Raw genomic sequence first — 57671 nt, 5'->3', positions numbered from 1 at the left:
TGTCACTTCCATGCCCTCCCAAACCGAGTTGTCGATGTTCATGTGGTGCTGGTCGACGCCGAGGCGATGGGTGACCTGTGGGTCGTACACGACGATGTCGGCGTCGGCACCCGCAGCGATGACGCCCTTGGTGCCCTGCAGCCCGAAGATCTTCGACGGTGTGGTCGAGCAGACATCGACCCATCGGGTCAAAGAGATCTGGCCCTGCACGACCCCTTGGTGCAGCAGATCCATGCGGTGTTCGATGGTGCCGAGGCCGTTGGGTACGGCCCGGAAGTCGTCGACGCCCAGCAGCTTCTCTGCGTCGCAGAACGGGCAATGGTCGGTCGATACGACAGACAGGTCGTCGGTCGACAAGCCCGTCCAAAGGGTGTCCTGGTGGTGGTCGGCCCGGCTGCGCAGCGGGGGAGAGCAGATGTGGCGCAGCCCGTCGAGACCGTCGCGATCGAGGTGTTCTTCCAGCGACAGGTACAGGTATTGGGGGCAGGTCTCGGCGAAGACGTTCATACCCCGATCGCGAGCGGCCACAACCTCGGCCAGTGCATCTGCGGCCGACAGATGCACGATGTACAGCGGTGCCCCCGCCACGGTGGCCAGGGCGATGGCACGATGGGTGGCCTCGCCCTCCAGCACCGCGGGCCGGGTCCGTCCGTGCCACACCGAACCCGTCCGGCCCAGGCTGGCGGCCTGGTCTCGCAACACGTCGATGGCGATTCCGTTCTCGGCGTGCATCATCACCAGGGCGCCCGTTTCGGCGGCGACCTGCATGACTCGCAGGATCTGCCCGTCGTCTGAGTAGTAGGCGCCCGGGTAGGCCATGAACAGCTTGGCGCTGGTGATGCCCTCGTCGATGGCCGTGCGCAGGTCCTTCAACGACTGGTCGTGAACGTCGCCCATCGACAGGTGAAAGCCATAGTCGATCGCGCAGCGGCCAGCCGCCTCGGCGTGACGCTCTTCGATGGCGTCCATCACCTGGGTGCCCTTCAGCTGACCCACGAAGTCGATGACGCTGGTGGTGCCACCCCATGCCGCGGCGGCGGTGCCGGTCTCGAAGTCGTCGCTGGAGGTCGCCTCGGGCGTCATAGGGAGTTGAAGGTGGACGTGAACGTCGACCCCGCCCGGAATGACGTAGCAGCCCAACGCGTCGACCACCTCGACATCCCCACGGGCGGCCGATTCGGCTATCTGAGAGCCAGGCGCCAGTACCGCAGCGATCTTGTCGCCCTCGACCAGCACATCGGCGAGACCCGATCCGTTCGAATTGACGACCGTTCCTCCGGTGAACAGTGTTGCCATGTGGCGACTGTATCCCCGGCTCGGCGGTCGCTCGAAGTGCGGCTGCATCGGCCGGATGTTCCGGCCCTCGTAGGCGGTGCAACACTTTGTTGAAGCGACGTAGGCTGGGCAACGTGACCGTGACTCAACCGATGCCTCCCGACGATGCTGCTCGCGCTTTGGGCGTGAGTCTCGAGATGGTCGATGCCGACGTCCGCGACCGTGCCGTGCAGCGCTTTCGCGAGAATCAGATCAGGCTTCCGACCTTTGCCGAGCTGGCAAACCCCGACACCATCCCCGCCGATGTTCGCGAGGCCTTGGCGGGTGTCGACCGCGACGGCCCCGATCCACGCAACCTGTTTCGTGTTCACTGGTACAACAACCGTCAAGGCGGCATCGTCGATGTCCCCGAGCACATCGAGCTGCCGTCCGAGCTGACCGGGGTCGACGCCCGAATCGTGCTGGCTCTGGGCAACCGGTTTCCGATGATCAACGCCCACAAGGTGCAGGCCGCGTATGCGTGCCTGGTGCCGTCGATAGTCACCGGCCGTTTCGACCCCACCTCCAGCCGCGCCATCTGGCCCTCGACCGGCAACTACGCCCGCGGCGGTGTCGCGATCAGCAAGATCATGGGGTGCCGCGGCGTCGCCGTGTTGCCAGAAGGCATGAGCCGCGAGCGCTTCGAGTGGCTCGACCGTTGGCTCGACGACCCCAACGACGTCATCCGCACCTACGGCACCGAGAGCAACGTCAAGGAGATCTACGACGCCTGCAACGAGCTCGAGAAAGACCCGACCAACGTCATCTTCAACCAGTTCAGCCAGTTCTGGAACCACCTCGGCCACTACTGGCTTACCGGTCAGGCCCTCGAGCACCTGTTCGAGCACGTGACCGCCGACTCGGTGGGTGCCCGCTTGGCAGCGTTCGTCAGCGCGTCCGGGTCGGCCGGAACCCTCGGAGCAGGCGACTATCTGAAGGACACCCACGGGGCTCGCATCGTGGCCGTCGAGGCGCTCGAGTGCCCGACCATCCTCTACAACGGCTTCGGCGAGCACAACATCCAGGGCATCGGCGACAAGCACATTCCGCTGATCCACAACGTCACCAACACCGACATCGCCATCGCCATCAGCGACCACTCGACCGATGCCCTCGACGCCCTGTTCAACAGCGAGGCCGGACGCCGCTACCTGATCGACAGTGTCGGGTGCAGGCCCGAGTTGGTCGACTCGCTGGTGCACATGGGCTTTTCGTCCATATGCAACACCCTCGCCGCCATCAAGACGGCCAAGCACCTGCGCCTGACCTCCGACGACGTCATCATGACCGTGGCCACCGATGGCGCCGAGATGTACCGCAGCGAACACGAGGGCTACATGGCCAGCCACCACCCCGACGGCTACACGGCCGTCGAGGCGGCGGCCGACTTCGCCGGCCATCTGGCCAACGTCGACACCGCACATGTGATGGAGATGGGGCAGATAGAGCGCGACCGCGTGTTCAACCTCGGCTACTACACCTGGGTCGAGCAGCAGGGCACCGGCTTCCCCGAGTTCGAGGCCAGGCGCAGCCAGACCTTCTGGGACAACCTGCGCCCGCTGGCGGGCGATCTCGACGAGCTGATCACCGAGTTCAACCAGCGGACCGGCCTCGGGTGAACTCCGACAAAGGTCTCGGGCCGCCGGCCAACCCCTTCGTTCGCTATCGGCGGATGCTGCATGCGCACGAACGCTGGTTGGCCGTTGGCGGCACCGACGCCGAGTTCGTCGAGTTGGTCGAGTCGCTCGACGCGGCCATCGGCGGTGTCGAGGGGCACGGCTTCGTGGTCACCCCGGTGGCCCAGCAACCTGCTTTGGCCGCTGCTGTTGCAATGCCCGACTCGGCGAGGCTGTGGGTCAAAGACGAGACGAACAACGTCGGCGGATCGCACAAGGCCAGGCACCTGTTCGGGCTGCTTCTGCACGCCGCGGTCGATGCTCGCTTGGGACGCGATTCATCGACCGAGCTCGCCATCGCCAGCTGTGGCAACGCCGCGTTGGGCGCTGCGGTGGTCGCCAAGGCCGCGGGCCGCCGGCTGCGGGTGTTCATACCGGTCTGGGCCGACGAGGTCGTGGCGTCGATGCTCGACGATCTGGGCGCCACCATCGAACGTTGTGAGCGGCGCGAAGGCGAGGCCGGAGATCCTTGTTATCTCCGGTTTCTCGAGGCGGTCGACGCGGGCAGCGTCGCGTTCTCGGTTCAGGGCACCATCGCGCCCGCCACGCTCGATGGCGGCCGCACCATCGGCTGGGAGTTGGCCGAACAACTGGCTGCAGCTCAAGGCCGTCCGGCACGACTCAACGCGGTCAGCGTTCAGGTGGGTGGCGGGGCCCTGGGCGCCTCGCTTGCGGCCGGACTCGCCGACGGTGTCGAACAGGGCTGGTTGGCGGCCATGCCCCGGGTCTCGACGGTGCAAACCGTGGCGTGCGCCCCGCTGCAACGCGCCTATCGTCTGCTGGCCGACGTCGAAGATCCGCAGGCTGCGATGCAGGCCGATCCGGGCCGGTTCATGTGGCCATGGGAAGACGTCGGCACCAGCGCAGCCAGCGGAATCCTCGACGACGTCACCTACGACTGGCTGCCCCTGACCCGAGCCATGCTCGAGACAGGTGGCACAGCGGTCGTGGTCGACGAGCCCACGGTGGTGCGTGCCCACCAGTTGGGCCGCGAGTTGACCGGTATCGACGTGTGCGCCACCGGCACGGCGGGCCTCGCAGGTCTGCTCAGTGGCGGGGTTCGCGTCGACCCCAACGACGACGTGGCCGTCCTCTTCACCGGTCACCAGCGGTGAAATCGTCGACATGATCCGAGTTCGCGTTGCCGTGCGCTTGGTTCCTTTGTCACGGCAGTGTGAACAAATGATCGGTCGTCTCGCTTCGTGCCCAACCCGGTTGACAAACTGTTGAGGGAGGTCGACGCTGTGGAAGTGACACCATTCACCCTCAACGGCCGGCCGGTTCAGGTCGGCGAGCACGAGCACCTACTCGCGGCCTTGCGCGACGAGCTGGGAATATTGAGTGTCAAGGACGGCTGCTCGCCTTCGGGGCAGTGCGGGTGCTGTGTGGTCCACATCGACGGCAAGGCCGTCGTGTCGTGCCAGCAACCCCTCGACAAGATCGAGGGCAAGTCGGTTGTGACCCTCGAAGGTCTCGACGGTCAGGAACGTGACCGCTACGCAGGCGCCTTTGCGGCCACGGGTGCGCTTCAGTGCGGGTTTTGTACGCCGGGCATCATGATGCGAACCAAGTACCTGGTCGACAAGGACGGCACCGCTTTGACCCGCGAGAAGGCCGCCCGCCACCTGGGCGGCCACCTGTGTCGTTGCACCGGCTACACCAAGATCCTCGACGCGGTGGAATCGCTGGCAAAGGGCATGGAACCCGAGCAGGTCATTGCCGAGAACCACGTCGAGATCGCGACCGGCTTGGGTTCGAGATCCATCAAGTACGAGGGCCGGCAACTGTCGCTTGGTGACAAGCACTATGTCGATGACATGGCCGTCGCCGGAATGCTGCACGGAGCGGTCAAGCTCGCCGACCACGCCAGGGCCGATGTGTTGGCCATCGACACGTCGGCTGCCGAAGCCGTACCAGGCGTGGTTCGGGTGTTCACCGCCGCCGACGTGCCGGGCGAGCTGAGAACCGGACTGATCCACCTCGATTGGCCGGCGTTCATTCCAGTGGGTGGTCGCACCAGCTACCTGGGCGACGTGTTGGCGTTTGTGGTCGCCAACGACCGGCCCACCGCTCGCCGCGCCGCGCAGCTTGTCGAGGTGACCTACGACATCCACCAGCCCTTCACCGATCCGCATGTGGCGCTGGCGTCCGACGAGGACGCCGTCTGGGGTCTCGAAGGCAATCAGCTCAGTCGATCCGCCTATTCGCGGGGCGATGTCGAAGCTGCGCTCGCAGGGTCGGCCCACGTGGTGTCCGAGAGGTTCCAGACCCAGCGGGTCGAGCAGGCTTTCCTCGAACCCGAATCGACACTTGCGGTGCCAGACGGCGACGGCCGCCTGACCGTGTACTCGGGTGGCCAGGGAGTGTGGGACGACCGCAACTCGTGTGCCCGGCTGTTGGGTGTCGACCCCGACCACATCGTGGTGCACCTGGTGTCCAACGGCGGCGCGTTCGGCGGCAAAGAGGACATGTCCAACCAGGGCCAGACCGCGCTGGCGGCCTGGCTGCTGGGGCATCCGGTCAAGACCACCTTCTCGCGCGAAGAATCTCTCCTGGTTCACGCCAAACGTCATCCGATCTGGATCGACCTCGACGTCGGATGCGATGCCGATGGCAATCTCACCGTCGTCCGCGCCCGGATGATCGGCGACTCGGGGCCCTATGCCTCGGTGGGAATGAAGGTGCTCGAGCGTGCTGCGGGCCATGCAACAGGTCCCTACGCCGTGCCCAACGTCGATGTCGAGGCCATAGCGGTACGTACGAACAACCCGGTGTGTGGTGCCTTCCGCGGCTTTGGTGCCAATCAGGCCCAGTTCGCCATGGAGGGTGCCCTCGACCGATTGGCCGACGCACTTGGAATCACCGGCTGGGAGATCCGCAGCCGCAACGTGGTCGAACCCGGAGTGGTGTGGGGCCCAGGGCAGATAATGGACGACGGATGCAAGGGCGCCCGCTCGTGCCTCGATGCGGTCAAGCCGGCATACGACGCCGCCATGGCAGCGGGCAAGGCAGTCGGCCTGGGCCTCGGCCTCAAGAACTCGGGGCTGGGTAACGGCTTCCTCGAGATCGCCAGGGCGGTCGTTCACTTCCGCGACGACGGCATGGTCGAGGTCAGGCACTGCTGGACCGAGATGGGGCAGGGCGTTCACACCGTTGCTCTGCAGGTGGCCGTGGCCGAGCTGGGTATCGACCCCGGGCGTATCGAGGTTCACGTGGACACCACCCGCGAGCTGGGCGCCGGCCAGACCACGGGCAGCCGCGGCACCGTCATGGCCGCGGGTTCGGTCGCCGACGCCTGCCGCAACGCTGGCCGACGGCTGCCGGGTGGGGGTCGACTACGAGGGCGAGTACCGCATCGACTGGACCAACAAACTCGACGATCCGGTCGAGAACCCCATCATCCATTCGACCTTCGGCTACGCGGCGCAGGTGGTCATCGCAGATCCCCAGAGCGCGCAAATCGAAAGGGTCGTAGCCGCCCACGACGTGGGGCGCATCGTCAACCCGCTGTTGTGCGAGGGCCAGGTCGAGGGCGCTGTTCACATGGGCCTGGGCTATGCCCTCAGCGAGGAGTTCCCCAACGACGAGCTGGGACGCCCCACCAACATGACCTTGCGCAGTCTCGGCATCATCAGACCAAAGGACATGCCAGAGGTCGAGGTGATATTGGTCGAAGACCCCGATCCGAACTCACCGTTCGGCATCAAGGGGGTGGGCGAGATTGGCCTGGTGCCAACCGCCGGTGCCGTCGCCGAGGCATACCGCAAGGTCGACGGGCAGTGGCGCAACCGGCTGCCCCTCGACGTGCATCAGCCGATAGGTGGCCAGTGGTGAGCACAGACTTTGCACAGGCGATTCCGATGGCCACGACACCGGGGCTCGTGTGTGCGCATCATCATCTCTATTCGGCGCTGGCCAGGGGCATGCCCGCCCCACCGCGCACACCCGCGACATTCGCCGAGATACTCGAGCTGGTCTGGTGGCGTCTCGACATGGCGCTGGACCTCGAGTCGATTCGATGGTCGGCAAAACTCGGGGCGCTCGAGGCGCTGCTGGCGGGCACCACTTGCATTATCGACCATCACGAGTCGCCCAACGCCATAGAGGGAAGCCTCGACGTGATAGCCGAGGCATGCGCCGAGGTCGGGGTGCGGGTCGACTGCGCGTACGGCGTCACCGACCGGCACGGGCCCGAGGGTGCTCGCTCCGGACTGGCCGAGAACGAGCGTTTCCTGCGCGCCGGCGGGCGGGGACGTGTGGGTGTGCATGCGGCTTTCACCTGTTCGGACGAGACGCTCGAGGCCGCGGCAGGCTTGGCCCAAGACCTGGGTGTCGGAGTGCACATCCATGTCGCCGAAGGCGTCGAAGACCTGGCCGCGGGGGCCCGCCTGGAAGCTCTGGCGGCCGACGACTGGCTGATGGTTCACGCGGTGCATCTCGATCGTGATCTGCCCGGCACCATCGCGCACAACCCGCGTTCCAACATGAACAACGGTGTCGGTTATGCCCGCCCGTACGACCGGCCCAACCGTGTGGTGTTGGGCACCGACGGAATTGGCGCAGACATGCTCGACGAGTTTCGGGTCGCCTATGTGCGACATCGCGAGCAAGACCGCACCGCCTCGCCCGAAACCGCTTGGTCGTGGCTCACCAACTCGTACGACCTGTTTCCCGAAGCACTGAACGACGAGGTCGTGTGGAGCTACACCAGCTCCGACCCCTGGCATCTCGCCTTCACCACCAATGTGCACCCGATCAGGGTCACCATCGATGGTGAGGTGGTCGTCGACGAAGGTCGGCCCACGCGGGTGGATGCGGACGAGATACGCGCCAAGGCCGCCGAACAGGCCCGGCGCTTGCACCAGAAGATGGAGACGATGTGACCGAGACCCAATCAGTGGCGATGTACCTCCAGGACGCCCACCCCATCCGCGACGCGATGGAGTACGTCAAGTACGCCGAGGCGAAGGGCTTCGATGCCGTGTATCAGGCCGAGAGTCGCCTGGTGCGCGAGGCCGTGGTTCCAATGGCTGCCTTCGCTGCGGTCACAGAGCGCATTCACATCGGATCGGGTGTGGTCGCCAGCTGGACGCGCAACGCGGCCCTGCTGGCCTCCACATTCTCGACCCTCGACGACCTGGCTCCCGGGCGCGCCATTCTGGGCATCGGCGCATGGTGGGACCCGCTGGCCAAGAAGGTCGGCATCGACCGGGTGCGACCGCTGAAGCAGATGCGCGAGATGGTCGAGTCGGTCAGGGCCCTGTTGAACGACGAGCACGTCACGTATCAGGGCGAGTTCGTTCACCTCGACGGTGTCGAGCTCGACTATGTGCACCAGGAGCGCAGGCCCAAGGACGTACCCATCTACATAGGTGCCACCGGGCCCAAGATGATGGAGTTGGCGGGCGAGATCGCCGACGGCGTGGTGCTGAACTATCTGGTGTCGCCCGACTACAACAAGCGGGCCATGGAACAGTTGGCCACCGGTGCCGCCAGGTCTGGGCGCACGGTCGACGACCTGGCGCGGCCACAGCTGATCGTGGCCTCGGTCGCCGACAGCGATTCGCCCCAAGACCGCAAGGCCGCGCTCGATGGTGCCCGCCTGCTGGTCACGCAATATCTGGGCCAGCAGCCCCACATCATGAAGGCGTCCGGTGTGCCCCAGAAGGTGCTGGACGATGTCGGGTCTGTGCTGACCTGGCCCGCCACACACGACCAGGTCGTGGCTGCGTCGAAGTACGTGCCAGACGACATCGTGCAGATGATCTGTGCTGCTGGCACCGCCGACGAGTGCCGCGAGAAGGTGGCCGGCTATATCGCCGACGGCTGCACCCAGCCGATCCTGTACCCGCTGGGCCCCGACCCGCGAACCATGATCGACGCCTTCGCCGACTGGAAGCTCTGACGTGGACCAACCGGTCGACCTGTTGGTGAAGGGCGCCGATCTGCTGGCCACCGTCGACGCCGAGCGGCGAGAGTTGCCCGGCGGATGGGTTGCCATCAGCGACGGCATGGTCGTAGGGGTGGGTGGCCCTGGCGCCGAGCCAAGCGCCGAGCGAACCATCGATGCCGCCGGATGCCTGGTGACCCCGGGGCTGGTCAACACCCATCATCACCTGTACCAGAACCTCACCCGCGCCTACGGTCCGGCGCTCGATGGCAACCTGTTCCACTGGCTGAAGACCCTTTACCCCAAGTGGGCCCGCCTCGATGAGGAGGCCGCGTACATCTCGGCGTGGGTAGGTCTGGCCGAGCTGGCCGAGTCGGGGTGCACCACATCGACCGACCACCTCTACGTGCACCCGGCCGGCGGTGGCGACCTGCTGTCGGCCGAGATCGCAGCCGCCACCGAGCTGGGTTTTCGATTCCACCCCACCCGTGGGTCGATGAGCCTGTCCGAGAAGGACGGCGGCTTGCCACCCGACTCGGTGGTGCAGGACGACGACACGATCCTGGCTCAGTCGCAGGAGGCCGTCGAACGCCATCACGACCGCAACCACGGCGCGATGGTGCGCATAGCGCTGGCTCCGTGTTCGCCGTTCTCGGTCACCGCCGAGCTGATGGCCCGCACTGCCGAGCTTGCCGAGCGCCTGGACGTCAGGCTTCACACACACTTGGCCGAAGACATCGACGAGGACGACTTCTGCATCGAGATGTTCGGGGTGAGGCCCATCGACCACTTCGAAAACGTCGGATGGGGTAGCGACCGTTCGTGGATTGCCCACTGCGTGCAGCCCGACGACTCCGAGATCGCCAGGCTGGGCGCATGGGGCGTGGGGGTTGCCCACTGTCCCAGCTCGAACATGATTCTGGGTACGGGCGTTGCGCCCGTGGCCAAGCTCCGCGCCGCCGGCGCGCCAGTGGGCCTGGGCTGTGACGGCTCGGCCTCGGCCGATTCGGGCAGCATGTGGACCGAGGCGCGCAACGCCATGCTCAGCGGTCGGCTGAAGGGGTTTCTGGACGGCTCCAGGTCGCTGATGTCGTCGCGCGACGCGCTCGAGATGGCAACCACAGGCGGCGCAGCTTGTCTGGGCCGCCAGGGCGAGCTGGGCGAGTTGTCGGTTGGTGCCGTTGGTGACCTGGCCATCTGGGCGCTCGACGGGTTGCAGTTTGCAGGCGCTCTGTCGGACCCCATCGAGGCCTGGCTGCGGTGTGGGCCCACCAAGGCTCGCACCACCATCGTGGCCGGGCAGGTCATAGTCGACAACGGCCTGTTGGTGAGCTCGGCGGTCGAAGAGCGCCTTGCCCAGCATCGCAGCGTCGCCCAGGCCTTGCAGCGATGAAGCCATAGCAGGACGTTGTGGAGATGACCCCAGACCATCCTCTACGCCGGGCTCTGGAGCCTGTGGCAGATGCACTTGGTGCAGTACTGGTCGAACCGATCGAGATGCAGCCTGGCGACATCCCACTGAGGTGGCAGGGCGAGGTGGTTGGCGGGTTTCGCCAGCCGGGCCTGCACGATGCCCTGGAGCGGTTGCTCGACTCGCTGGAGGTCGAATACGGATCGCCACTGGCAGATCTCGACAGGGAAGACAAACAGGCGGTCGTGGCCCGGCTCGACGATCTGGGGGCATTCGTGATCCGCAAAGCCGCCGAGGACGTCGCCGATCGGCTAGATGTCAGCCGGTTCACGGTCTACAACTACTTGAACGCTCGAGACACGACGCCCAACAATCGGGAGCGGCGATGACCAACAAGAGGCTCAAGCTGGAACTAACAATCGAGCCGTTCGTCGACGCCAATCCGGGCCCCCATGTGGTGGCTGCCATCGAGGCTGCAGAAGAAGCCGGCCTGGAGGTCGCTGTTGGGCCCTTCGGCACCACAGCTGAGGGAACCGACGCCCTTGTGCTGTCGGCGATGTCGCACATCACCGGCGCCGCGTTGGCCACCGGAGCAACACGGGTGACCCTTCAGGTCACCGAGACAGCTATCGATCTCGCCTGAAACCTGCGGCGCCAGCGCGTTTGCAGACCCTCAACCGGTGAGCCGGGTGGAGGGGCACCCGACTCACCGGTGAATTCACATCGAGCGGCCCGAGCAGCTGGCCGGGGTGCACGCCAGGCTGGGCCATTCGATGGTCGGAACGTCGCCCGTGGGGTTCGACGGCTCCTCGACGGGGGCAACGGTCAGGCCGTCGGCGGTGACGAACGAGGCGCCGAACCCGTATGTGGGGCGCAGCCCTCGCTTGCCCGACGGCGCCGGTGCGACAGTCGTGGGCGTGCTGGGGTTGGGGCCCGACCCGATGGTGGTGGTCGTGGTGTCGCCCGGACCCGGCGTGCCGGGCTGGGTGGTGTCAGGGGCGCCCGGCTGGGTGGTGGGCGTCGGCCCGTCCACGACGGTGGTGGTCGGTGAGTCTCCCAGCACGGTGGTGGGTGTGGGCCCGCCTACCACGGTGGTGGGCGAGGTGCCGTCTGTGGTGGGTGTGGTGCCCGCCTGGGTCGTGGTTGTGACACCATCGCCGCCGTCACCAGGTGTACCGGGCTGCCCATCGGGTGTGCTGGACGGAGTGGTGGTGCCTGGAGTGTCGCCACCGCCAGGCGCGTCACCCGGATCGCTTCCAGCGACCGTTGTTGTCGTAACCGCCGACCCGGTATAGGTGAAGGCGTCCTCCATCAGCAGCACGATCGAAGAATCGATGCGCAGGCTGATGTCGACCGCTCCTGGCTGTGTTGCCACCGGGATGGGTACCAGCAGGTAAGACCGGCTGGCCACCGTGGGTGTCACCTCGACGCTGCCGAAGAACACGCGTGGTGTCGATGGGAACATGCCGGTGATGCCGGCGTAACCGCCCGACACGCCCACGGGGGCCGAGTTGGGGGCGACGGCGGTTATCTCCCACACGCCGTTGCGGTTGGGCTGGGTCGTTGTTGTGGTTGGGCCCGTTGTCGACGACGTGGTAGCCAAGGCCGTCGTGGGCACCACGCTGGTGGTGCTCGACCCGGGTGTGGTGGTGCTGACCGACGTGGTCGACGGCGAGCCGAACACCGTGGTGGTGGTGTTGCCCGGAACCGTGGTGGCAACCGAGGTGGTCGACGTCACGCCCGGCTGGGTGGTGCTGGTGGGCCCGTCGGTGGACGGCACCGTTGTGGTGGTGGTCGATGTCGTCGGTGTCCAGTCCCAGCCGTCGCGGAAGCGATCGGGAACCCGGTCACGGGCCGGAGGCGGGATGTCGGGAATGGTGCTCGACGGCGTGATGCCCGGCGGACGGTTGCCGCGGCGGCCGCGGTCGCGGTCTTCGCGGTCGTCGTCGTCACGGTCGTCGTCGTCACGGTCGTCGTCGTCACGGTCGTCGTCCTCGATGGTTGTCGACGGCGAGCCCGCGATGGTCGTGGGCGATTCTGCGATCGTGGTCGTCGTCACGCCCGCTTCGGTCGTGGTGGTGGGACCATCGGTAGCCGGTGTCGTGGTGTCGGGCACCTCTGGCGCCGGCGCGACGTCGAAGAACAGCATCGACGGGGGCGCCAGGATCATCGTCGGGTCGTCTGCGGCAACCGCCTCGACGATCAGTGCATAGGACCCTGCGGGCAGCTTGGTGCCCAGGTCGATGCGGCTGCCCTCGGTGGCCGCGCTGGGGTCGGCTATCAGCGAGGTGTTACCCGACAGGGCGAACAGGGCCTGGCCGTTCGTCAGGGTGTCGACGCCGTTCACCGAAATAGGGTGCTCGAGTACGCCGTGCGCCTGGCCCTCGACAGCGGTCAGCAGGCGTGCCTCCCAGCGGAACTCCTGGGCGGCGAAACCCTCGACGTCGTTGACCCGGATGTTCAGGCTGGCGTCGATGTCGGACCCGGCATTGAGCGAGTGAAGGCCGGTGGCCTCGACCCGCACCGGGTCGATCGGGGTTGCCGAATAGAGCGCACCTACATTCAGGCGTCCTGCATTGCGTGCGCGTCCGTCCAGCGACGGAACCGGATCGGCACTGGCGACCAACTGTTCGATCGCTTCGGCCGGCGAGCCCGCCAATCCATCGCCGTACAGCAGCGCCACAGCGCCCGCGAACATCGGCGCAGCCATCGACGTGCCGCTGGCGTATGACCAGTTGTTGCCGAGGGTTGCCGAAAGGATGCGGCTGCCCGGTGCTCCCAGAACCACCGTCTGGGCTCCGTAGTTCGAGAAGCTCGAGCGGCTGTCGGCGTAGTCCGTGGCGGCGATGGTGGCGACATTGTCGTAGTAGCGCCCGAACGAAGCGGGCCAAACGTACTGGGTGTCGACGTCGACGTTGCTGTTGCCGGCGGCGGCGACGATGACGACCCCGTTTGCGCGCGCGTACTGCACGGCAGCTTCGACTGGTGCCAGGTATTCGCGTGGCACACCGGGGTTGGTGCCGACGCTCATGTTGATGACGTCGGCGCCGTTGTCGACGGCATAGCGGATGCCGGCGGCGAAGGCGCTGGTGTAGCCGCGTCCCTGCGAATCGAGGATTCGGACGTCCATGATCGTGGCGTTGGCCGCCATACCGACCACTCCGACGTTGTCGTTGGAGGCGGCGATGATGCCTGCGACGTGGGTCCCGTGGAAGTTGTTGTTGCCGTCCCACGGTGAGGCGTCGTTGAACATGAAGTCCCAACCGTGGCAGTCATCGACGTAGCCGTTGGCGTCGTCGTCCACGCCGTTGCCACAGTTCTCGTCGGTGTTGGTCCAACGGCGCGATCCCAGGTCTGGGTGGCCGAAGTCGACGCCCGAGTCAAGCACGGCAACCACGATTCCGCTTCCCCGGCTGGACGTCGCCCAGGCGTCAGGGGCATCCACGTCGGCATCGTCGACATAACCCGAGTCCTGCCCGGTGTTCTCGAGACCCCACTGGTATGCGAAGTACGGATCGGTCTCGAAGGCTTCTGTGGGTTCGTCGGGGTTGACCGTCAGACCCACCATGGTGCCGATCTCGTCGGCGTTGCGGGTGGTGGTGACGGCGATCGTCTGGTCGTCGATCTTGCGGACCTCGACCACCTCGGGGTCTGCCTCCAGCTCGGCGATGACCGCGTCGATGCCGGGGCCTTCGTCGGTCTCATCGGCGGTGAGGACTATCGACGAGCCGTCGGGGTACGTGGCGACCAGCTCGCCGTCGACATTCTCGATGACGGCGCTGTCGTCTTGGCCGTCGAGAACGCCGAGGTCGACGCCCTCCTCTGTCAAGAACTCCGAGGTCGAGGACACGGTCCTGGCTTCGGGTTCAGCCGGAACGTCCACCAGCAGACGGTTGTAGCCGTCGTCGACCGGCGCGCCAGGTTCGTACACGCCCGAATCGTCGAAGTTCTGCGCGGGCGCTGCGGCCGCCTGCGGCTCACCCCCACGAAGACCGGTCGCCAGGTACATGCCACACAGGCAGACGACGACGAAGGCCACGAACCCAGGTGTTCCCTTGAGCTTCTTCACGATTCCACTACTCACTCCCACGGCCCGCGACGGGGACAGCTCGGTCTCCATCGGCGCGACTGCGGTCGGGCTTGAGAGCGAGATGGCGCAGATCGATGCGCGTATGAGCGTTGGTAGGGACGAGCCTTCGGCGAGGAGTGGCGCAGATCGATGTGCTTATGAGCGTCGGTAGGGACGAGCCTTCGGCGAGGAGTGGCGCAGATCGATGTGCGTATGAGCGCCCGAAGGGCGCGAACTAGCACCAATAAAACAGCTAGATTCGCGAACCCGGGACTAGACGATGGAGCTTGATTCGTGGGTGAACCTACCGAAGGCCGTGAGATTCTCGAATGGGCCACGTATGGCCCGGCCGTGCGATCGTTGGCGCAGTCGATTGCCGACAGCGGTTATCGGCCCGAGATCATTCTCGCCATCGCTCGTGGTGGGCTGTTCACCGCCGCCTCGCTCGGATACGCGTTGGGCGTCAAGAACATCTATGTGATGAACGTCGAGTACTACACGGGTGTCGACGAACGCATGGATGTGCCGATGATGTTGCCGCCATATGTCGACTTCGTCGATCTGGCCGACAGCAAGGTGTTGATCGCCGACGACGTGGCCGACACCGGGCACACCCTCAAGTTGGTGCGCGACCATTGCCTCGACAACACCGGAGAGGTTCGCAGCGCGGTGTTGTACGAGAAGTCGCACTCGCTGGTGAAGTGCGAATATGTCTGGAAGCGCACGGACAAGTGGATCAACTTCCCGTGGAGCGACGAAGGTCTGGTCGACGGAGCCGAGGGCTTCGACGTGGCCGACGCCTGATCTGCCTGCCATGACACAACCGATCCTCATCTCGATCGACCGGCTCATGGCTCGCATCGAAGCACTGCATCAGATCTCGCCCATCGAAGGTGGCGGCAACGCCCGGCTGGCGTTCACCGATGAAGACAAGGCGGGCCGCGACCTGGTCGTCTCGTGGATGCGAGATCTGGGGCTCGAGGTCTCGGTCGACGGCATTGGAAACGTCGTCGCCGTGCAGCCCGGCTTCGACACGGCCCCGGTGATGATGGGCAGCCACATCGACACCGTTGCTACAGGTGGTCGTTTCGACGGCAATCTCGGAGTTCTCGCGGGCCTCGAGGTGATCGAGGCCGTGATCGACTCGGGCGCCCAGCTCGAACGGCCGTTGTTGGCGGTCGCGCTCTTTTCGAACGAGGAAGGCGCCAGGTTCGCCCCGGACATGATGGGAAGCCTGGTGTATGTCGGCGGCATGGCTCTGGAGGAGGCTCTCAGCACCGAAGGCATCGACGGCACCTTCGTAGGGGCCGAGCTCGATCGCATCGGCTACATGGGCGGCTCTCCGATCCCGGGGATGGCGCCTCACGCATTTGTCGAGATGCACGTCGAGCAGGGCCCGGTGCTGGAGGAAGAGGGCGTCACCATCGGCGCGGTCGAGTCGGTTCAGGGCATCTCGTGGACCGAGGTCAACATCACTGGCCAGTCCAACCACGCCGGCACGACGCCGATGAGACTGCGCCGCGACCCCGCGTATGTTGCGGCCGAGATCATGGTGTTCGTTCGCGAACTGGCACTGCGCTATGGCGGCGACCAGGTGGCCACGACCGGGCGTATCGAGCTGCACCCCAACCTGGTCAACGTGGTGCCGGCGACTGCGTCGTTGACGGTAGATCTTCGCAACACCGACGAGGCGGTTTTGGCGGCCGCCGAGGCCGAACTGATGTTCAGGCTCGACGAGCTCGCTGTGGCCGAGGGTGTGCTGATCTCTACGACGACCTTGGCCCGCTTCGAGCCCGTGGTGTTTGCCAAGCCGGTGGTCGACCTGGTGGAGGCTTCGGCGCGGGCCCGGGGCCTGTCGGTCAGACGGATGCCCTCGGGCGCTGGCCACGATGCCCAGATGCTGGCCAGGGTGTGCCCGTCGGCCATGGTCTTCGTCCCCAGCGTTGCCGGTATCAGCCACAACCCCGCAGAGTTCACGGCATCCGACGACATCGCAGCGGGGGCACAGGTCTTGCTTGACACCGTCGTCGCGTTGGCAAGCGGGTATCTAGAACAATCGGCCCATTCGGCCGCTGTTTGAGCCAGGAGTCACCGTCCAATGTCCAGAATCGTCAACGTCGCCGCGGCTCAGGTCGGCGCCATCGAGCGTTCGGCGTCGCGTGCCGAGGTGGTCGAGCGGCTAATCGCTATGATGCGCGAGGCCCATCGGCGCGGCAGCGACGTGGTGATCTTCCCGGAGTTGGCGCTGACCACGTTCTTCCCTCGGTGGTTCATGGAAGACCAGGCCGAGGTCGACTCGTTCTTCGAGCGCGAGATGCCAAGCGCACAGACCCAGCCCCTGTTCGACGAGGCCAAACGGCTCGGCATCGCTTTTGTATTGGGTTATGCAGAGTTGACCCCCGAAGGCCGCCACTACAACACCGCCATCTGGGTCGACAAGACCGGCCAGATCGTTCACAAGTATCGCAAGGTGCACCTGCCGGGCCATCGCGAGCACGAGCCGTGGCGCGCCTTCCAGCACCTCGAGAAGCGCTACTTCGACGTGCCCGGTGTCGAGGAGGGGTTCCGGGTGGCGCGGGCCCACGGGGGCATCGTCGGGTTGCTGATCTGCAACGACAGGCGCTGGCCCGAGAGCTATCGCTCGTTGGGGCTCCAGGGCGTCGAGTTGATAGCCATCGGCTACACCACGCCCATCCACAACCCTCCGTCACCCGAACACGACAGGCACTCGTGGTTCCACAACGAGCTGGTGATGGCGGCCGGGGCCTACCAGAACGGCACCTGGGTGGTCGGAGTGGCCCACGGCGGCTACGAGGAAGGCGTGGCGATGATGGGCGGAAGCTGCATCATCGCCCCGTCCGGAATGGTGGTGGCCGAGGCTCGCACCGACGGCGACGAGGTCATCACGGCCGCCTGTGATCTCGACGACACGCGCTCGTACAAGGAGTGGGTGTTCAACTTCGAGGGCCACCGCGAGCCTCAGCACTACTGGCGCATCACATCGCAGAAGGGCGCTGTGATTCCCGACTAGGTGGACGCGGGCTGCCTCAGCGCGGCTCGCGTGCCAGCCCCAGCACCCTCTCGCCGATGATGTTGCGAAGGATCTGGGTGGTGCCGCCCATGATCGTGTACGAGGGTGCGTAGACGACGTTGCGCGCGACTCGCCCCTCGAGGGTTCCGGCGCCGGCAAGCATCGCCCTGGCTCCCAGCACCTGGCTGACGAACTGGGCGACCTCTTGTTCGAACTCGGTGCAGAAGGTCTTCGTGACCGCCGAGTGACCCGCGGGGGCCTGCCCCAGCACGTTGCGCAACACCAGGTTGCGACCGATCGTGTACTTGGTTTCGATCGTTGCGATCTGTTGGCGCACAAGCGGATCTGAGGTGTCGGCCAGCCCAACGACGTCCATGTACAGACGCTTGTTCGACACCAGACGGTCGATGCCACCGCGCTCGTGTTCGAGTTGGCGCATAGTTTGGCCGAACGCGTTGTTCATCTCGCCGATGAGACAGTCGGCCGGCACCCGCACGTCGTCGAAGAACACCTCGTTGAAGTGTTTGCCCCACGCCGAGTCGTGGATGGGGTTGACGCTGATGCCTGGCAGGCTCATGTCGACCACCAGCTCGCTGAGCCCCCGGTGCGGCGGACCGTCGCTGGATGTGCGGCAGATCAGATAGCAGAAGTCGGCGTCGGCGGCCCCGCTGGTCCAGATCTTCTGTCCGTTGACCACGAAGTGGTCTCCGTCGATCTCGGCCTTGGTGGAGATGCCGGCCACGTTTGACCCGGCGTCAGGTTCGCTCATGCCGATGGCCCAGGCCGAACGCCCAGCGATGATGTCGGGCAACCACCGCCGCTTCTGGTCTTCGGTGCCGTACTGCAGCAGCACCGGGCCGATCTGACGGTCGGGGAACCAGGCTCCCGATACCGGCGCGCCCGCCAACAGCAGGGTCTCCATCACCACGAAGTGTTCCAGGGCGCTGCGGCCCCCGCCGCCGTACTCGACGGGCCAGCGCAAGCCGATGTAGCCGGCCTCTCCGAGCCTGCGATCGAACTGCTTCGATGGCTCTCGCAGCCACGGATCATCCAACAGTTCCAGGTCGGCGGTGGCCGTTTCGACGAAGCTCAGGACCTCGTCTCGCAGTTCGTCGAGGGTGTCGGGCCAGGAAAAATCCACCTGTGCAACCTAGGGCAATACGGCCACCAAACCCACAGCGGGGTGGTGGACCCCTTGCGGGATCCACCACCCCGTTGGGTGGGTGAACCGCCAGCCCCCATGTGCCGGCGGTTCTCTGTGCGGCAACCACATCAACGACACGTGGGCCGCTTTGCTTGAGACCGATTTCGAGAATTCTGCGATTTCTCGATTTTCAGATCAGCAGTGTGCCTTCCATTACCTTGGCGGCGGTTCCCGAGATGGCCACCCGGTCGCCGTCCAGCATCAGCCCCAGACGCCCACCACGGGCCGAAACCTGGTGGGCCTTCAGGCTGGTCTTCGACAAGCGCTTTGACCACCACGTGGCCAAGATCGTGTGAGCCGAGCCGGTCACCGGATCCTCGGCGATGCCCAGCCGCGGGGCGAAGACCCTAGACACAAAGTCGGCCTCGCCGCCGTCGACGTCTCCTGCGGCTGTGACCACCACGGCCCTCGCATCGAGGCGCTCGACGGCCGAAATGTCGGGGGTCAGGGCACGTACCTGCTGCGGCGTGCGCAACTGGGCTACCAGGTCGAAGGCCGAGCCGGCGTCGATGACCTCGGCGCCCAGGGCGTCCGACAGCGAGGTGGTGTCGCTGACCGGTTCGGTGTAGGTAGCGGGAAAGTCCATCTCGACGCTGATCGCCTGGCCATCGACGCGGCTGACGACGCACGTCAGCGGGCCAGACCGGTGTGGAACACGACCTCGGCCCGCTCTGCGGTATCAGACCCGAGACGTCCTGCATCGAACAGGCATGCAGCGCTGGCAAGCGTGGCGTGGCCGCACAAGTCGACCTCGGTCAGCGGTGTGAACCATCGCAGATTCCATTCTGCGTCTGGGCGACGGGTGGCAAAGGCCGTCTCCGACAGGTTCATCTCGGCCGCTATGGCCTGAAGCACGTTGTGGTCGGGGGCCTCGTCATCGAGCAGTACCACCGCAGCGGGATTGCCGCCGAATGCAGTGGCCGAAAACGCATCGAACTGGAACACCGGAACTCGCATCCCCCGATTGTGGGGGCGAGCCCGTGTTCCAGTCGATGCTCAACCGGCACGCCGAGTCGGCGCTGCGTGGACGCTGGGAACTGTGTTCAGCGCTGCTCGAGTGGCACGTAGTCGCGGGCGCCGGTGCCCACGTAGATCTGGCGAGGACGGCTGATGCGCTGGTCCTGGACCAACAGTTCCTGCCAGTGCGCAAGCCAACCCGGCATGCGACCGATGGTGAACAGCACGGTGAACATGTCGAGCGGGAAGCCCATGGCCTGGTAGATCAGGCCGGTGTAGAAGTCGACGTTGGGATACAGGTTGCGGCTCTTGAAGTAGTCGTCGCTGAGGGCGATCTCTTCGAGCTTGAGAGCGATGTCCAGCAGCGGGTTCTTGCCTGTGACCTCGAATACCCGGTCGGCGGTTTCCTTGACTATGCGGGCTCGGGGGTCATAGGCCTTGTAGACCCGGTGGCCGAAGCCCATCAGGCGACCTTCGCCCTTCTTGACCGACTCGACGAAGGGCTCGATGTTGTCGTAGCTGCCGATCTCCTCGAGCATGTGGATCACGGCCTCGTTGGCACCACCGTGGCGGGGTCCGTAGAGGGCACCGGTGGCCGCAGCGGCCGCCGAGTAGGGGTCGGCGTGGCTGGAACCCACGACGCGCATGGTGGTCGTCGAGCAGTTCTGCTCGTGATCGGCGTGCAGGATCAACAACACGTCGAGGGCGCGGCTGAGCGTCGGGTCGGGCTTGTACTGGGGCTCGGCGATCTTCCACATCATCGACAGGAAGTTCTCGGGATAGGTCAGGTCGTTGTCTGGGTAGTTGAAGGGCATGCCGAGGCTGGCGCGGTAGGCCATGGCGGCGATGGTGGGGCCCTTCGAGATCAGGCGGTTGATCTGGCGGTACCGGTTGTCGGGGTCGTGGATGTCCTTGGCCTCGGGGTAGAAGGTCGACAGCGCGGCGATGGCCGACATCAACATGCCCATGGGATGGGCGTCGTGATGGAAGCCCTCCATGAAGCGCTTGCGCATGTTCTCGTGGACGAAGGTGTGGTACGTGATGTCGTGTACCCACTTGTCGAGCTGCTCGGTGTTGGGCAGGTCGCCGAACAGCAGCAGGTAGCACACCTCGAGGAAGGTCGACTTCTCGGCGAGCTGTTCGATCGGGTAGCCGCGATAGCGCAAGATGCCGTTCTCGCCGTCGAGCTCTGTGATCGCCGACTCGGTGGAGGCTGTGCCACCAAAGCCGGGGTCGAGAATCCATGTGCCAGGCATGAGCTTCTGAATGGCCTTCATGTCGACCCCACCGTTCTCGATGGGTATCTCGACGCTTTCGCCGGTGCGGTTGTCGGTGATCGTGATCGAATCGGCCACGTTGGCTCTGCTCCTCCGGGGTTTCCCGTATCTCTGTTGTCGAATCTAGCTGTTGAGGCCGTCGAGGGTCATGAATCGACGCCTACAGCGGGGTGTTGTCGTGTCGTCGCTCTGGCAGTTCCTCGCGTTTGGTGCGAAGCACCTCGAGGGCCTCGGCCACCGACTTGCGGGTATCGGCCGGCTCGATGACCATGTCGATGTATCCGCGCTCGGCAGCGACGTAGGGGTTCAGATAGCGCTCCTCGTAGTCGAGGACGAACTGTTCCTTCTCCTCGGCACTGGCGCGCCTGGCAATCACTTCGGCAGCTTGGCGTGCACCCATTACGGCGATTTCGGCGGTGGGCCACGCGATGAAGACGTCGTTGCCCATCGTCTTGGAGTCCATCACGATGAACGCGCCGCCATAGGACTTGCGCAGCACCAGGGCCACGCGGGGCACCGATGCTCTGGCGTAGGCGAAGGCCATCTGTGCGCCGTGGCGGATCATTCCGCGCCATTCGAGGTCTTTGCCCGGATAGAAGCCGGGCGTGTCGATGATGGTCAGCAGCGGGATGTTGAACGCGTCGCAGAACGCCACGAAACGGGCGCCCTTTTGTGATGCTGCGATGTCGAGTGTGCCCGCCATGGCCAGCGGCTGGTTTGCGACTACTCCCACAGGGTGCCCACCGATGCTGGCGAAGCCGGTGACCAGGTTTGGGGCCCAGCCGCTGCGCAGCTCGAGGAAATAGTCGTCGTCGACGATCTCTGCGGCGATGGACCTCACGTCGTAGGCGCCGGTGGGCGAGTCGGGCAGCAGGTCACCGGCCTCGGGGGTGGGCCGGGCGATGGGGTCGAGGGTGTCCTGCAGCGGTGGCAGGCAGTCGATGTGATCTGGGATGAAAGCCAGCAACTGGGCCACCATGGCCTCGGCCGCAGCCCGGTCGGGCACCACAGCGTGGGCGACGCCGGTGGAGCGGTCGTGTACCGCCGACCCGCCGAGTTCTTCGATGCTCACGTTCACACCCGTGAACTGGCGCACTCCGTTGGGGCTGCTGACGAACGCATATGCGTCCTCGGTCATTATGACGATGTCGGCAAGACCGATCAGCAGAGCGCTTCCCGACACCGCCGGCCCGTCGTTGATGGCGATGATGGGCACCACGCCACTGCACTGCGACAGCTCGCGCGCTGCGCGCCCCCAGCCGTGTAGGGCGTCGATTCCCTCGGTCATGTTCGCGCCCGCCGATGCCACGTACATGACCAGCGGAAGGCGCTTGCGCGAGGCCATGCGAGCGGCCTCTGCGATGTTCTCGCCATCGATGGGGTTCAGCGCACCGCGTCGCACCGTGCTGCTGATGCGCACCACGACGACACGCCGGTTGTCGTAGCGCTCGATACGTACCGCCGCCACCCCCGGGGTTCTGGAGCGGAGCTCGAGTTCGAGTTCGGCCGAGGTCTGGGCGGCATCGGTCATCGTCGCACGACTCTAGTACCGCAGCCAGGTTGGAGTCGCCCGAACGCGACGTCTGCTGAAAGGGCTTTCAAACCGGAACTTCTGAATCGGTTGGCAGGTGCAGCCCGGGCTCGTCGTCGATGTGTTCTGCGATGACGGTTCGCAAGGCGTCGCGAGCCGCCGATGCCGGCGCCGACAACATGCCGCGGCGCCGGAACGCCAGCCCGACGTAACGACGGGGCTGTTCGGTGATCGGCCGCATGACCCACTCGGCGGGCGGCGCCCAGCGGGGGATTGCCGTCATGGGCACAAGCGTGGGTGCATAACCTTGAAACGCCAGGGTCGCGGCGAGGCGTACGCCGTCTATCTCGGCAGCAGAACTGAGCGTGACCCCTGCCCGTTGGGCGTGCTGGTCTACCTCGCTGCGCAGGTTCGAGCCGCTGGGGCCCAGCAGCAACCGGTGTTCGGCCAGTTCGGTGAACGAGACAGGTCCGTGCGAGCTGGCGAGGGGATGTTTGGTCGGGACTATGGCCACGAGGTCTTCGCCGAACAGCGTCATCACGTCGAGGTCGGGGTCGCGTTGGGGAAGGTTCACCACCCCTATGTCGATCTGGTCGGTGAACAGCTGGGGGAGCTGGGTCAGGGTCGTAGCCTCTGTGACGACGATGCGCACCCTCGGGTGCCGCTCGCTCATCGCGTCGAGGAACAGTGGGGTCAGCCATCGGGCGGTGGTGCCGATGATGCCGACGCGGGCGGTGCCGGTGACCTCGGAGGTCAGGCTGGCGACGTCGGCACTCAACGCCTCTAGCTCCGAAGCCACACGCCTGGCCCGAGCCACCACGACTTCACCCTCGGGTGTGAGCCTGCTGGCCGAGCGATCGACCAGGGTGGCTCCGAGTTCGCGCTCGAGGCGGGCGACGTGTGTCGAGACGTTCGACTGGACCGTGTGAAGCGAGCGAGCGGCAGCCGAGAACGTGCCGTGTTCGGCGACGGCTAGAAGGCTCTGGAGTTGGCGGAGGTCCATGCCGAGCATGCTACCGGAATCGTCGGTGCCTATCTGCCGGTCAGATGGCAGGTATCTCGCACAACTGCTTGGAAGATTGGCCTCGCGTCAATAGTGTTGTCGATACCAACCACGTGGTTCCCCCACTGCGGAGGTTGATGGGTCGGCCAAGTGTCCCCCCGCTCGGGTCGACCATGACATAGCCGAGGAGAGTTCCCCCGCTCGGCCTCGGAATCTTTCGACCGGTGTCCCCCGCCGTTGTCGAAATCAACAGCGCTGGTCTCCCCGACCGGCGCTGTTGTCGTTTTGCAAGGGCTTACACCATCTCTAGATCAGATGATGATATTCACTGCGAACTGATTGACAGATTGCCCTCCCATGGGTAGCTTGACCTTCAGCGGATCCCCCAACCGCGTCACATAGCCCGGGCGAGTGTCCCCCCGCTGAAGCCCGGGAATCTATGCCTCCGGATTTCCCCCAATCCGTGATGGCAAGGTGGAAACCGGCCCAATGCGGCCGGTTTCGCCGTTTTCGCCGTCAGACAGTGGCCAGATACGGCGACATCCGGGCAACGAGATGCTGCCCGGATGTCGGAGTGTTGTTGGGGGTGGTGGCGGAGCTAGTTCGCCTGTGACTTGGACCGGATGATGTTGAGAGCCGAGCCTGCCTTGAACCACTCGATTTGCTCTGGGCTGAAGGTGTGGTTGGTCTGGAAGCTCCAGGTATCGCCGCTGGGCGGGGTGACGGTGACCGTGACCTGCTGGCCGGGTGCCAGATCGGCCAAACCGACGATGCCGATGCGGTCGTCTTCGCCGATGCGGTCGTAGTCAGCGGGGTCGGCGAAGGTCAACGGGACCATGCCCTGCTTCTTGAGGTTGGTCTCGTGGATGCGGGCGAACGAGCGGGCGATGGCGACCACGCCGTTGCGGAACCGGGGCTCCATGGCTGCGTGTTCGCGCGACGAACCCTCACCCATGTTCTCGTCGCCGATGACCACCCACTGCTGGCCGGCCTCGTGGTAGGCCTTGGCCATGTCGGGGAAGGTCTGGGTCTCGCCGGTGAGCTGGTTCTTGCCGTAGCCCACCTCGTAGCCGGGGTAGGCGTTGACGGCGCCGAGGTACAGGTTGCCCGAGATGTTCTCGAGGTGGCCGCGGTACTTGAGCCACGGACCCGCCATCGAGATGTGGTCGGTGGTGAACTTGCCCTGGGCCTTCACCAGCACGGGCAGGTTGGTGTAGTCGTTGCCATCCCATGCAGGGAAGGGCTCGAGCAGCTGGAGCCTGTCGGACGTGGGCGACACCTGGACCTGAACCGACGAGGAATCGTCGGGCGGAGCGATGAAGCCGCTCTCGCCGGGGGTGAAGCCCGACGGGGGCAGCTCGACGCCGACCGGAACCGACAGGGTGACCTGCTCGCCTGCATCGTTGGTGAGCGTGCCGTTGATGGGATCGAAGTCGACCGTGCCTGCCAGGGCCAGGGCCATCACGGTTTCGGGTGAGGTCACGAACGCCAGGGTGGCCGGGTCGCCGTCGTTGCGCTTGGGGAAGTTGCGGTTGTAGCTGGTGACTATGACGTTGGGCTTGCCCGGCTGATGGTCGGCCTCTTCGGAGCGATCCCACTGGCCGATGCACGGGCCGCAAGCGTTGGCCAGCACGGTGGCCCCGAGGGCCTCGAAGTCTGCCAGCAGGCCGTCGCGCTCGATGGTGGCGCGCACCTGTTCGGAGCCGGGAGTGATGAGCAGGCGGGTCTTGACCTTGAGGCCCTTGGCCGCAGCCTCGCGGGCGATCGAAGCCGCCCGGGTGATGTCTTCATAGGAAGAGTTGGTGCACGACCCGATGAGGGCAGCGCTGACCTCGAGGGGCCAGCCCTCGGCCCTGGCCTCTGCACCCAGGTCTTTCACCTCGCGGGCGAGGTCGGGGGTGTGGGGGCCGTTGATGTGGGGGGTGAGGCTCGACAGGTCGATCTCGATGACCTGGTCGTAGTACTGCTCGGGATTGGCCAGAACCTCGTCGTCGGCACGCAGGTGGTGGGCCACCGCGTTGGCGGCGTCGGCCACGGCTTCGCGGCCCGTCGACTTGAGATAGCGAGCCATGGCGTCGTCGTAGCCGAACAGTGAGGTGGTGGCGCCGATCTCGGCGCCCATATTGCAGATTGTGGCCTTGCCGGTGCAGCTGATGGAGTTCGCGCCAGGGCCGAAGTATTCGACGATGGCGCCGGTGCCACCCTTGACGGTGAGGATCTCGGCCACCTTCAAGATGACGTCCTTGGGCGCAGCCCAGCCGCTGAGCTCGCCGGTGAGCTTCACGCCGATGGCCTTGGGCCAGCGCACGTTCCACGGGAAGCTGGTCATGACGTCGACGGCGTCGGCGCCGCCAACGCCCACGGCGATCATGCCGAGACCGCCGGCGTTCGGGGTGTGGCTGTCGGTGCCGATCATCATGCCGCCCGGGAAGGCGTACTGCTCGAGGACGACCTGGTGGATGATGCCGCTGCCGGGCTTCCAGAAGCCGGCTCCGTACTTGGCGCAGACCGATTCGAGGAAGTCGTAGACCTCTTCGTTGTTCTCGTTGGCGGCCAGCAGGTCGCGCTTGCCGTCGACGCGCGCCTGGATGAGGTGGTCGCAGTGTGTCGTGGTCGGCACGGCGACCTCGTCGAGGCCCGCGGTCATGAACTGAAGCCACGCCATCTGTGCAGTTGCGTCCTGCATCGCGACGCGATCGGGGCGAAGGTCGACGTAGCTGGCGCCGCGCTCGAGTTCTTGGTCTGGCGAGTCGAGGTGGTTGATGAGGATCTTCTCGGCCAGCGTCAGGGGGCGACCGAGCTTCTGGCGGCCCGCTGAGATGCGCTCGTCGAGGGTGGAGTAGACGCCTTGGATCAATTCGATGGGCGTTTCGGCGCTGACGGCCATGGGTGGTCCTCCGGGGTCGTGGGGATGGATCAGGTCGAGACTTTCAACCGTCATTCTAAACGTGTATACAAGTAGATGACAAGTACCCCTCACGGGAGTTGGATCGTGTCTCGGACAATCCGATACCGCCAGATTGCCGACGAGCTTCGCGCCCGCCTGCAGAACGACGAGTTCGCGCCCGGCGATCTGTTGCCGTCCGAGAGCGAGTTGGGGGCTGCGCACCAGGTGAGCCGCGTGACGGTTCGGCGCGCCCTCGAGCAGCTGCGCGACGAGGGGCTGGTCGACTCGCGACAGGGGTTCGGTTGGTTTCGTGCGACGGCTCCGGTCGCTCAGAACCTGGCGGCTCTGTCGACCCTGGAGGCACAGCTGATCGCATCGGGGAAGCGGTCGGAGCGCCGGGTGCTGGCGTTTGCGTACGTCAAGGCACCACCTTCGGTGGCCGAGGTGCTTGGCACCGAGGATGTTCTGGAGGTGAAGCGCTGCCACCTGGCCGACGGCCAGCCGTTCGCCCGGGTGACGGTGTGGTGCCCTGCAGAACTAGCCCACGACCTCAGCCGTAACGATGTCGTAGCTGCTCCGTTCGTTGACCTGCTTGGCGTCGAGGTGGCCGGTGCGCGTCAGCGCATCGGGGCGGTCGGTGCCGACGACGCCGATGCTCGGCTGCTGCGTGTGCCACCCGGCAGCCCGCTGCTGAGGGCCACTCGCACCACCTTCGATCGAGAGGGTCGACCCGTGTTGTTCGCCGAGCACGTCTTTGCCGCCCACATGACCGAGTTCGTGGCCGACCTCCCCTACGAGCCGGCAGCTTGGGCTCCGGCCGGCCTGCGGCTGGTCGAATAGAGGCACGCTGTCGGCCCACCGGTGGGAGAACCTGCGGCGGGCAGCGGTGTTCTAGAATCCGACCCCGTGGTGCCGCCGACGAGGTGGCGGCCCTGGCAGCAGGTCGTGCAGATGAGCAACGAAGCAGAAGAAGAGCAGGAACAACTGAGGAAGTTCGGCGGGTGGGTGCTGTTCTTGTTCCTGGCTGCGTTGGCGGTGATCGGCGCCTTTCTCGTCATCGACAACGGCGATGATCCCGATGCGGTCGACGGTGCGGCGGGTGGCCAAGCCGCCCAGTCCGACGGCCAGACCGACGACCAGACCGCCATGGGCGACATCGACCTCGACGCAATCGCGGCCGCGGCGCGCGAGGCCGGCTTGACCGACGCCGTGGCGACCCTCGATGGGGGTCGCATCCGACTCGCGGGCACTGCGGCAGACGCTGCCACCGTCGCAGCCGCCCGTGCCGCCGCCCAGGGCCTCATCGGCGACATGTCGCTGGTGTCGGCGATTGCGATCGTGGCTCCGGATGGGGCCGGTGGCGAACAGCCCGAGCTGGGTGAGTCGGTCATGCCAGACCCCAGCGACCTCAACGGGGTGGTCGACGAGCTGGTCGCCCAGGGCCTCAACCCAGGCGACATCCACGTGATCGACGGCACGATCTATGTGTTCGCCCGCCAGTTCGCTGTGGAGGGCGTCGAGGGTGCCCCCATCGTGTGGACCTCGGCCGACGAGCGCCGCCGGGCCGCCCTGGCCGTGTTGGAGGCCAACGGCGTTGGGGGGTTGCGCAACGCGGCCCTGGCCAGCACCAACCCGATAAGCGTGAGACTCGAGGGCGAGGTGCCAGACGTCAGCACCCGCACCCGCATCGGCCGTGAGGTTGCGGCCCTGCCCCTGATCGACTCTGTCATCAACACCCTGGTGGTCGTGCCGCCCAAGGAGCCGGTGGTGACCTTCGACGTGCAGGGTGGTGTGGTCACCCTGACCGGCAACGTTCCCGACGAAGAGACCCGGGCCGCCGTCGTAGCCCAGGCGGGCGTTCTGTTCGGGGCGGGCAATGTGGTCGACCAACTCGAGGTCGGTGGCACCGCCGATGGCCTGCTGCGACTGCAGGGTCAGGTGCCAGAAGCCAGCCGCGACGCAATCGCTGCGGGCATGGCCGACCTCGCCAGCCAGCTCGGCCTCGAACTCGACGATGGATTCACCTACGCAGAGCTGAGCGAAGAGCAGGCTGCACTGCAGTCGACGCTGGACGAGTTGCTCGCCGGCATCCAGATCAACTTCGCCTCGGGCTCTTCGGCCCTGCCGGCCGATGGCCCCGAACAGCTCGACACCCTGGTGGACGCCCTGGCCGAGGTTCCAGAGGGAACTGTCGTCGCGGTCGAGGGTCACACCGACGACCAGGGTGACGCGGCCAGCAACCAGGCGTTGTCTCAGGCCCGGGCCGAGTCGGTTGTCGCCTACCTGGTCGACGCCGGTGTCGATCCCGACGTATTGCGAGCGGTGGGCAACGGCGAGAGCCAGCCGATCGCCGACAACGGAACCGCCGAAGGACGAGCCCAGAACCGCCGCATCGAGTTCGACGTCGTGGTCTAGCAGCAGTCGCCGGCGGTCGCCACAGACCGCCGGCCTGAATCGAGGTCTCGATGAGCGTCCAGTTCCTGAATGCCAGGGCCGTGCGGCTGCATCCGGGCGACGACGTCGCCGTTGCCCTGGTAGACCTTGCGCCGGGATCGGCGGTGACGGCGGGCGGTGCCCGCGTGGTCACCCGTGCCTCGATACCCGCTGGCCACAAGCTGGCGGTGGAGGCCGTCGAGGTGGGCCGATCCGTGCGGCGCTATTCGCAGGTGATCGGGGTTGCCACGCAGCCGATCTCGGCGGGCGATCACGTACATACCCACAACCTGGCGATGGCCGACGTCGCCGTCGAATACGACCTGGGCTCGGCCTACAGGCCGACCGTCGGCGCGGCACGCCTGCGACCTTCGAGGCGATAGTGCGCTCAGACGGACGCATCGCCACTCGTAACTACCTGGCCGTGTTGTCGACGGTCAACTGCTCGGCGACGGTGGCGCGCATGATCGCCGATCGAGTTCAGGCGACCTCGGACGTTTCGGGTCGGTCGAGCTTCGACGGTGTGGTGGCGCTGACCCATGGCACCGGTTGTGGCATGGGATCGACGGGCGAGGGCATCGACCTGCTGCGTCGAACGCTGGCGGGTTTCGCCAGCCACCCCAACTTCGGTGGCGTGTTGTTGGTGGGCCTGGGTTGTGAGGCAAACCAGGTGGCCGACATCGTCGACATCCACGGACTGGCAGACAGCGACCGGTTTCGCACGCTGAACATTCAGGACGTCGGCGGCACCAGCGCATGCGTCGAGGCGGGCTCGAAGATCGTCGAGTCGATGATGGCCTCGGCCACAGACGTCCAGAGACAGCCGGTGCCGGTGTCTCATCTGAAGTTGGGGCTGCAGTGCGGCGGGTCCGACGGCTACTCGGGCATCACCGCCAACCCGGCTCTTGGTGCCGCAGCCGACATCTTGGTGCGTCACGGCGGTACGGCGATCTTGTCGGAGACCCCCGAGATCTACGGCGCCGAACACCTGCTGACCAGCCGGGCCGCCACGCCCGAGATCGCCAGAGCCCTGCTGGATCGCATCTCCTGGTGGGAGGACTACACGGCTCGCAACCACGGCACCATGGACAACAACCCCTCTCCTGGCAACAAGGCGGGCGGGCTCACCACCATCCTCGAGAAGTCTTTGGGTGCGGTGGCCAAGAGTGGCACGTCGGGGCTGATGGGCGTGTACGGGTACGGCGAACAGATCGACACCCCGGGATTCGTGTTCATGGACAGCCCCGGTTATGACCCGGTGTCGGTCACTGGCCAGGTTGCGTCGGGCGCCAACATCGTGTGCTTCACCACCGGCCGAGGTTCGGCCTATGGCTGTGTGCCCGCGCCATCGTTGAAGTTGTCGACAACCACGGCCTTGTTCGAACGTCAACGCGACGACATCGACATCAACTGCGGGGCCGTGCTGGACAGTGGCGTCTCGGTCGAGGAGATGGGCGAGAGGATCTTCGCCGAGATCTTGAGGGTGGCCTCGGGCGCCCGCACCAAGAGCGAAGCCCTCGGTTATGGCCACAACGAGTTTGCCCCCTGGGTAGTTGGCGCAGTGATGTAGGGCGCCTAGTGGCGCACCTCGTAGTACAGGTTGGCCTGGTCGCCCACGTCGTGGGTCTGGAAGTGGCCGAAGCCGGCTTCGCGCATCATCTCCTCGGCCTTGGCGGGGTGAAGGCCCAGGGTGCCCAGCCCCATGCCACCCTTCACCGACATCGCCGATTGCAGGCACGACGTAATCGAGAAGCCGTAGAACATCGGCAGCAGCGGGTTCTTGACGTCCTGATGCCAGTCGCCGGAGCTGCGGATGTCTTTGACCAGCCACACGCCGTTTGGCTTGAGCGACTTCTTGACAGCAGCGATGGCGCGGTCTGGGTGGGGCATGTCGTGCAGCACGTCGAAGGTGGCGATGAAGTCGAACGTCGGCTCGTCTGGAACGTCCTCGGCGAACGCCAGCTTGAACGTGACGTTGTCGAGGCCTTCCTCGGCCGCCCGCTCGCGGGCCAGTTCGATGGCGTGCGCGCGAGGGGTCGTAGCCGACGATGGTGGAGTTGGGATAGTGGCGGGCCAGCGCGCATGCCAGCACACCGCCACCACAGCCGATGTCGGCGACGTGAATGCCCGCCTCGAGCTGCTCGACCAGCCCTTCGATGGCGGGCAGAATCGCAGTTGTCAGCCCGTGCCTGGCCCAGGGTGAGGTCATGCGCGCCAAACCGGCGGCCGCGGACGGGCCCTGTTGCTCGTATGTGATGCCAATGCCCGTGCGGAACGACTCTTCGAGCGCGTCCATGGTCTCGACCGAGAAGCCACCACGAAACGCGCCCGCCGAAAAGGCGATCGACTCTTCCTCGTCGGCCAAGACGGCGGCCTGCACCGGGGTCAGCTCGAAGGTCGAGTCGTCGTGGTGGACGATCAGGCGTGCTGCAGCCACACCGAGCAACCATTCGCGCACGAACCGTTCGTTGCACCCGGCGGCATCGGCGAGGGTCTGGCTGTCGGCTCGTCCTAGGGCGCGTAGGTGGCGGAACAGATCGAGCCGGTCGCCCAGGTTGATCATGGCCGACACCATCTCGCCCTGCTTGTATGTCCAGACCTGGAAGCTGAACATCTTCAGCTCGTCTTGGTCTACACCCTCGACAATCGGCCGCTCTGGCATTTGCTCACCCCGTCCCCGTTGGATCTCGGTAGAAGCTACCGGATGGCACGGTCGGTCAACCCATGGTGGCGGTGACGCTGTGTTCGGTGCTGCCACCTCTCAACCGAAAGACGACCACGACGTCGCCCAGGCCTAGGGCTTGGGGGCTGGGCGGGCACGGGTCTAGCGGAAGGGCATAGGTGCGAACGTCGGCTTCGCCGGGGTCGATCGAAGCCATCAGGCCACGACTAGAGTTTTCCAGGTTGTCGATGTGGGCCGACAAGACGAGGACCCCGCGGTCGCCCGAGTTGGCGATCTGAAGATCGAGCTGCAACTCGCAAGACGGGCCGGAGCCCACAATGGCGCTGGAGGTGACCGTCACCTCGACGCCCAGCGGTTCACGCTGGCTCTTGATCAACAGCATCGTTCCCACCACGGCAACCACGACCAGTACCACAGCGACAACACCCGATTTCCAGGTGATTCCGCGGCTCATGAAACGGCCGCCGAAGGGTTGGTGCTGGTTCAAAACAGCAGCACTCCCAGGCGCACGGTGTATCCGGCCATGACGGTCCAGAACAGCGTGGCGAAGGTGCGTTCGCCCGCCCGTTCGTTCAGGCGGGCACCGGTCCACGTGCCCAGCGCCATGAGCGGTACCGCGGCCAGCGCCACCAGCACCGATGTGCGGCCCAGCAGCTGGGCGTCGGCGAACACGGCGGTCTTGGTGGCGTCTCCTGCAAACGAGGCCAGCGAAGCGGCCCCCACGAAGTGACGCCGGTCGAGGTCGAGGTTACGAATGGCGACGCCCTTGAGGGGCCCCGAGGTGCCCGAGAAGCCGCTGGCCGCACCCGACGCGAACGCCAGCAACGGCGAGAAGCCCCGCCGCAGCCAGGCCAAGCGCCTGCGCTCGGCTACTAGGGAGGCCGCGAACATGGTGACCACGCCAACGGTCACCGCCCACTCGGGCGCGTTCACCAGCAGCGTCGAGCCCAGGGCCGCGCCGACGACGGTCAGCGCCACCACCACGGCCGCGGCTCGAAACGGCAGGGTGCGCCGGTACGCGATGAGCTTGGCGATGTTGTTGCATGCCAGCAGCAGAGCGGCCAGCGCAACACCTTCCTTGGACCCCAAGAACAGGGCCAGGGTGGGCACCATCAGCAGCGAGCCGCCCAGCCCGGCCGAGGCCGAGACCGTGAACGACACCCACACCGCCGCCAGCACCAGCAGCGGGGTCAACAGCTCCATGGGCGTATTCGCCTAGGTCCCGATGACCGACACAGCCGAGCCAACACCCTTGGCTGCCAGCTCTTGGTTCACCGCGGCGACCTCGGTGTCGACGATGTGCTGCAGCGCTTCGAGTTGTGCGTCGGCCAGCCCGGAAAGCTTCTGGAACACGGCGTACGACTGTGTGGTCGGCCTGGTGTCTGCGCTGCTGACGATGGGCGGCAACCCAGACAGCGTCTCGAACAGCTTCTCGCGATAGTTCAGCGTGTCGCCCTCGGAGGTGAACTCGCGTTGCACCAACTCGTCCTCGACAGCTCTCAGAGCGTCGAGCGCGGCCTGGGCGGTGTCGAGTTGGCCAACCCTTTCAGTCCAGTGCGTGACCTGCTTGGTGATCGAGCGGATCTGGTTGACGCCTCTGACGATTTCGCTGAGCTTGTCGCGGATGGCTACCAGCAGTTCGAACTGCTCGACCAGATGCTCGGTTGGGGTGTCGACCCTGGGGTCTTTCAACAGCGAGAACGGCTGCGTCATCGACCAGTCGCCGACCTGGAGGCGAGCCTGGTAGGTGCCAGGCAACGCCAAGGGCCCGCCCGGACGGCCGTGGAACTCGGTGTCGACCATCTTGTCGCCCGGCCGGTGGGTCATGGGCCACTGGAACACGTTCATGCCCTGGTCGGCCGTTATGTAGAGACCCTCGCGGTCCTGGGCCTTCTCGGGAATGATGCTGGTGAAGCTGTCGACCTCGTTGCCCTGGTGATCGAGGATTGTCAGGATGGCGGGCTCCTGGGGTTTCGACGCCAGCCAGTAGGTGATGCGAACACCCCGCTCGAGGTCGTCGCCCGCATCCAGAACCCGCTTGCGCTGGTGGCCCGTTTCGTCCTCTTCCAGGTAGAACGTGGCGTTCTGACCGATGGTGACGTGATAGTTCTTGCCGCCCTTGGTTCCCCAGAAGTCGGCGAACAGGTCTTTGGGCGCCCGATAGGCGTCGCGCGGGGTCAGCAACTGATGCTCGTCGGCGCTGAAGCGGTCGTATACCTGGTGAATCTGAGTGAGGTCGTCGAGAATCCAGATCGAGCGGCCGTGGGTGGCAACCACCAGATCCGAACCCTTGACCAACAGGTCGTACACGGGGGTGACGGGCAGGTTGGCTTGCAGGGTCTGCCAGTTGTCGCCGTCGTCGAACGACACGAAGACACCGAGTTCTGTGCCCAGATACAGCAGCCCGGGCCGGGCCGGATCGCAGCGCACCACCCGGCAGAAGTCGTCGGCTGGCAGGCCGTTGACGATCGACTGCCAGGTTTGGCCGAAGTCGGTGGTCTTGAACACGTAGGGGGCGTAGTCGCCCATCTTGTGGCGGGCCACGGTCATGTAGACGGTGCCCTCGGCGTGAGGCGACTCGGCCAGCATCGTCACCTGGCTGAACTTGGGCAGCCCGGCTGGGGTGACGTTGTTCCAGGTGGCGCCGTCGTCGTGGCTGACGTGCACCAGGCCGTCGTCCGACCCGGCCATGAGGGTGCCCTTGCGATGAGCCGACGGCAGGAACGAGAAGATGGTCGCGTACATCTCGGCGCCGGCGGTGTCCATGGTGAGCGGCCCCGATACGCCCATGGTGTCGGGGTCTGCATAGGTGAGGTCACCGCTGATGGCTTCCCACGAGTGGCCTTCGTCCGTGGTTCTGAACACCTTGTTGCCGCAGGCGTACAGCACCCCCGGGTCGTGGGGGCAGAACATGATGGGGTAGGTCCACTGGAACCGGACCTCGGCCGAGTTGCCGTCGTGGGAACCCTCGGGCCACACGCTCACCAGCTGGATCTGGCCGGTCTTGTGGTCGTAGCGCTGCAGGGCATCTCCGCCACCAGGCGAGCTGCCGATGGCGCCGACGTATACGACATTGGGGTCGCCTGGCTTCACGGCCACGTAGCCGCTCTCGGCGGTGCCTGGCGGGTAGCAGTCGGCCCAGTTGATGGCGCCCTTGCCGTTGCTGGACGGCACGGCGATGCTCGAGTTGTCCTGCTGGCTGCCATAGACCAGGTAGGGAAACTGGTCGTCGACATCGACGTGGTAGAACTGCGCGGTCGGCTGGTTGTAGATCGACGACCACGACCGGCCCGCGTTCAGCGACACCCAGGCGCCGCCGTCGTCGCAGCCGATCATCCGGTCGGGGTTGACGGGGTCGATCCACAATCCGTGATTGTCGCCGTGAGGGGTGTGGAACTCTTCGAAGTTGGCGCCACCGTCGACCGACTTCCAGGCCTTCATGTTCATGACGAACACGGTGTCGGGGTCGGTCGGGTGGGCGGTTACGTGCTGGTAGTACCACGGGCGCCAGCACAGCTCGGGCTTGGCCGAAACCTGCTGCCATGTGTCGCCGTAGTCGTCGGATCTGTACAGCCCACGCTTGCGGCCTTCGGCCTCGACGACTGCCCACACACGCCCGGCTTGGGCCGGCGATGCCGCAACGCCGATCTTGCCCAGAACACCGGTTGCCATGCCCTTGTTGGCCGACAGGTTCTGCCAGGTGGTGCCGCCGTCGAGCGAGCGCCACAGGCCGCACCCGGGCCCACCGCTGTCGATGGACCAGAAGGTGCGCCTCGTCTGCCACGTGGTGGCATAGACGATGCGCGGGTTGAGCGAGTCGATCGACACGTCGACGGCCCCGGCGTTGTCGGCAACGTGCAACACGAGTTCCCACGTGTCGCCGCCGTCGGTAGAGCGATAGAGGCCGCGTTCGGGGTTGTCCTTCGACATGTGTCCCAGAGCGGCAACGAACACGGTGTCGGCGTCGGTGGGATCGACGGCTATGGCGCCTATGTGTCGCGACTGGGGCAGACCCACGTGGGCCCACGACCGGCCGGCGTCGGTGGAGCGATATACGCCGTCGCCGTGGCTGACGTCGATGCGGATGGTGGCCTCGCCGGTGCCGGCATAGATCACATTGCCGTCGCTGGGTGCCACCGCCAGGGCGCCGATGGAGGCCGATGTGAGGAAGCCATCGGTGACGTTCTGCCAGTACAGCCCGGCGTCGTCGGTCTTCCATACCCCGCCTGCGGCACCGCCGAAGTAGAACACCGCCTGCTCGGTTGGGGATGCGGCGACGGCCACTACACGTCCGCCGCGGGTTGGGCCGATGCAGCGATATCGGATTTGTCCGAGCAGGGCTGGGTCGACGATGGTCATGTTGGAGATCCGATCTGAGTGCTGCGCGACGCAGCGACGTTATTCGCTTTGGCGCCGCGTTGCAGAGTTTGCGCCGCCCCCGGCTAGCTGAGCAGAAGGCGTTCGATCCGTTGGGCGGTAACCGTCACCCCGGCCAGAGCGAGACCGACCAGCACGGCGGCATGGACCAGCAGCACGGGCTCGAGCACCCCGGCGTTGGCTGCCCTGATCATCTCGACGCCGTGGTAGAGCGGGCTGAGCTGGACAACCCAGCTCCAGTCGCCATATGCCGACACCGGATAGAAGGTCGCCGAGAACAAGAACAGCGGCAGGGTGGCGGCCGGCACGTACTCGAAATCGGCCCACGAGCGCATGAATGTGGTGAGCGCCATGCCCATCGAAGCGAACGCAGCGCCGATCAACACACACACGGGAATAGACAGGACCATCCACGGCGAACCCACCATGCCCAGCGCAAGCATCGTGGCCAGGAACGCCGTCGAGTACATGAGGCCGCGCAGCACCGCCCACCCGATCTCGCCCACCGCAACATCGCCTGCGCTGAGCGGTGTCGCAAGCAGCGAGTCGTAGAGCTTGGCGTGTTTCCACTTGTGGAAGACGTTCATGGTCGAGTCATAGATCGCCCCGTTCATCGCGGCCGACGCCATCAGGCCGGGGGCGACGAACTCGGCGTATGGCACCAGCTTGCCGGCGACCTCGACGCCACCGATGAGGCTGCTCAGGCCCACACGCATCGACAACAGGTAGAACATCGGCTCGAAGAAGCCGCTGAGGATGATTAGCGGCGAGCGCCTGTAGACCATGGTGCTGCGCTCGATGAGCCGCTGTGGACGCCGAACGTCGAGCAACACCGCCGGCACGATCCTGGCGGTCATGGTCGCAGGGCCCGGGTGAACGTGCGGGTGGCGATGAAGGTGCCGCCGCCGGCAAAGGCCAGCAGGACGCCCAGGTGCACCAGTGCTGAGGGCATGGTCCAAGTGCCCAGCGTCGCCCCACGGCACAACTCGACGCCGTGCCAAAGCGGGGTGACCCAGGCCACGGGCTGCAGCCAGCCTGGGAGCTGCTCGATGGGGTAGAAGACGCCGCCGAACAAGAACATGGGCAATATGACGAACCGCATGATGGCCGGAAACGAAGTGTCGGTGTCGCGGGTGGATGTCCATGCGGTCAGCGGCATGGCAAAGGCCAGGCCGGTGAGCACGGCGGCGGGCACCGCTGCCAGCAGGCCAAGCGACCTGGTGTCGTCGAACAACAACAAGACCAGCGCTACACCGATCGCTCCGATGGCTGCACGCGCTGCGTGATATGCCCCCAGGCCAACTGCGACGTCAGATGGTTCGAGTGGCGTGGCGACCATGGCCCGGTAGGCGTTCGACCACTTGAAGCCGTCCATCGCCGGCCACAGCGACTCTTGGCTGGACGTGAACATGGCGGTGGTGGCCATGACCGCCGACGCGTAGAACGCCAGATACGAGACCCCGCCCAGGGCGGCGTCCGAACCGGGACCACTGTCGACCAGCGACCCGACGCCCAAGCCCACACCCAGCAGATACATCAGCGGCTGGAACACGGCTCCGACCAGGTTGGCGCGCCAGATGCGCCGGTAGATGACCAGGTCGCGATAGGCGACTCGCAGAGCCGGGGTCATTCGGCCAGCGAGCGGCCGGTGAGGCGCAAGAACACGTCTTCGAGGCTGCTGCGGCGCACCAGTGCGCTGTCGGGCACGACATTGCGGCCGCGCAAAGCGGCCAGTGCAGCCTCGCCGTCGGCGGCATAGACCAGCACGCGGTCGGGCAGTTCTTCGACCCGTTCACCAAGCTGGTGAATCTGTTCGAGGACCGCGCTGTCTCGGGTGCGGCCGAATCGCATCTCGAGGACCTCGCGGGTCGAGTAGGTCGCGATCAGCTCGCGCGGCGAACCTTCGGCGACGATCTTGCCGCGGTCCATGACGACCAGGCGGTCGCACAGTTGCTCGGCCTCGTCCATGAAGTGGGTGGTCAGCACCAGCGTGGCGCCGCGGTCTTTCAACCGGTACAGGCGATCCCACAGGACGTGTCTGGCCTGGGGGTCGAGGCCGGTGGTCGGCTCATCCAGCAACAACAGCTCGGGCTCGCTGATGAGCGAGCGGGCGATGCTGACCCGACGCTTCTGGCCGCCCGACAGATGATCGACCTTCTCGCCCGACTTCTCGGTCAGTTGCACGAACTCGAGCAGGTCGACGGCCCGGCGGCGCGCCTCGGCCTTGGAGATGTCGAAGTATCTGGCGTAGATGACCAGGTTCTCCTCGACCGTCAGCTCGGCGTCGAGCTGGTCGAGCTGGGGAACCACCCCGATTCGTGAGCGGATCTGGCGTCCGTCCTTGGCCGGGTCCAGGCCGAAGATGCGCAGGGTGCCGTCGCTGACCGCCGAGACACAACCGATCATGCGCATGGTCGATGTCTTGCCGGCCCCGTTTGGTCCGAGGAAACCGAACGCCTCGCCGGGTTGCACGTCGATGTCGATCCCGTCGACGGCCACGAAGCTGCCGAAACGCTTGACGAGCGAGCGGGCGGTAATGAGCGGCTGGTTCATCTAGGTGGTCAGATCCTGCCGCTCAGACGAAGGGCCAGCGTTTGCGGCGCATCGAAGGAGCGTGCACGCGGCGACGGCTCTTGGTGGCCCACTTGCGGCGCCATGGCGAAACCTCGGGGCCCTGCAGGCTTGGGGTCTGGCCCTGAGCCTGGCGCAGGCGGGCGGTCCACCAGTCTGTTTCGTTCTCGTCGGCCAGCAGGGCGATGGCGGCCTCGATGCGGTCGGTGAACTGCTGGTTGGTCTCGCCCTCGAGCATGTGCATCGGCTGGCCGAAGTTCACCGACACCTTGGCCCTGGTGGGCCAGTTCTGGCCCTTGGGCATGACCGAACCGGTGCCATCGATGTGAACCGGCACCACCGGCGCACCAGACTGCTTGGACAAGAAGGCGACGCCGGCCTTGAAGTCCTGAGCCCAACCGTCTTGGGAACGACCCCCCTCGGGGTAGATCACCATCGACCAGTCTTTCTTCAGCAGCTTGATGGGTTGTTCGATGGTGCGGCGGCTGATGCCCGTGCGCGAGATCGGCACCGCGCCTATGAACAGCGCCGAAAGCACGCTGGTTGGCCGCGAGGTGAAGAAATAGTCGGCCGCACCTCCAATGAACAGCCGGTTGCGCCACGGCTTGGGAAGGGCCGTCATCATGACGATCGTGTCGGCGTGGCTGTGGTGGTTGGAGGCGAAGATTGCGCCAGACCCACCCAGGGCCTTCAGGCGGTCTGCGTTTCGGACCGTCGGCTCGGCGTAGTAGGTGATGACCGGTTCCCAGACCGTATTCAGGAACACCCGGCGGGTCAGGCGAGCCCCTGGGCGGCGGGCCCACTCGGTGTCGTAGTTGGCCCCGACCTTGGACGGCAGAGGGTCGACCACGTGAGGGGTCGGAGCAGAGCGCAAGGGGAACTGGGTCTTGACCGCGGCTTGGCGAGGCAGCGATGCGGCACGCCGGCCCGTCTTCCACAGGTGTTTGACGGCCTTGGTCTTGTTGAGATCGGTGTTCTTGCTGAGGGTGGCCACTGGAACCCGCCGCTCAGACCACGTCTGCCATCAGCAGAGGCGGATTGTGGACGTGTGTCAGCGTCGGCTGGCGTCCCACGGTTTCGGACGCCATCTCGAGAGCATCGTTCATGGTGGTCGCAGCCCGGAAACCCAGACGCTGCACGGCTCGCCGTTCGCCGCCGACGATGATGACCTGGCTCAGGTGTTCGAGGGCGTGCGCGGTCCAGTACCACATGTAGAACGGGTGCACGCCGTGGTAGGCGTAGCTGGTGCGGTACAGATGGCGATACCACTCGTCTTCTGCATAGCGCTTCTCGTACTTGGCCTCGATGACCTCGGGGTCGGTGCTGTCGGCCAGCACCTCCTCGAAGAAGTCGATGTAGCTCGGGTGGTGCACCGGGTGGAACTCCCACGGCGTGGGGTGGGTGATGATGACCACACCGCCCTCGCGCACCAACGGCTTGCCCTTGTACAGGTTGAAGAAATAGCCCAGCCCCAGGCACGCCACCAGGACGGGGTTCAGCACCGAGTTGACGTTGTAGGGCCCGACGTAGGGCAGGCCCATGGTCAAGATGTCGGTCTGGCCCTCTACGCGCACCAGCTGTTGCTTGTAGACGTTGTCGATGGTGACCTCGTGCACCGCCTCGACCTCGCCGGCCTGAATTGACGTCAGGCCATAGGGCGAGCGGATTCCGTGCATGATCTTGCGGGCCATCGACACGGGCATCTTGTCGAGCGCCTTCTTGGTGCCCAGCAGCATGGCGCGGTCTTTGGCGGTCATCTCCCACTCGCGCTTTTGCAGGAACTCGAACGGCGACGGGAAGGTGTCGGTGTTGAGGGTGGTCTCGATCTGGAACACGTTCAGGTGTTCCTTGATCAGGCGGCCCTGACGCCAGTTGCGGGTGTGCAGCTCGGAGTTCTTGTTGTCCATGAACGACTTCGAGTTGCGCATCGTGTGGACGTTGTGGTGGTGGCGGATGCCCTGGTAGCCAGACAGGCCGGTGGCGACGCTCTTGTGGCCGCCGTCCAGCGACACCAGGTTGATGTTGACGTAAACCACCAGGTCGGACTCGGCCGCCCGCTTGGAGATCTGCACCTCCTCGCCATGTTTGGTGGTGCCCAAGATGATCAGGCCGTCCGGGTCTTCGGCGTCGAAGTTGTACAGCTGGCCGTAGGGCGCAAACGCGTCGTAGACCCGGTCGCCCACCGCGTGGCGCAACTCGGCTTCGGTCATGCGGCGGTGAAGGGCCAAAGCGGCGATTATCTCGACGTCGTCGACACCCGCCGCCGCGGCCAGGTCCAGCACCTTTTCGATGATGCGACCGCGAATGTCGGGCGCCTGCATGGGCGGCAGCGGCAGCGACACATCGTCGAAGGCGATGGTCAACTTCATGCCGCTGAACAGCAGATCGGGCAACGGCTTCTGGTCGCCCAATGGGTTCAGCAAGGCGTTGGTGATGGCACCGTCGACGTCTTCGATCGGCTCGAGGGGTTCGTTGGGATACACCACGCGGCTGCCGGTGGGCAGCTTCTCGAACCGGAAGCCCTCGCCGTGGTGGAACAGGATCGGGGGAGTGGTGCGCTCGACTTCGAGGACCAGACCGGGGCGGGGGCTCATCGACGGGCTCCTGAAGAACGTGACAACCGGCGGTCGTCGAGGTGAGGGGTGCGGGTGCGGGTGGACATGGGCAGCAGCGGGCGGGGCCCGCCCGGCGACTTGGTCCATTGTTCGGTCAACCAGCCCCGCTTGTCTGCGATGGTGGCCAGTCGTGTCTCGGGGTTGACCGCCACCGGGTAGCCCACGGCCTCCAGCATCGGCAGATCCGACGCCGAGTCGGCGTAGGCCACGCCTTCCTTGAGGTCGAGGCCGTGACGGTCGGCCCATTCGAGCATCACCTGGGCGCGGACCTCGCCGGTGGGAGGAACGTCCAGCATCTCGCCGGTGTAGCGACCGTTCCGCGAGTCCATGCGGGCCGCGATGATGTCGTCGAACAGGGGCTCCAGCGGCTTGACCGCCAGCTCGAGGGCGCCCGTGATCAACACCGTGCGATGGCCGGCTGCCTTGTGGGCCCGCACACGGCGCATCGCGGCGGGAAACGACTTGGTGATGATGAGTGCGCTGAGCAGTTCCTGGGCGTCGGTGTCCAGCTGCTCGACCGAAGCACCGCGATAGCGCCGGTAGAAATAGCGCAAGAAGTCGGTGCGGTCGCGGCGGTCGCGGCTCCACAAGCCCGGCCCCTCGGCGATGGTGCGCAGGGCAAACCGGGCCCGCTGCGACGTGTCTAGGTGCCGGGTCGCCAGCCACGCGTAGCTTTCGACCACGTTCGAGGCGATGAGGGTGTTCTCGAGATCGAAAGCGGCAAACGACCGGCGCTGATCCAGCACCTGCTGGCGCAGGCGCTCTTCGCGGCTGGGGCCTATGCGTCGATCGGGCTTCATCTTGACGCGGGCCTGGATGACCACCGTTGGCAGATGCACGTTGCGGATGTAGTGCTTCCAGTCGATGACCTCGGGGTCGAACGCAAAATCTCGACGGTCGGTGTCGTTCAGTGTCGCCCACAACGAGCGGGTATTGTCGATCTGGTACAGCGCCTCGCATCGACCGTAGGCGCCGTAGATCTGCACATAGCCGTGGGCCTGGTCGACGACCCGACGCTGCTCGGCCAGCTTCTCGGTGACCCGTGCCTTGCTGCCCCGGATCGGCAGGGTGTTGACCGCCTTTTCGGCGACATCCATCACCTTCTGGACACGCTCGAGCTTTTCCTCGAGGCCGCTGGCACCGGTGAACTTCCACTCCTCGACCGCAATGGCGTTGCCCTTGCTGTCGTAGATCGGGTTCTCGGTGAACCAATCCTTGGTGGTGGAGGTCAGCACCTTGTACAGGAGCGGATTGACGGCACCAGACGCAACCTGGAAAATCGCCGGCTTGCCGGCGGCTGTGTCGTTGGGGCCCGGCTTGCCGGGGGCTGTGTCGTTGGGGCCCGGCTTGCCGGGCCCGTGGGCTGCGACGGCGCAGATGGTGGCGGCCACCATGTCGACCGGGATCACGTCGACAACACCCTCGGGATAGCCGGGAAACTGGTTCAGCTCGCCCTTGGCGAAGCTGACGATGAGCGGCTCGGCCATACGGAAGCCACGTATCCAACCCGGCTTGGGATCGGCCCAGGCCGACTCGATGATCGAGGGCCGCACGATGCTGAGCGGAATCTCGCCGTGCAACTCGAGCAGGGCCTGCTCGCCCAGCGCCTTCGAATAGGTGTAGACGTCGGGCCAGCCAAGCGACGTGGCCCGGCTGCGACCGGCGTCGACCATGCGCTTGTTGACCCACGCCGTACGGCGCTGCTCGGTCTTGGCGCTCAGCAACGGAATGCCCGCCGCCCCGAGCTCTTCGCGGGCCTCTTTGCCGAACTGCTTCAGCATGTGAGGAACCCGGCTGTGGGCCTCAAGGTCAGAGCGGGTGCGGCGCGCGGCGGCCACCTCGGCCCGCCAGTCGACCTGGATGTGGAAGGGCGTCTCGATCAGGAACTCTTCTGCGGCCTTGCCCCGCCTGTTGCCCGCCACATAACACGTGCTGACGGCGATGAAGTGGGGCCTGACCCCTTCTTCCTGCAGCAAATTGAGGATGCGGTTGGGGCCCAGCAGGTTGATCTCGACCGATGTGTCCAGCGGGTTGTCGAAAGACACGGTGGCCGCGGAATGGATGACGATGTCGCAAGACGCAAAGGTGGCCCGGTCTTCGTCGTTGAGGCCCAAACCATCGGTGCCGACGTCGCCGGCCACCACCTGGATGCGACCTGCACAAATGGAGTCGAACTGGTCGCCCCACTCTTCGCGCAGCCGGTCGAACGCGTCGTTCTTCAAGATCTCGCGGTCGACTCGGCGCTGCACGTCGCCACGCCTGGGCGGGCGCACCAGAAGCACCAGCTGGCATTCGGGCGCGCCGCGCAGCAGTCGCTCGACCAGAGCGGTGCCGAGGAAGCCGGTCGAGCCGGTGACGGCGATTCTCTTGCCCGCCAGGGCTTCAGCGATCACGATCAGTTTTCTAGCACACCACTTACCAATCGGTAAGGGGTTGGGATAGGTTCACCTGGTGGCCCCGGTATCCCGTCCTACTCGACAGCGAGTGCTGGATGCCGCACTGGTGGCCTTCTCCGAGCGGGGCTTCGCCGCGACCTCGCTCGACGACCTGGCCGGCGATCTTGGCCTGACCAAGCAGGCCATCCTCTACCACTTCGGTTCCAAGGACAGCCTGCTCTCGGCCGTCATCGACCGCACCGCCGCGGAACTGGTCGGCCTGTTCGACGCCGAGGTAGACCGCTCGGGTCGAGGGTTCTCGCGCATCGAGTCGGTCGTCAGGGTCACGTTCCGGCTTGCGGCCCGAAGGCCCGAGGTGCTGGGTCTGTTGCGTCAGGTATCGCGTCTCGGCGATCCGCACACGAGCCGCCTGGCGGCGGGCTTGGGATCATTGATGGAACGAGCGACCGGATTCCTCGATGCCGAGATGGACGCCGGCCGGCTGCGCCGACACGAGCCCAGGTTCTTGCTGCTGAGTGCGTACTCGGCTGTGATAGGAGTGGCCACCGAACCAGAGGTGATGCGGGCCATGGGGGTCGAGCCGACCCTCAGATCGCTTGCCCAGGCCAGGGCCGAACTGACCTCGTTCCTGAGCGACGCCCTGGTGCCCTGCTAGAGCGCGACGACAAACGTGACGCTGTAGGTGTCGCCGTTGCTGAGTGAACCGGTGACGACCGCGATGGTTTCGCCCGGCGTGCAGTTTCCGCTGGAATCGACCGCCGAGAAGACCAGCAGACCCAGACCCTCAACAGCGAGGGCTGTGACTCGCCACGAGTTCGCAGCGGTTTCAGACGCTGCAGTGAAGGTGACGTCGCCCGGGATGCTCGGCCACAGCCCTGCAGGTGAATACACGTCGAATGCGGCATCGCCGTCGCAGGTCAGGGCGCTGGTGGTGGTGTACTGGTTGGCGATCAACTCCACCGGCCCCAGAACCGTCAGCTGCTCGCCCGTGGGGGTGGTGTCGCGGCCAGCAACCGTGGCTGAGTCGACCCTGTTCGTTGCTGCGCCTGCGCCCAAGGTCAAAGCGAGAGCGGCGGCTGCTATTCGGGCTCGCTTGTTCATTCGACCCCCCTGGCGGCATCGGGCGCGGCATACGCTTCGCCGGTGGAACGACCGGCAGTCGTTTTCATAACACGCGTTTTCGAGATTCGTGGGTCGCTGCGTGAGTGAAGGAACCGGAGTCAGGCGGCAACTGCGCCTGGAAGCCAAGCGCAACAGGCGGCGCACGGCGCTGAAGCGCGCCGGGGTTGCTGTGGTTGTCCTGTGGCTCGCGTTGGTGACCTGGAGTCTGTGGGGCGCCTATCGCTCGTCGCAGGCAGCGGCCAGCGGCGCGAGGGTGATGGCCGCAGACTTTGCGTCGCTCGACCTAGAACGACTCGAGCTCGTCGGCGACGATCTCGACGACGCGATCTCGAAGCTGCGTCACCCATGGGTGGCACCGGTACGGCTGATTCCCTGGGTTGGCAGGCAGCTGAACGCGACCGAGCAGATTGCGGTGGCAGGCCGGGAGGTGGTCGACGCCGGCGAGCAGGCGCTCGAGGCGCTCGAGACGGCGTCGCTAGACGACCCTGTCGACGCCTTGAACGAGGTGTCCGACGAGCTTGGCAGCACCACCGATCGGCTGCGCTCGATAGGAGTTCCATCGGGCAAGTGGCTGGTCGGCCCGGTTGCCGCAGCGAGGCAGGACCTGGTCGAGAACCTGCTGGATGCCACCGACGAGATCGCGAGATACGAGGCTCTGGTCAGCGGGCTGAGCCAACTGGTCTCGGGCAACACCCACTATGTGGTCGCCGCTGCCAACACATCGGAGATGGGCTCGGCATCTGGCATGTTGCTGCAGGTGGGCACCATGCGCATCGACGACGGTCAGGTGCTGATCTCCGACTTTCGCAGTGTTGAAGAGCTGGGCCGGCCCTCGCTGGTGCCCATCGACGACGACGTCCGGCTCATGTGGGGTTCGCTCGACCCGGGTCACCTCTGGCAGTACACATCACACATCAGCAGCCGGGCGTCGGAGGTATCGAGGGTCACGGCCGACATGTGGTTGTCGGATCAGGGTGAGCGAATGGACGGGGTGCTGATCATCTCGCCGGTCGCCATGCAGATCCTTCTGGAAGCGGCCGGGGTCGAGACAGTCGATGTCGCAGGTGTCCAGTTGCCCGTAATCGCCGTAACCGAGTTCTTCGCCCTGACCCAATACGAAGAAGTGTTCGACGGCCAAGGAGAGCGGCGCGAATCGATTGCTCCGGTTGCCAGTGCGGCCGTAAGGGCCCTGCTGGATAGCGAGATCGAGCCGAGGGTCCTGGCCGCGGCTCTGATCGAGGCCATCGACGGTCGGCACTTGACCTTGTGGAGCCGCGACCCCGCTCAGCAGCAACGCTGGCAGACGGCACTGGCCGCGGGTGACCCGCCGCAGGACTCTGTGAAGGTGGCTGTGCTGAACGCGGGCGGTAACAAGCTCGACCGATTCTTGAACGTGCAGGCGAACATCACCACCAGCGCCGCCGCGGCCGGGGGAAGCGTCGTGCGCATCGACGTCGGCTTGACCAACACTGCAACCGCCGACCTGCCGTCTTACGTTCAGGGTGCCAACGCCCCGGGCTCGTACCTGGGACACGTGGTTGTGAACATCCCCAATTTCGCCGCCAACGTCTTGACCGGAGGTGACCGCCAACTCAACGCTTCGGCACCCGATGGGCGGACCCACTCGTACGCGTTCATCATCGAACTCGATCCGGGCGCGACAGCGAACTATTTCGTCGAGTTCGAGGTACCCGAACAGGTCGACGCGCTGCAGATCGAACCCAGCGGCCGCTTTCCCGCCATCTCATGGGTGGTCGACGGGACGCCCCGGCTGGATCGCAGAGGCGATTTCAGGCTCGGCTGACCCGAGCAGGATCGTCGGCGTGACCTGTCAGAAGAGCGCGTTGGGGCCGGGCTCTGGCAGTTGGTCGCCGGTCGTGTCGCTATAGACCCAGCGGGCGAGCTGGGGCGCAAGAAGGTTGTCAGGGGTGTGGGCGAAGAAATAGGGACTCAAACCATCGGCCAGCCACGAAGCGAGCTTGGACTTCCACTGGTCGAGTTGGTGGCTCGATCTCGCCGGTTCGTTCTGGTCGATGAAGCGAACCACGGGGCTGCCAGCCGTGGCCGTGGGGCGCACCGGTAGCCGGGGCTTTCGCTGAGCGGCCTCGACCTCTTCTGGGGTGGTCGCTGGTCCTTCGAAGAAGCGCCGGGTGTCGAAGATGACCCGGTTCACGCCATGGGTGCGCAGAAGGTCGTCGAGCGTCCCCTCATGTCGGCCGCCAACGAAGAATTCGGGGTGGCGCACCTCCACGGCCCACTCGAGCGAGTCGGGAAGCGCTGAGGCAAACGACTCGAGAGCCCCAAGGCCTTCAGGCCCGAACGAAGCGGGCAGCTGGATCGAGATCGGGCCCATGTTGTCGTGCAGCGGTGCGGTCAGTCCGATGAACTCGGCCAAGTCGGCCTCGGCAGCCACCAGCCGCTTGTCATGAGAGATCGTGCGGGGCACCTTGAAACAGAACCTGAAGTCGTCGGGCACCGAATCGGCCCAACGGCGGACTGTCTCGGGCTTCGGCAACGCGTAGAAGGTGGTATTGCCCTCGACCGCAGTCATGCGCTGCGCATACTCGGCCAGCTCGCCACCCGACGGCGTCGACCGCGGAAGGAAGTTGCCCACCCACGGCCGATGAGCCCACATCGGGCAGCCGACCCGAAGCTGCACTCAAGCGAGCTTTCGCGCTGTGCTGGTCATCGCTCAAGCGAGCTTTCGCGCTGTGCTGGTCATCGCTCAAGCGAGCTTTCGCGCTGTGCTGGTCATCGCTCAAGCCAGCTTTCGCGACATGGCCCCGGCCGAGCGAAGGGCGGTGCCGTCGGCTCCGTCGGTACGGAAGCGCCTGGTGGGTCCAGAAGCAGCCTCGGCCAGCATCTGCTTGAGCAAGCCGGCGAACGGCACCCCTTCGTGGGCCCAGAAGTACCAGCTCAGCGAACCGGGAATCGTGTTGATCTCGTTCACGTAGATGTCGTCGCCGACCAGCAGGAAATCGATGCGGGCCACCGAACGCACCATCGCGACCTCGGCTACCCGAACGGCGTGTGTGCGCAGCCGCCCCTCGAGCTCGGGGTCGATCTGTGCCGGCATCTCGCGGGGTGCCGAGGCCATCCCCTGATCGCCGCCCGCAAGGTATTTCTCGACGTAGGTGTAGATGTTGCCTCCCGCGTCGCGGAGCGGCTTTTCGACCGCCGACAGTTCGAGGGTGGGGCAGGTCTTGACGCTGATGTTCAGATCGACCGAACCCTCGAAATAGGGCTGCACCACGGCGCCCTCTTGCAGGAGCGGTTGTGACGCAGCGAGAGCCTTGGCGGTTTCGAGGTCGGATACGACCTCGATGCCGATCGAACTGCCGCCAAAGCGCGGCTTGACGATGAGCGGGCCGTCGACGTCGAGAACCGTGTCGGGGCCGAGGGCGAAGGTCGGCAAGGTCGGAATGCCCGCGGCGCCTACGGTGCCGGCGAAGGCCAGCTTGTCCATGCCCAACGATGCGCCCGCCATCGACGGGCCGGTGTAGCGGACCCCTGCCAGGTCGAACAGCGACTGCAGTGTTCCGTTCTCGCCCGGGCCGCCGTGGCAGCAGTTGACGACGGCGCTGAGGTCGAGCGCCTGGCGTTTGCCGCGTCGCCCCTCGACCTGGAAGCCGCCGTCGGATCCTGTGGCGAGCACCACCGGATCGGCCTTGCGGGGCAAGCCGTCTGCGAAGTCGCCGGCCTCGGCATCGGCCGCGACGCGATACCAATCGCCGGCCTTGGACCAATAGAGCGGAACCGGGTTCTCGCCGGCCGCAGCGAGGGCGTGAACGGCCTGGAGGCCCGTCAGTACCGAGATGTCGTGCTCGGGCGATGGCCCGCCGAAGCAAACGCCTGGGGAAGTCATGGCCGTCAAGGTACCCGGCCAGGCGTGGTCGTCAGTGTCAGTCGGAGAGGTCGAAAGAGTTCGGCTCAGGGATAGTGGTCGGGCAGGTCGTTCTCGTACAGAACGGCGTCACCGGCATCGAGGTTGCGCCTGACCCACTCGACCGCCTCGGTTCGGGTGCGCGTCTGGATGACCTCGGCAGCACCCCGCGAGGCCCCGGCCAGCAAAGCCTTGCGGTTGGTTTGGCCCACGATCAGAACGACGTCGGCTACGGCCGCAGCCCTCTCGGCGAATTCTTCGTTGGCCTTGGCCTGCTGGGCGCCCATCTCGACCATGCCGGGTGTCACGACGACCCGTCTGGCCGCGGGGGTCGCGCCAAGTGCGTCCAACGCCGCTGCCGCTCCGGCCGGGTTCGAGTTGTAGGTGTCGTCGATGATGTTGACCCCGGTCGGCGAGACCGAGCGCTCGCGGCGGTGGCCTGCGCCGGGCAGGGTGCCCAAACGCAGCCTGACCTTGTCGACGGGAATGTCGAGGGCACACCCGATGGCAACGGCTACAGCGACGTTGCTGTGTATGGCGTCGGCCGGCAGGTCGACCGTGTCGCAGTCGTCGCCCACGCAGACCCTGACGCCATCGGAGTGTTGTGCGGGGAACACCCGCACGTCGGCGTCGCTGTCGGGGTTGGTCGAGGTGGTGATGACGCGCTTGTCGCCGGCGTGTCGCAACCGTTCTGCGACCGCGGCGAGACCGTGTGCATCGATGTTCAGAACCGCTACGCCGGCGGTGTCGAAGATCTCGGACTTTGCGGCGACGATGTTGTCGAGCGAGCCCATGCGCTCGAGGTGAACTGGCCCGATGGCACACAGCGCTGACACGTCGGGTTTCACCCACGAACACAGGTCGCGGATCTCGCCCGGCCCATAGGTGCCCATCTCGGCTACGAACACCTCGGTGTCGGGGCTGAGGTGTTCGTTGACCGTGCGGCTGAGCCCTGCGGTGTTGTTGAAGCTGGCCGGGCTGGCCACCACCGAGCGGGTGCCTTCGACGATGTGGCGCACATAACCCTTGATGGTGGTCTTGCCGTACGAGCCGGTGATAGCGACCCTGGTGGGGTTCACCCGGTCCAGCCTCGAAACGGCCTGGTCGACGAATGTGCGAGCCGCCCGCTTCTCGAGGGGCTTCAGCGCAGCCAGGCACACATCGAGGGTCAACGGCAGTGCAAAGGCGCCGGCGGCCAGCACCGGGGCCGCAATGCCAGCGACGATGCCAACAGCGCTGATGATCACGATCAACAAGGCGTGGGCGATCGCCAGCGTGCGAAGGCGTCTGGTCCAGGCGAGTTGCGACGTGCGGCCACGCATGGACAAGCCGATGGGCCCCAGCGCGGCGATCTCGATCGTCAGTACAGAGGTCAGAGGCCACCAGAACGAGGCGACTATGCACGCCAGGGCCAGCAACGCCATGACGGCGCTGCGCCACTGGAGGGTCCACCACCGCCAGGCGAACAGGCTGACCGATCCGGGCAGGTAGTGCTCGCGCTGGGCTACACGAAGCCATCTCGCTTCGGCCACCGGCACGGCAGCAGCGGCCAACAGACAGATCAGGATGGTCATCGGTGCGTTTCGTCCGTGTCGGTTGCCAGGCGTGCCAGCTGGGCGTCGACCGCCGTGCGCAAGACGTCGGGATGGCTGAGCGGGAGAAAATGGTCGGCGTCGCCGACCACGGTCAGGTGGCAATCGTGGAGCATGGTCTCGGCGCGAGTGGCGATGTCGGCCGGCGCGGCCGTGTCGTCGTCGCCCCAGACCAGATCGACCGGGCAGCTGATGGCGGCCAGCTGCTCTTCGTAGCTCTCGTTCACGGCCTTCACGAGGATGTCGCGCATCACACCAGACGCAGCTCGATAGTCCGCGCTGCCATAACGGGTGCGCAGCTCTTCCATCTTGGTGTCGGGCACCAGGCCCAGCTTGTGCATCCGCTTGCCGATTCGAAATGCCAGGGGAGACTTGTTGGCCGAGCCCTGACGGCGCAGCAAGGGCACGCCCGTCAACACCAGCCCGGCGATTGCAGCAGGCCGCTGCTGGGCCAAGTTGACGGCCACGCGACCGCCGAAGCTGTGGGCGACCACCACCACGGGCAGCTTCATCTCGTCGAGGATGGGTGCGATCTGCCTGGCATAGTCGGCGGCGCCCCAGGCCTGGGTTGGTGTGGGGCTGGCCCCGAAGCCGGGAAGGTCCAGGGCGATCGCATCGATCGCCGGGCGGTCGCCACCCGACAACACGCCGTCGAAGTCGGCGTGTGTGCGCGACCAGCCGTGTAGTGCGAGAACCCGGGGCTGGCCGTCGCCGTGGCGTCGGCCGAACAGGTTGCCTTTCGCAAAGGCGCTGAGTGTCATCGACGCCCTGCGCTCGGCGTTGTGGAAGGTGACGTCACGAGGCTCGACGATAGAACACGCCGACATAGTGCAGGCGGCCATCTGGCCGGCTGGGGGTGAGCCATGTTTCGCCAGTGGCGGAAAGTGGTAGCACAACCACTATTTCCGGCGCGATTGTGTTGAACAGTCACGTATGGCGCGACTAAGTTCACGCCTGGAGAGTCACTGTCGGTGGCTATCCCAGTGCCGTTGGCTCCGGCACGAGTTTCAGAAGGACACGAAATGCTTCGAACATCGGTGAACAAGCGCAGGTTGCAGATCACTGACGTCGCCGCCTTTGCCGACCTTTCACCGGCCGACAAGCGGGCACTTCGCCGGGCCGCCAGCCCGATGACCTACCCCAAGGGTGCAACCATCCAAGAGGCTGGTTCCATCGATCGGCGCCTGGTGGTGGTGGTTGACGGAGTCGTTCAACTCGACGATGGTTCGCAGCGCCGCGAGTGTGGTCCGGGCACCGCGTTCGGCGATGCCGGCAGCTATGGCCAATCGCTTGTGGTCACGGCCACGGCACTGTCGAAGGTTTCGACCTGGCAGGTGCCTTCGCTGGTGATTGCCAGCCTCGCCAAGCGCAACGAACGGCTGATGACCTGGCTGGTTTCCGAGCCCGGCGAAATCTCCCTGGCAGGCTGAACCAGAGCCCATATGTTGGGCGTGTGAATTCTCAACCCCTGGTTCCAGACGCCGCCAAGTTGGTCGGCCTGTTGGCAGACGAGTCGCGCCGCAAGGTGTTTGCGGCATTGGTGCTGGGCGCCGCAACGGTCGAACAGATCGCAGAATCTGCCGGCCTGACGATGCGCGAGGTGCACGACGCCGTAGCCCGGCTGGCCTCGGGCGGCCTGGTGGTGACCGGCTCGGATGGTTCGTTGGCCTTGCTGTCGTCGGCTTTCGGACAGGCGGCACGCAGCGCGGCCCCATCGACGCCTACTCCCACCAACCATCGCGAGAAGGTGCTGGCCAGCTTTGTCGTTGACGGTCGGCTGGCGTCGATGCCGACGGCACGTTCGAAGCGGCTGATCGTATTGGAGGAGATCGCGCAGGACTTCGAGCCGGGCCTGAAGTACAGCGAGAAAGAGGTCAGCGCCATAGCGGCTCGCTGGCACGACGATTATGCGGCCGTGCGGCGTTATCTGGTCGACGAGCGTTTCCTCGACCGCGAGGACGGCGTGTACTGGCGCAGCGGCGGGGCGGTTTACGACTAGGTCGTGGGTAGCTGGTCTGGCATCAGCGGGCTGCGACTGATGCGGTAGCTGGCCAACAGCTCCTCGTCGCAGCTTCGGCAGAGATGTATGACCTGGGTGGCCACGATCGACAGCTGGCTGCCGCGGCTCTTTTCGACCACCGCCTTGATGGCGGCCTCGACATCGGAGCTGTCGCACCGGTTGCACCTGGGGCTGGGGTCGCGGTTCCAGGTGGTGCCGCAGGTGGCACAAGTGATGGCGATGACGTCTCCACGGCGTTCGCCGTCGAGCTCGTCTTGTTCCCCGCAGGCCGGGCAAACGATGTCGCTCATGGCTGTGACAGTACAGGCGTTGCACGCGTGGGTACCCTGGCGCCATGAGCGATGGTCTCGACGCCAACCGTCATCTGATGCACCCCGACGCCCGCATATTCGTAGCCGGACATAGGGGTCTGGTGGGCTCTGCGGTGGTTCGCAAGCTGCTCGAGAGCGGCTATCGCAACATCGTCACTGCAACCAGAGATCAGCTCGATCTTCGTGACCAGATGGCGGTGAACTATTGGTTCAGGGCCAACCGTCCTGACTTCGTCTTCTTGGTGGCGGGCACCGTTGGCGGCATCTATGCCAACAGCACCCGGCCGGCCGAGTTCATCTACGACAACATGATGATTCACGCCACGGTGGTGCAGGCGGCGTGGGCGCACGACGTCAGCAAGCTGCTGTATCTGGGGTCGTCGTGCATCTATCCGCGCGAGGCCCCTCAGCCCATGGCCGAAGACGCTTTGTTGACGGGCCCGCTGGAGCCCACCAACGAGCCTTATGCGATCGCGAAGATCGCAGGGATCAAGCTGTGCGAGGCCTATCGCCGTCAGTACGGCGCCAACTTCATTTCGGCGATGCCCACCAACCTGTATGGCCCTGGCGACAACTTCGACGCCGAGGGCGGACACGTGCTGCCGATGTTGATGCGCCGTTTCCACGAGGCCAAGTTGGCGGGCGATCCGCAGGTGACGGTTTGGGGCACCGGAAACCCGATGCGCGAGCTGATGCATGTAGACGACCTGGCCGATGCGTGCTTGTTCTTGATGGACAACTACGACGACGCCCAGCACGTCAACGTGGGCACGGGCGAAGACACCACCATCCGAGAGCTGGCCGAGACGGTGCGCGATGTGGTGCATCCCGATGCGGAGTTGGTCTGGGACACGTCGAAGCCAGATGGATCGCCTCGCAAGCTGCTTGATGTTTCCAAGATCCACCAGCTGGGTTGGCGCCACAAGGTGGGCCTGCGCAGCGGCATCGAATCGACCTATGAGTGGTTCTTGCAGCAGGACATGGATTCGCTGCGGGGCGTGTCGGCCTGAGGCTCAGTCGACGGTGAGCACTCCGTCGGCATCGACGGTGGCTGCCCGCCCGATGAGTTCGGTTTCGGTGGCCGCGGTCATCAGATGCGCATCGGTCGAGTAGGCCCACGTGCGCACGCCTGGTCGGACCCGGCAGGCGGCCAGGAGCTTTTCGGGGCCGTCGGCGCCATACATGACGGTGTACGCCTCGACCTCTACAGGCCCGACATGGTCGGGTGCGCCGACGCTGGTGGGGTGGACGTCGATGTCGGCTTGGCAGTTCTCGGTCCAGTAGCCGTTGGCCGGTGGTTCGGTTGAGGAGACGCCGAATGCGTGTTTGGTGACGAAGCCACCGTTGGCCGACACGTAGCCCTTCGAGCCGGGGTCGTTGCGCAGTACCTGGACCATGGTGGCGATGGAGTGGGTGACGTAGTTGTTGAGCGGGCCGCCTGCGAAGGTGAGCCCGCCGGTGAGGGTCAGCTGACGATCGAGGCTGAAGCCGACCTCGCGAGCGCCGATCTGGACGGCCGAGGGGAAGCACGAATACAGGTCGACATGGTCGATGTCGTCTGGCCCGACGCCGGCAAGCTCGAGGCAACGGCGCCCGGCGACCCGGATGGCGGGCGACTCGTGAAGGGCGCCGCGATTGGTGACCTTCTGGGTGTCGGCGCCGTCGGTGCCCGCCAGCGGGAAGACCCACTTGTCGCGGCTGATGCCCAGTTGCTGGGCCGTTTCGACGGGGCACAAGATGAGGGCTGCGGCCTGGTCGAGGTCCCAGTTGGAGTTCATGGCCTTCGTATACGGAAAGCCCACCATGCGGTTGGACGGCGACGGGTTGCGGATCTCTTCGGCGGTCATAGGCGTGCGGAACCACGCGTAGGGGTTCTGCACGGCGACCTCGTTGAACCCTTGCCACAGCTGGGACAGGCGGTCGCGGTGGTCGCTGATCGATTCGCCGTTCGCGTAGCGGATTGCAGACTCGAACAACGGGTAGAAGTTGATGGGTGCTTCGATGCCCCGTGCCGTCTCGAACTCGTCTGTCATGTCCAGCGGTGAGCCCGAGATCTCGTCTGGCTCGACCGGTGCCTGGTCTGTTGTGGGGATGCGGATGCCTTGGCGGCGGGCTCGTCTGCGGCTCCAGATGGTTTCGGCGCCCACGATGACTGAAATGTCGGTGGCACCTTCGGCGATGCGCATCGCCAGCTTGTTGACCAGCGACTGGGGAGTGTTGCCTCCGTCGGTGGATCTGATGGTGTGGGCGGTGGCACCCCATCGCTCGGCCAGGAGACGGGCCGGGTCTGTGTATTTCCAGGCGCCCTGAACCACGGCGATGCTGGCTGCCGAAGACAGCAACTTGGACGAGCCGGCGTCGGCCGCGGCCGCTTCGCACGCGCGGGCCATCAGCTCGAGCGGTTCGACCGCCTGGGAGAGGTCGTCTGGGCGGAACGAGATCTGGCCAACGCCAACGATGACGGGGGTGCTCGGGGGAATCGAAACGGTCACGCCAACAGTGTGGTTCATGGGGCGCGCGGAGGGCGAGTTCGGGGTGTGTCGGGTGGTCGAGTTCGTCGTCTGCGGTTCTCGTAGGCCGTCTTGCGACTGTGAGTGGTGCGGCACCGCGGAGCGGCGTTTTCGATGTCGGTCATCGGCTCGTCGAGCCACGGTGTGTCGTGGTCGGCGTCGACCTGGCTGGCCGGAAGGCCGCAGCCGCACTCGCAAACGCGGTCGCGGTAGGCCATTGCGAGCTTTTGACCCTTCGAGAACCACCGGCGGCCCGCACCGAAGTGCAACACCTGGCCCTCTTGTGAGAGGGCAACGCTGTGGAGCTTGGAGCGAACGAGGTAGCGAACCAGCTGGGAATAGGTGAGCGCAGTGCCGTCGTCGAACTGGCACTCGAAATCTTCGGGAGCCACCGGGTCGGGCTGGACTCCGGCGGCCTTGGCCAGGGCCGCCTCTACACATTCGATGGAGGCGCGAATGAACACGACGGGCGAGGTCATGTCGGTATCGGCCGGTGCCCCGTTGGATCGCCGGGCCATGATGACCAATGCGTCGTGACGACGCTGCGCAGCCGTGCGGCGAAGGTCGGCATTGGTGATGTCGTCTGTGCCCAGCCTTGCCTTGGCCTCGGCGCGGTCGTGGTGCAGCAGCTGCCGGGAGATGCGGTCGAGCTCGCCGCCGACCAACACCCGAGCCTCGGGCGTGAGGGTGCCGTCGAGCATGCCGCGGTCTTTCCAGCTGCGCGACAGGTTGACCGAGCGGGCCTGTTGGTCTTGTTCGTCTTTGAGGTCTGGGTCGGTGGGGTCGGCGGCATTTCGCCAATGGGTGACGGTCTGGGCGAAGTCGTCCCATGTCATCTCGGTGGCCCACTGGACGAGCTGGGCCTCGGACTCGATGAATGCGTCGTAGAACCGCGGCTGGGTGAGTTGGCCAAGGAGCCGCACGTGGTCGTTGGTGATGAGGCCAGCCTCGAACGCCTGCTGAACCAGCGGCATGCGCCCGAGCTTGTGAGACCGACCGGCGCGGCCGCCGAGCGTGCCGCGGCGCCCGTTGGTGTGGTTGCACAGCCATGCGCGCAAGGTGGCCGAACCGCCGGTTGGTCCGTCGCCGTAGACGGCGGGATCGTCGGCGGCCTCGAGAACGTGGGCGTCGAGGGCGGACGTCTTGTTTGCGAGCAGGGTCACGGCGACCAGGCAGCGCCGCAGCGTGGCCGCGGGCAGAGCCGAAAAGTCGACCGTCAGCGCCTTGTCGATGGCGGAGATGGCATCTGTGAGTTCGACTGGAAGAGCCTCACGAGCCCCTCCCTGGACGTGTTCCATCGACAAGAACACTATCGAACATATGTTCGATAAACAACTCTGTATCGAACAAAGTTCAGAACCAGGGGTTCAGAGGCAAAGTTCGGCCATCAGGCGCATGACCTGGGGAGGGCCGCTGACCATCATCGTGGTGACCACCGATTCTTCCCACTGGACCAGGTCGTCGCGGATCTTGTCGACGGGCCCGATGAGCGAAACCTTCTCGACCACCGAGACGGGTATCGCTGCGGCGGCTTCTTCTTTCTTGCCGGCGAGGTACAGCTCTTGAACCCGGTTGGCGACGTCCTCGTGGCCCATGCGGCAGAAGACCTCGTGGTGGAAGTTGGCGCCCTTGGCCCCCATGCCGCCCATGTACAGCGCAAGCATTGGGCGAACCAGGTTGGCGGCCTTCTCGATGTCGTCCATCGGCACAACGGTCACCGGGCACACGACGTCGAAGTCGGGGGCGTCGGGCGAGCCGAACGTGCCCTTGCCTGCGGCATCGAAGCCGGCCTGCAGCGCCGAGCGATAGAACGAGTCGTCGTCGGGGGAGAAGAACAGCGGCAACCAGCCTTCGCACAACTCGCCGGCCAGAGCCACGTTCTTGGGGCCTTCTGCGGCCAGGTAGATGGGAATGTCGCTGCGCAGCGGGTGAACGGTGGGCTTCAGCGCCTTGCCGATGCCCATGCCGCCCTTGAACGGCAGTTGGTAGAACTCGCCGTCGGCGGCCACGGGAGCTTGTCGCGCAAACACCTGGCGCATGATGTCGATGTACTCGCGGGTTCGGGCCAGCGGCTTGGGATAGGGCTGGCCGTACCACCCTTCGACCACCTGGGGCCCCGACACTCCCAGGCCACAGATGAAGCGCCCGCCCGACAGGTGATCGAGGGTCAGCGCAGCCATGGCGGTGGCAGTTGGGGTGCGTGCCGACATCTGGATGATGCCCGTTCCCAGCTTGATGGTGTCGGTGTGCGAACCCCACCAGGCCAGCGGCGTAAGTGCGTCAGACCCATAGGCCTCGGCGGTCCAGAACGAATCGAAGCCCATCTTCTCGGCTTCCTTGATGGCCTCGAGTGCGCCGGCAGGCGGCCCCGAGCTCCAATATCCGGCACCGGTTGCGAGTTTCATCGTGGCTATCCCCCAAGGAGTGTCGATTACCCAACGTCGTAGCCGCTGGGGTGGCTACGTTGCCAATTCCAATGATCTCTGCACATCGCTTCGATGTCGTGCTCGGCTCGCCAGCCCAGCTCGTCGCGGGCCTTGGTGGCGTCGGCATAAACCTCTGCCTGGTCGCCGGCGCGTCGGCTGGTGACGCTGTAGGGAATGCGACGGCCAGCAGCCGTTTCGGCTGCGTCGATGATCTCGAGCACCGAGGTGCCCTTGCCGGTGCCGAGGTTCCAGACGTGGAATCCGGGGCGAGATTGCAGATACGTGAGTGCTGCTAGATGGCCCCGGGCCAAGTCCTCGACGTGGACGTAGTCGCGAACCCCTGTGCCGTCGCTGGTCGGGTAGTCGTCCCCGAAGACGCTGACCTTCTCGAGCTTTCCGGCGGCGACCTGTGTCACGTACGGCATCAGGTTGTTTGGGATTCCGGCGGGGCTTTCTCCGATGTGGCCTGATGGGTGAGCGCC

48 protein-coding genes (1 of these 48 running past the window's edge) are annotated in these 57671 nt (G+C 65.7%); 19 read left to right on the top strand and 29 right to left on the bottom strand.

The annotated features are described in order from the left end of the window. Positions 1–1296, bottom strand: partial view of a dihydropyrimidinase gene (gene hydA, locus R2770_13795; GenBank protein MEZ5281529.1) — the 5' portion only. Its footprint begins 117 nt before the window's first position; the window shows 1296 of its 1413 coding nt (coding positions 1–1296); its start codon is at positions 1294–1296; the stop codon falls past the left edge of the window. Between the two features lie 113 nt (positions 1297–1409). Between hydA and R2770_13790 the strand changes: the two genes are divergently transcribed. The 7 genes from R2770_13790 to R2770_13760 all read left to right on the top strand — a co-directional run bounded on the left by R2770_13790 (position 1410) and on the right by R2770_13760 (position 10934). Continuing rightward, positions 1410–2933 (top strand): pyridoxal-5'-phosphate-dependent protein subunit beta, encoded by a 1524-nt coding sequence (locus R2770_13790; GenBank protein MEZ5281528.1) that lies wholly within the window; start codon positions 1410–1412, stop codon positions 2931–2933. Further along, entirely contained in the window at positions 2930–4105 is a 1176-nt protein-coding gene (locus tag R2770_13785; protein MEZ5281527.1) for a pyridoxal-phosphate dependent enzyme, read from the top strand. The genes R2770_13790 and R2770_13785 overlap by 4 nt, the downstream gene beginning before the upstream one ends. Before the next feature lie 135 nt (positions 4106–4240). After that, a complete protein-coding gene (locus tag R2770_13780; protein ID MEZ5281526.1) occupies positions 4241–7873 on the top strand; it encodes a molybdopterin cofactor-binding domain-containing protein in 3633 nt (1210 codons plus the stop codon). Further along, complete coding sequence (locus R2770_13775; GenBank protein ID MEZ5281525.1) at positions 7870–8895, top strand: LLM class flavin-dependent oxidoreductase; 1026 nt, start codon at positions 7870–7872, stop codon at positions 8893–8895. The genes R2770_13780 and R2770_13775 overlap by 4 nt, the downstream gene beginning before the upstream one ends. Before the next feature lies 1 nt (position 8896). Further along, positions 8897–10273 carry an 8-oxoguanine deaminase gene (locus R2770_13770; protein MEZ5281524.1) on the top strand — a complete coding sequence of 459 codons (1377 nt, stop codon included), beginning with the start codon at positions 8897–8899 and terminating at the stop codon, positions 10271–10273. 23 nt (positions 10274–10296) lie between these two features. Beyond that, positions 10297–10680 carry a helix-turn-helix domain-containing protein gene (locus R2770_13765; protein ID MEZ5281523.1) on the top strand — a complete coding sequence of 128 codons (384 nt, stop codon included), beginning with the start codon at positions 10297–10299 and terminating at the stop codon, positions 10678–10680. Continuing rightward, positions 10677–10934, top strand: a complete 258-nt coding sequence (locus R2770_13760; protein MEZ5281522.1) for a thiamine-binding protein — start codon at positions 10677–10679, stop codon at positions 10932–10934. The genes R2770_13765 and R2770_13760 overlap by 4 nt, the downstream gene beginning before the upstream one ends. Before the next feature lie 75 nt (positions 10935–11009). Here R2770_13760 and R2770_13755 read toward each other — a convergent pair whose 3' ends face one another. Further along, positions 11010–14360, bottom strand: a complete 3351-nt coding sequence (locus tag R2770_13755) for a S8 family peptidase (protein ID MEZ5281521.1) — start codon at positions 14358–14360, stop codon at positions 11010–11012. Positions 14361–14654: 294 nt separating this feature from the next. On the opposite strand from R2770_13755, the gene R2770_13750 reads away from it, so the two are divergent. Genes R2770_13750 through R2770_13740 form a run of 3 tightly spaced genes read left to right on the top strand, consistent with a single transcriptional unit; the run spans position 14655 to position 17391 of the window. Then, positions 14655–15164 carry a phosphoribosyltransferase gene (locus R2770_13750; protein MEZ5281520.1) on the top strand — a complete coding sequence of 170 codons (510 nt, stop codon included), beginning with the start codon at positions 14655–14657 and terminating at the stop codon, positions 15162–15164. 10 nt (positions 15165–15174) lie between these two features. Next, the gene (locus R2770_13745) at positions 15175–16440 is read left to right on the top strand and encodes a M20 family metallo-hydrolase (protein ID MEZ5281519.1); all 1266 of its coding nucleotides are present in this window, start codon (positions 15175–15177) and stop codon (positions 16438–16440) included. A gap of 18 nt (positions 16441–16458) precedes the next feature. Continuing rightward, positions 16459–17391, top strand: a complete 933-nt coding sequence (locus R2770_13740; protein MEZ5281518.1) for an N-carbamoyl-D-amino-acid hydrolase — start codon at positions 16459–16461, stop codon at positions 17389–17391. 16 nt (positions 17392–17407) lie between these two features. On the opposite strand, the gene R2770_13735 is transcribed toward R2770_13740, so the two are convergent. The 7 genes from R2770_13735 to R2770_13705 all read right to left on the bottom strand — a co-directional run bounded on the left by R2770_13735 (position 17408) and on the right by R2770_13705 (position 26304). Continuing rightward, entirely contained in the window at positions 17408–18532 is a 1125-nt protein-coding gene (locus R2770_13735; GenBank protein MEZ5281517.1) for an acyl-CoA dehydrogenase family protein, read from the bottom strand. Between the two features lie 193 nt (positions 18533–18725). Next, on the bottom strand, positions 18726–19181 hold the full coding sequence (locus R2770_13730) for a PhzF family phenazine biosynthesis protein (protein MEZ5281516.1): 456 nt from the start codon (positions 19179–19181) through the stop codon (positions 18726–18728). A gap of 44 nt (positions 19182–19225) precedes the next feature. Beyond that, positions 19226–19552 (bottom strand): PhzF family phenazine biosynthesis isomerase, encoded by a 327-nt coding sequence (locus R2770_13725; protein MEZ5281515.1) that lies wholly within the window; start codon positions 19550–19552, stop codon positions 19226–19228. Between the two features lie 86 nt (positions 19553–19638). Then, positions 19639–20907, bottom strand: a complete 1269-nt coding sequence (locus R2770_13720) for a citrate synthase (protein MEZ5281514.1) — start codon at positions 20905–20907, stop codon at positions 19639–19641. An 82-nt stretch (positions 20908–20989) separates the two neighbouring features. Next, positions 20990–22360, bottom strand: coding sequence for a carboxyl transferase domain-containing protein (locus R2770_13715; GenBank protein MEZ5281513.1), 1371 nt, complete (start codon positions 22358–22360; stop codon positions 20990–20992). Positions 22361–22427: 67 nt separating this feature from the next. Beyond that, positions 22428–23363, bottom strand: coding sequence for a LysR family transcriptional regulator (locus R2770_13710; protein ID MEZ5281512.1), 936 nt, complete (start codon positions 23361–23363; stop codon positions 22428–22430). Positions 23364–23961: 598 nt separating this feature from the next. Further along, positions 23962–26304 carry an aconitate hydratase gene (locus R2770_13705; protein ID MEZ5281511.1) on the bottom strand — a complete coding sequence of 781 codons (2343 nt, stop codon included), beginning with the start codon at positions 26302–26304 and terminating at the stop codon, positions 23962–23964. 51 nt (positions 26305–26355) lie between these two features. Between R2770_13705 and R2770_13700 the strand changes: the two genes are divergently transcribed. From R2770_13700 to R2770_13685, 4 genes are all read left to right on the top strand, one after another. Beyond that, positions 26356–27090 carry a GntR family transcriptional regulator gene (locus R2770_13700; GenBank protein ID MEZ5281510.1) on the top strand — a complete coding sequence of 245 codons (735 nt, stop codon included), beginning with the start codon at positions 26356–26358 and terminating at the stop codon, positions 27088–27090. A 111-nt stretch (positions 27091–27201) separates the two neighbouring features. Beyond that, positions 27202–28665, top strand: a complete 1464-nt coding sequence (locus R2770_13695) for an OmpA family protein (protein ID MEZ5281509.1) — start codon at positions 27202–27204, stop codon at positions 28663–28665. Between the two features lie 50 nt (positions 28666–28715). Then, positions 28716–29066: a UxaA family hydrolase gene (locus tag R2770_13690; GenBank protein MEZ5281508.1), complete on the top strand. Its 351-nt coding sequence runs from the start codon at positions 28716–28718 to the stop codon at positions 29064–29066. Beyond that, complete coding sequence (locus R2770_13685) at positions 29066–30253, top strand: UxaA family hydrolase (GenBank protein MEZ5281507.1); 1188 nt, start codon at positions 29066–29068, stop codon at positions 30251–30253. The genes R2770_13690 and R2770_13685 overlap by 1 nt, the downstream gene beginning before the upstream one ends. A 5-nt stretch (positions 30254–30258) precedes the next feature. Here R2770_13685 and R2770_13680 read toward each other — a convergent pair whose 3' ends face one another. From R2770_13680 to R2770_13635, 10 genes are all read right to left on the bottom strand, one after another. After that, a complete protein-coding gene (locus R2770_13680; GenBank protein MEZ5281506.1) occupies positions 30259–30777 on the bottom strand; it encodes a methyltransferase domain-containing protein in 519 nt (172 codons plus the stop codon). Between the two features lie 623 nt (positions 30778–31400). Next, positions 31401–31820 (bottom strand): hypothetical protein, encoded by a 420-nt coding sequence (locus R2770_13675; protein ID MEZ5281505.1) that lies wholly within the window; start codon positions 31818–31820, stop codon positions 31401–31403. 29 nt (positions 31821–31849) lie between these two features. After that, on the bottom strand, positions 31850–32569 hold the full coding sequence (locus tag R2770_13670) for a sulfite exporter TauE/SafE family protein (protein ID MEZ5281504.1): 720 nt from the start codon (positions 32567–32569) through the stop codon (positions 31850–31852). Between the two features lie 12 nt (positions 32570–32581). Next, complete coding sequence (locus tag R2770_13665) at positions 32582–35725, bottom strand: hypothetical protein (protein MEZ5281503.1); 3144 nt, start codon at positions 35723–35725, stop codon at positions 32582–32584. Positions 35726–35808: 83 nt separating this feature from the next. Continuing rightward, the gene (locus tag R2770_13660) at positions 35809–36600 is read right to left on the bottom strand and encodes an ABC transporter permease (GenBank protein ID MEZ5281502.1); all 792 of its coding nucleotides are present in this window, start codon (positions 36598–36600) and stop codon (positions 35809–35811) included. Continuing rightward, complete coding sequence (locus R2770_13655) at positions 36597–37373, bottom strand: ABC transporter permease (GenBank protein MEZ5281501.1); 777 nt, start codon at positions 37371–37373, stop codon at positions 36597–36599. The genes R2770_13660 and R2770_13655 overlap by 4 nt, the downstream gene beginning before the upstream one ends. Beyond that, positions 37370–38296 carry an ABC transporter ATP-binding protein gene (locus R2770_13650; GenBank protein MEZ5281500.1) on the bottom strand — a complete coding sequence of 309 codons (927 nt, stop codon included), beginning with the start codon at positions 38294–38296 and terminating at the stop codon, positions 37370–37372. The genes R2770_13655 and R2770_13650 overlap by 4 nt, the downstream gene beginning before the upstream one ends. Positions 38297–38318: 22 nt before the next feature. Then, positions 38319–39308, bottom strand: coding sequence for a lysophospholipid acyltransferase family protein (locus tag R2770_13645; protein MEZ5281499.1), 990 nt, complete (start codon positions 39306–39308; stop codon positions 38319–38321). Between the two features lie 13 nt (positions 39309–39321). Then, a complete protein-coding gene (locus R2770_13640) occupies positions 39322–40908 on the bottom strand; it encodes a lactate racemase domain-containing protein (protein MEZ5281498.1) in 1587 nt (528 codons plus the stop codon). Further along, on the bottom strand, positions 40905–43322 hold the full coding sequence (locus tag R2770_13635; GenBank protein MEZ5281497.1) for an HAD-IB family hydrolase: 2418 nt from the start codon (positions 43320–43322) through the stop codon (positions 40905–40907). The genes R2770_13640 and R2770_13635 overlap by 4 nt, the downstream gene beginning before the upstream one ends. A gap of 58 nt (positions 43323–43380) precedes the next feature. Here R2770_13635 and R2770_13630 point away from each other — a divergent pair, with 58 nt between their 5' ends. Continuing rightward, the gene (locus R2770_13630; GenBank protein ID MEZ5281496.1) at positions 43381–43980 is read left to right on the top strand and encodes a TetR family transcriptional regulator; all 600 of its coding nucleotides are present in this window, start codon (positions 43381–43383) and stop codon (positions 43978–43980) included. Here R2770_13630 and R2770_13625 read toward each other — a convergent pair. After that, positions 43977–44426, bottom strand: coding sequence for a hypothetical protein (locus R2770_13625; GenBank protein MEZ5281495.1), 450 nt, complete (start codon positions 44424–44426; stop codon positions 43977–43979). The genes R2770_13630 and R2770_13625 overlap by 4 nt on opposite strands. Positions 44427–44526: 100 nt before the next feature. Here R2770_13625 and R2770_13620 point away from each other — a divergent pair, with 100 nt between their 5' ends. Continuing rightward, positions 44527–46251: a DUF4012 domain-containing protein gene (locus R2770_13620; GenBank protein MEZ5281494.1), complete on the top strand. Its 1725-nt coding sequence runs from the start codon at positions 44527–44529 to the stop codon at positions 46249–46251. 27 nt (positions 46252–46278) lie between these two features. Here R2770_13620 and R2770_13615 read toward each other — a convergent pair whose 3' ends face one another. The 4 genes from R2770_13615 to R2770_13600 form a co-directional block, all read right to left on the bottom strand. After that, positions 46279–47106 (bottom strand): DUF72 domain-containing protein, encoded by an 828-nt coding sequence (locus tag R2770_13615; GenBank protein MEZ5281493.1) that lies wholly within the window; start codon positions 47104–47106, stop codon positions 46279–46281. 99 nt (positions 47107–47205) lie between these two features. Next, complete coding sequence (locus R2770_13610; protein ID MEZ5281492.1) at positions 47206–48312, bottom strand: hypothetical protein; 1107 nt, start codon at positions 48310–48312, stop codon at positions 47206–47208. Between the two features lie 65 nt (positions 48313–48377). Next, on the bottom strand, positions 48378–49904 hold the full coding sequence (gene murF, locus R2770_13605) for a UDP-N-acetylmuramoyl-tripeptide--D-alanyl-D-alanine ligase (GenBank protein MEZ5281491.1): 1527 nt from the start codon (positions 49902–49904) through the stop codon (positions 48378–48380). Further along, entirely contained in the window at positions 49901–50749 is an 849-nt protein-coding gene (locus R2770_13600) for an alpha/beta hydrolase (protein ID MEZ5281490.1), read from the bottom strand. The genes murF and R2770_13600 overlap by 4 nt, the downstream gene beginning before the upstream one ends. 195 nt (positions 50750–50944) lie before the next feature. On the opposite strand from R2770_13600, the gene R2770_13595 reads away from it, so the two are divergent. Then, positions 50945–51352 (top strand): cyclic nucleotide-binding domain-containing protein, encoded by a 408-nt coding sequence (locus R2770_13595; protein ID MEZ5281489.1) that lies wholly within the window; start codon positions 50945–50947, stop codon positions 51350–51352. A gap of 23 nt (positions 51353–51375) precedes the next feature. After that, on the top strand, positions 51376–51921 hold the full coding sequence (locus tag R2770_13590) for a DUF2087 domain-containing protein (GenBank protein ID MEZ5281488.1): 546 nt from the start codon (positions 51376–51378) through the stop codon (positions 51919–51921). Here R2770_13590 and R2770_13585 read toward each other — a convergent pair. Beyond that, positions 51918–52232 (bottom strand): hypothetical protein, encoded by a 315-nt coding sequence (locus R2770_13585; GenBank protein ID MEZ5281487.1) that lies wholly within the window; start codon positions 52230–52232, stop codon positions 51918–51920. The two genes, R2770_13590 and R2770_13585, sit on opposite strands and share 4 nt — an antisense overlap. 44 nt (positions 52233–52276) lie before the next feature. Between R2770_13585 and R2770_13580 the strand changes: the two genes are divergently transcribed. Beyond that, the gene (locus tag R2770_13580) at positions 52277–53263 is read left to right on the top strand and encodes a GDP-L-fucose synthase (GenBank protein ID MEZ5281486.1); all 987 of its coding nucleotides are present in this window, start codon (positions 52277–52279) and stop codon (positions 53261–53263) included. 3 nt (positions 53264–53266) lie between these two features. On the opposite strand, the gene R2770_13575 is transcribed toward R2770_13580, so the two are convergent. The 4 genes from R2770_13575 to R2770_13560 all read right to left on the bottom strand — a co-directional run. Then, positions 53267–54745 (bottom strand): acetyl-CoA acetyltransferase, encoded by a 1479-nt coding sequence (locus R2770_13575; protein ID MEZ5281485.1) that lies wholly within the window; start codon positions 54743–54745, stop codon positions 53267–53269. A 14-nt stretch (positions 54746–54759) separates the two neighbouring features. Next, positions 54760–56061, bottom strand: a complete 1302-nt coding sequence (locus R2770_13570) for a DUF222 domain-containing protein (GenBank protein ID MEZ5281484.1) — start codon at positions 56059–56061, stop codon at positions 54760–54762. 69 nt (positions 56062–56130) lie between these two features. After that, positions 56131–57168, bottom strand: a complete 1038-nt coding sequence (locus R2770_13565) for an LLM class F420-dependent oxidoreductase (protein MEZ5281483.1) — start codon at positions 57166–57168, stop codon at positions 56131–56133. A 26-nt stretch (positions 57169–57194) separates the two neighbouring features. Further along, positions 57195–57671 (bottom strand): GDP-mannose 4,6-dehydratase (locus tag R2770_13560; GenBank protein MEZ5281482.1); only part of this gene is annotated, 477 nt, incomplete at its 5' end.

The sequence above is a fragment of the Acidimicrobiales bacterium genome (assembly GCA_041394185.1).
GTDB lineage: Bacteria > Actinomycetota > Acidimicrobiia > Acidimicrobiales > Poriferisodalaceae > JAAETH01.
This window is presented reverse-complemented; position numbering and strand designations above follow the sequence as displayed.

What these genes read in the sequence shown, in the direction of transcription:
- R2770_13765 (MEZ5281523.1), top strand. Translation starts at nt 10,297, where the DNA reads ATGACCCCAGACCATCCTCTACGCCGGGCTCTGGAGCCTGTGGCAGAT.
- R2770_13760 (MEZ5281522.1), top strand. Translation starts at nt 10,677, where the DNA reads ATGACCAACAAGAGGCTCAAGCTGGAACTAACAATCGAGCCGTTCGTC.
- R2770_13745 (MEZ5281519.1), top strand. Translation starts at nt 15,175, where the DNA reads ATGACACAACCGATCCTCATCTCGATCGACCGGCTCATGGCTCGCATC.
- R2770_13740 (MEZ5281518.1), top strand. Translation starts at nt 16,459, where the DNA reads ATGTCCAGAATCGTCAACGTCGCCGCGGCTCAGGTCGGCGCCATCGAG.
- R2770_13730 (MEZ5281516.1), bottom strand. Translation starts at nt 19,181, where the DNA reads ATGGACTTTCCCGCTACCTACACCGAACCGGTCAGCGACACCACCTCG.
- R2770_13725 (MEZ5281515.1), bottom strand. Translation starts at nt 19,552, where the DNA reads ATGCGAGTTCCGGTGTTCCAGTTCGATGCGTTTTCGGCCACTGCATTC.
- R2770_13715 (MEZ5281513.1), bottom strand. Translation starts at nt 22,360, where the DNA reads ATGACCGATGCCGCCCAGACCTCGGCCGAACTCGAACTCGAGCTCCGC.
- R2770_13710 (MEZ5281512.1), bottom strand. Translation starts at nt 23,363, where the DNA reads ATGGACCTCCGCCAACTCCAGAGCCTTCTAGCCGTCGCCGAACACGGC.
- R2770_13705 (MEZ5281511.1), bottom strand. Translation starts at nt 26,304, where the DNA reads ATGACGGTTGAAAGTCTCGACCTGATCCATCCCCACGACCCCGGAGGA.
- R2770_13695 (MEZ5281509.1), top strand. Translation starts at nt 27,202, where the DNA reads ATGAGCAACGAAGCAGAAGAAGAGCAGGAACAACTGAGGAAGTTCGGC.
- R2770_13690 (MEZ5281508.1), top strand. Translation starts at nt 28,716, where the DNA reads ATGAGCGTCCAGTTCCTGAATGCCAGGGCCGTGCGGCTGCATCCGGGC.
- R2770_13675 (MEZ5281505.1), bottom strand. Translation starts at nt 31,820, where the DNA reads ATGAGCCGCGGAATCACCTGGAAATCGGGTGTTGTCGCTGTGGTACTG.
- R2770_13670 (MEZ5281504.1), bottom strand. Translation starts at nt 32,569, where the DNA reads ATGGAGCTGTTGACCCCGCTGCTGGTGCTGGCGGCGGTGTGGGTGTCG.
- R2770_13665 (MEZ5281503.1), bottom strand. Translation starts at nt 35,725, where the DNA reads ATGACCATCGTCGACCCAGCCCTGCTCGGACAAATCCGATATCGCTGC.
- R2770_13660 (MEZ5281502.1), bottom strand. Translation starts at nt 36,600, where the DNA reads ATGACCGCCAGGATCGTGCCGGCGGTGTTGCTCGACGTTCGGCGTCCA.
- R2770_13655 (MEZ5281501.1), bottom strand. Translation starts at nt 37,373, where the DNA reads ATGACCCCGGCTCTGCGAGTCGCCTATCGCGACCTGGTCATCTACCGG.
- R2770_13650 (MEZ5281500.1), bottom strand. Translation starts at nt 38,296, where the DNA reads ATGAACCAGCCGCTCATTACCGCCCGCTCGCTCGTCAAGCGTTTCGGC.
- R2770_13640 (MEZ5281498.1), bottom strand. Translation starts at nt 40,908, where the DNA reads ATGAGCCCCCGCCCCGGTCTGGTCCTCGAAGTCGAGCGCACCACTCCC.
- R2770_13625 (MEZ5281495.1), bottom strand. Translation starts at nt 44,426, where the DNA reads ATGAACAAGCGAGCCCGAATAGCAGCCGCCGCTCTCGCTTTGACCTTG.
- R2770_13610 (MEZ5281492.1), bottom strand. Translation starts at nt 48,312, where the DNA reads ATGACTTCCCCAGGCGTTTGCTTCGGCGGGCCATCGCCCGAGCACGAC.
- murF (MEZ5281491.1), bottom strand. Translation starts at nt 49,904, where the DNA reads ATGACCATCCTGATCTGTCTGTTGGCCGCTGCTGCCGTGCCGGTGGCC.
- R2770_13600 (MEZ5281490.1), bottom strand. Translation starts at nt 50,749, where the DNA reads ATGTCGGCGTGTTCTATCGTCGAGCCTCGTGACGTCACCTTCCACAAC.
- R2770_13595 (MEZ5281489.1), top strand. Translation starts at nt 50,945, where the DNA reads ATGCTTCGAACATCGGTGAACAAGCGCAGGTTGCAGATCACTGACGTC.
- R2770_13585 (MEZ5281487.1), bottom strand. Translation starts at nt 52,232, where the DNA reads ATGAGCGACATCGTTTGCCCGGCCTGCGGGGAACAAGACGAGCTCGAC.
- R2770_13580 (MEZ5281486.1), top strand. Translation starts at nt 52,277, where the DNA reads ATGAGCGATGGTCTCGACGCCAACCGTCATCTGATGCACCCCGACGCC.
- R2770_13570 (MEZ5281484.1), bottom strand. Translation starts at nt 56,061, where the DNA reads ATGGAACACGTCCAGGGAGGGGCTCGTGAGGCTCTTCCAGTCGAACTC.
- R2770_13565 (MEZ5281483.1), bottom strand. Translation starts at nt 57,168, where the DNA reads ATGAAACTCGCAACCGGTGCCGGATATTGGAGCTCGGGGCCGCCTGCC.